Source organism: Tomitella fengzijianii, assembly GCF_007559025.1.
Classification (GTDB): domain Bacteria; phylum Actinomycetota; class Actinomycetes; order Mycobacteriales; family Mycobacteriaceae; genus Tomitella; species Tomitella fengzijianii.
Genome location: NZ_CP041765.1, coordinates 2,121,495 through 2,177,651 on the forward strand (window position 1 = coordinate 2,121,495; position 56,157 = coordinate 2,177,651).

55 protein-coding genes, 5 tRNA genes and 1 pseudogene (2 of these 61 running past the window's edge) are annotated in these 56,157 nt (G+C 71.7%); 25 read left to right on the plus strand and 36 right to left on the minus strand.

Annotated features, from left to right (window positions below; translation table 11 throughout):
- The 3 genes from FO059_RS09580 to FO059_RS09590 form a co-directional block, all read left to right on the plus strand.
- Window positions 1–139 carry the 3' end of a histidine kinase gene (locus FO059_RS09580; protein WP_143908316.1) on the plus strand. It extends 1,727 nt beyond the left edge of the window, so the window shows 139 of its 1,866 coding nt (coding positions 1,728–1,866); the start codon falls outside the window, past its left edge; it ends in the stop codon at window positions 137–139.
- On the plus strand, window positions 136–783 hold the full coding sequence (locus tag FO059_RS09585; protein ID WP_143908318.1) for a response regulator transcription factor: 648 nt from the start codon (window positions 136–138) through the stop codon (window positions 781–783). The genes FO059_RS09580 and FO059_RS09585 overlap by 4 nt, the downstream gene beginning before the upstream one ends.
- A gap of 133 nt (window positions 784–916) precedes the next feature.
- The gene (locus tag FO059_RS09590; protein ID WP_143908321.1) at window positions 917–2,164 is read left to right on the plus strand and encodes an alpha/beta hydrolase family protein; all 1,248 of its coding nucleotides are present in this window, start codon (window positions 917–919) and stop codon (window positions 2,162–2,164) included.
- Between the two features lie 42 nt (window positions 2,165–2,206).
- Here the strand turns inward: FO059_RS09590 and FO059_RS09595 are convergent, their stop codons facing one another.
- The 4 genes from FO059_RS09595 to FO059_RS09615 form a co-directional block, all read right to left on the minus strand.
- Window positions 2,207–2,845, minus strand: a complete 639-nt coding sequence (locus FO059_RS09595; protein WP_143908323.1) for a vWA domain-containing protein — start codon at window positions 2,843–2,845, stop codon at window positions 2,207–2,209.
- A gap of 147 nt (window positions 2,846–2,992) precedes the next feature.
- Window positions 2,993–4,066, minus strand: a complete 1,074-nt coding sequence (locus FO059_RS09600; protein WP_143910618.1) for an NAD(P)H-dependent amine dehydrogenase family protein — start codon at window positions 4,064–4,066, stop codon at window positions 2,993–2,995.
- Between the two features lie 168 nt (window positions 4,067–4,234).
- Window positions 4,235–4,702, minus strand: coding sequence for a hypothetical protein (locus tag FO059_RS09605; RefSeq protein WP_168226608.1), 468 nt, complete (start codon window positions 4,700–4,702; stop codon window positions 4,235–4,237).
- Window positions 4,703–4,884: 182 nt separating this feature from the next.
- A complete protein-coding gene (locus FO059_RS09615) occupies window positions 4,885–5,382 on the minus strand; it encodes a hypothetical protein (RefSeq protein ID WP_143908329.1) in 498 nt (165 codons plus the stop codon).
- A gap of 516 nt (window positions 5,383–5,898) precedes the next feature.
- On the opposite strand from FO059_RS09615, the gene FO059_RS09620 reads away from it, so the two are divergent.
- Window positions 5,899–6,987, plus strand: coding sequence for a DNA glycosylase AlkZ-like family protein (locus FO059_RS09620; protein WP_143908331.1), 1,089 nt, complete (start codon window positions 5,899–5,901; stop codon window positions 6,985–6,987).
- Window positions 6,988–7,022: 35 nt separating this feature from the next.
- Here FO059_RS09620 and FO059_RS09625 read toward each other — a convergent pair whose 3' ends face one another.
- Together FO059_RS09625 and FO059_RS09630 are read right to left on the minus strand one after the other, a co-directional pair.
- Window positions 7,023–7,469, minus strand: a complete 447-nt coding sequence (locus FO059_RS09625) for an SRPBCC family protein (protein ID WP_143908333.1) — start codon at window positions 7,467–7,469, stop codon at window positions 7,023–7,025.
- On the minus strand, window positions 7,469–8,326 hold the full coding sequence (locus FO059_RS09630) for a lysophospholipid acyltransferase family protein (RefSeq protein ID WP_143908335.1): 858 nt from the start codon (window positions 8,324–8,326) through the stop codon (window positions 7,469–7,471). Before FO059_RS09630 ends, FO059_RS09625 begins: the two co-directional genes overlap by 1 nt.
- 127 nt (window positions 8,327–8,453) lie before the next feature.
- Between FO059_RS09630 and FO059_RS09635 the strand changes: the two genes are divergently transcribed.
- Window positions 8,454–10,103 (plus strand): class I adenylate-forming enzyme family protein, encoded by a 1,650-nt coding sequence (locus FO059_RS09635; RefSeq protein WP_143908337.1) that lies wholly within the window; start codon window positions 8,454–8,456, stop codon window positions 10,101–10,103.
- A 202-nt stretch (window positions 10,104–10,305) separates the two neighbouring features.
- On the opposite strand, the gene FO059_RS09640 is transcribed toward FO059_RS09635, so the two are convergent.
- On the minus strand, window positions 10,306–11,184 hold the full coding sequence (locus FO059_RS09640; RefSeq protein ID WP_143908339.1) for a carboxymuconolactone decarboxylase family protein: 879 nt from the start codon (window positions 11,182–11,184) through the stop codon (window positions 10,306–10,308).
- Between the two features lie 209 nt (window positions 11,185–11,393).
- Here FO059_RS09640 and FO059_RS09645 point away from each other — a divergent pair, with 209 nt between their 5' ends.
- From FO059_RS09645 to FO059_RS09655, 3 genes and pseudogenes are all read left to right on the plus strand, one after another.
- A complete protein-coding gene (locus FO059_RS09645; RefSeq protein WP_143908341.1) occupies window positions 11,394–11,585 on the plus strand; it encodes an antitoxin VbhA family protein in 192 nt (63 codons plus the stop codon).
- Between the two features lie 26 nt (window positions 11,586–11,611).
- Window positions 11,612–11,755, plus strand: a pseudogene (locus FO059_RS09650) (Fic/DOC family protein); the annotation flags it as partial.
- A gap of 165 nt (window positions 11,756–11,920) precedes the next feature.
- The gene (locus FO059_RS09655) at window positions 11,921–12,139 is read left to right on the plus strand and encodes a hypothetical protein (protein ID WP_143908342.1); all 219 of its coding nucleotides are present in this window, start codon (window positions 11,921–11,923) and stop codon (window positions 12,137–12,139) included.
- A gap of 43 nt (window positions 12,140–12,182) precedes the next feature.
- Here the strand turns inward: FO059_RS09655 and FO059_RS09660 are convergent, their stop codons facing one another.
- Window positions 12,183–12,761, minus strand: a complete 579-nt coding sequence (locus tag FO059_RS09660) for an NADPH-dependent FMN reductase (protein WP_143908344.1) — start codon at window positions 12,759–12,761, stop codon at window positions 12,183–12,185.
- Window positions 12,762–12,994: 233 nt separating this feature from the next.
- Between FO059_RS09660 and FO059_RS09665 the strand changes: the two genes are divergently transcribed.
- From FO059_RS09665 to fmdA, 4 genes are all read left to right on the plus strand, one after another.
- The gene (locus FO059_RS09665; RefSeq protein WP_143908346.1) at window positions 12,995–13,813 is read left to right on the plus strand and encodes a mycofactocin-coupled SDR family oxidoreductase; all 819 of its coding nucleotides are present in this window, start codon (window positions 12,995–12,997) and stop codon (window positions 13,811–13,813) included.
- Between the two features lie 89 nt (window positions 13,814–13,902).
- The gene (locus FO059_RS09670) at window positions 13,903–16,335 is read left to right on the plus strand and encodes an AAA family ATPase (protein WP_143908348.1); all 2,433 of its coding nucleotides are present in this window, start codon (window positions 13,903–13,905) and stop codon (window positions 16,333–16,335) included.
- 361 nt (window positions 16,336–16,696) lie between these two features.
- On the plus strand, window positions 16,697–16,987 hold the full coding sequence (locus FO059_RS09675) for an FmdB family zinc ribbon protein (protein WP_143908350.1): 291 nt from the start codon (window positions 16,697–16,699) through the stop codon (window positions 16,985–16,987).
- Between the two features lie 24 nt (window positions 16,988–17,011).
- Window positions 17,012–18,256 (plus strand): formamidase, encoded by a 1,245-nt coding sequence (gene fmdA, locus FO059_RS09680; RefSeq protein WP_143908352.1) that lies wholly within the window; start codon window positions 17,012–17,014, stop codon window positions 18,254–18,256.
- A 127-nt stretch (window positions 18,257–18,383) separates the two neighbouring features.
- Here fmdA and FO059_RS09685 read toward each other — a convergent pair whose 3' ends face one another.
- Both FO059_RS09685 and FO059_RS09690 read right to left on the minus strand, forming a co-directional pair.
- Complete coding sequence (locus FO059_RS09685; protein ID WP_143908353.1) at window positions 18,384–19,235, minus strand: crotonase/enoyl-CoA hydratase family protein; 852 nt, start codon at window positions 19,233–19,235, stop codon at window positions 18,384–18,386.
- Window positions 19,236–19,291: 56 nt separating this feature from the next.
- Complete coding sequence (locus FO059_RS09690) at window positions 19,292–20,830, minus strand: class I adenylate-forming enzyme family protein (RefSeq protein ID WP_143908355.1); 1,539 nt, start codon at window positions 20,828–20,830, stop codon at window positions 19,292–19,294.
- 187 nt (window positions 20,831–21,017) lie between these two features.
- Here FO059_RS09690 and FO059_RS09695 point away from each other — a divergent pair, with 187 nt between their 5' ends.
- A complete protein-coding gene (locus tag FO059_RS09695) occupies window positions 21,018–21,524 on the plus strand; it encodes a nuclear transport factor 2 family protein (RefSeq protein ID WP_143908357.1) in 507 nt (168 codons plus the stop codon).
- 20 nt (window positions 21,525–21,544) lie between these two features.
- Complete coding sequence (locus FO059_RS09700; RefSeq protein ID WP_199257088.1) at window positions 21,545–21,958, plus strand: pyridoxamine 5'-phosphate oxidase family protein; 414 nt, start codon at window positions 21,545–21,547, stop codon at window positions 21,956–21,958.
- Between the two features lie 68 nt (window positions 21,959–22,026).
- On the opposite strand, the gene FO059_RS19010 is transcribed toward FO059_RS09700, so the two are convergent.
- From FO059_RS19010 to FO059_RS09725, 5 genes are all read right to left on the minus strand, one after another.
- Entirely contained in the window at window positions 22,027–22,314 is a 288-nt protein-coding gene (locus FO059_RS19010; protein WP_372497899.1) for a PspC domain-containing protein, read from the minus strand.
- Window positions 22,315–22,332: 18 nt separating this feature from the next.
- Window positions 22,333–23,379, minus strand: coding sequence for an Rv2578c family radical SAM protein (locus FO059_RS09710; protein ID WP_143908359.1), 1,047 nt, complete (start codon window positions 23,377–23,379; stop codon window positions 22,333–22,335).
- A 214-nt stretch (window positions 23,380–23,593) separates the two neighbouring features.
- Window positions 23,594–24,277, minus strand: a complete 684-nt coding sequence (locus FO059_RS09715) for a hypothetical protein (protein WP_143908361.1) — start codon at window positions 24,275–24,277, stop codon at window positions 23,594–23,596.
- Complete coding sequence (gene hisS / locus FO059_RS09720) at window positions 24,261–25,532, minus strand: histidine--tRNA ligase (protein WP_143908363.1); 1,272 nt, start codon at window positions 25,530–25,532, stop codon at window positions 24,261–24,263. The genes FO059_RS09715 and hisS overlap by 17 nt, the downstream gene beginning before the upstream one ends.
- A gap of 58 nt (window positions 25,533–25,590) precedes the next feature.
- On the minus strand, window positions 25,591–26,268 hold the full coding sequence (locus FO059_RS09725) for an MBL fold metallo-hydrolase (RefSeq protein ID WP_143908364.1): 678 nt from the start codon (window positions 26,266–26,268) through the stop codon (window positions 25,591–25,593).
- 164 nt (window positions 26,269–26,432) lie between these two features.
- Between FO059_RS09725 and FO059_RS09735 the strand changes: the two genes are divergently transcribed.
- The gene (locus FO059_RS09735) at window positions 26,433–27,245 is read left to right on the plus strand and encodes a peptidylprolyl isomerase (RefSeq protein WP_199257087.1); all 813 of its coding nucleotides are present in this window, start codon (window positions 26,433–26,435) and stop codon (window positions 27,243–27,245) included.
- 75 nt (window positions 27,246–27,320) lie between these two features.
- Here FO059_RS09735 and FO059_RS09740 read toward each other — a convergent pair whose 3' ends face one another.
- The 20 genes from FO059_RS09740 to FO059_RS09835 form a co-directional block, all read right to left on the minus strand.
- Window positions 27,321–29,885 (minus strand): RelA/SpoT family protein, encoded by a 2,565-nt coding sequence (locus FO059_RS09740; RefSeq protein WP_233266951.1) that lies wholly within the window; start codon window positions 29,883–29,885, stop codon window positions 27,321–27,323.
- Window positions 29,886–29,934: 49 nt separating this feature from the next.
- Window positions 29,935–30,492, minus strand: a complete 558-nt coding sequence (locus tag FO059_RS09745) for an adenine phosphoribosyltransferase (protein WP_372497898.1) — start codon at window positions 30,490–30,492, stop codon at window positions 29,935–29,937.
- Window positions 30,493–30,545: 53 nt separating this feature from the next.
- On the minus strand, window positions 30,546–32,357 hold the full coding sequence (locus FO059_RS09750; RefSeq protein WP_143908366.1) for an ABC transporter substrate-binding protein: 1,812 nt from the start codon (window positions 32,355–32,357) through the stop codon (window positions 30,546–30,548).
- Between the two features lie 2 nt (window positions 32,358–32,359).
- Entirely contained in the window at window positions 32,360–33,610 is a 1,251-nt protein-coding gene (gene secF / locus FO059_RS09755; protein WP_143908368.1) for a protein translocase subunit SecF, read from the minus strand.
- Window position 33,611: 1 nt separating this feature from the next.
- Window positions 33,612–35,369 carry a protein translocase subunit SecD gene (secD, locus tag FO059_RS09760; RefSeq protein WP_143908370.1) on the minus strand — a complete coding sequence of 586 codons (1,758 nt, stop codon included), beginning with the start codon at window positions 35,367–35,369 and terminating at the stop codon, window positions 33,612–33,614.
- Window positions 35,370–35,558: 189 nt separating this feature from the next.
- Window positions 35,559–36,014: a preprotein translocase subunit YajC gene (gene yajC / locus FO059_RS09765; RefSeq protein ID WP_143908372.1), complete on the minus strand. Its 456-nt coding sequence runs from the start codon at window positions 36,012–36,014 to the stop codon at window positions 35,559–35,561.
- A 105-nt stretch (window positions 36,015–36,119) separates the two neighbouring features.
- A complete protein-coding gene (ruvB, locus tag FO059_RS09770) occupies window positions 36,120–37,142 on the minus strand; it encodes a Holliday junction branch migration DNA helicase RuvB (protein WP_143910623.1) in 1,023 nt (340 codons plus the stop codon).
- A gap of 104 nt (window positions 37,143–37,246) precedes the next feature.
- A complete protein-coding gene (gene ruvA, locus FO059_RS09775) occupies window positions 37,247–37,867 on the minus strand; it encodes a Holliday junction branch migration protein RuvA (protein WP_143908374.1) in 621 nt (206 codons plus the stop codon).
- A gap of 96 nt (window positions 37,868–37,963) precedes the next feature.
- A complete protein-coding gene (locus tag FO059_RS09780) occupies window positions 37,964–38,548 on the minus strand; it encodes a crossover junction endodeoxyribonuclease RuvC (protein ID WP_143908376.1) in 585 nt (194 codons plus the stop codon).
- A 169-nt stretch (window positions 38,549–38,717) separates the two neighbouring features.
- Window positions 38,718–39,473 carry a YebC/PmpR family DNA-binding transcriptional regulator gene (locus FO059_RS09785; RefSeq protein ID WP_143908378.1) on the minus strand — a complete coding sequence of 252 codons (756 nt, stop codon included), beginning with the start codon at window positions 39,471–39,473 and terminating at the stop codon, window positions 38,718–38,720.
- 88 nt (window positions 39,474–39,561) lie between these two features.
- Window positions 39,562–40,236 carry a pyridoxal 5'-phosphate synthase glutaminase subunit PdxT gene (gene pdxT, locus FO059_RS09790; protein WP_143908380.1) on the minus strand — a complete coding sequence of 225 codons (675 nt, stop codon included), beginning with the start codon at window positions 40,234–40,236 and terminating at the stop codon, window positions 39,562–39,564.
- Window positions 40,233–41,108, minus strand: a complete 876-nt coding sequence (locus tag FO059_RS09795) for an acyl-CoA thioesterase (protein WP_143908382.1) — start codon at window positions 41,106–41,108, stop codon at window positions 40,233–40,235. Before FO059_RS09795 ends, pdxT begins: the two co-directional genes overlap by 4 nt.
- Window positions 41,109–41,214: 106 nt before the next feature.
- Window positions 41,215–42,123: a pyridoxal 5'-phosphate synthase lyase subunit PdxS gene (pdxS, locus tag FO059_RS09800; RefSeq protein WP_143910624.1), complete on the minus strand. Its 909-nt coding sequence runs from the start codon at window positions 42,121–42,123 to the stop codon at window positions 41,215–41,217.
- A 99-nt stretch (window positions 42,124–42,222) separates the two neighbouring features.
- Entirely contained in the window at window positions 42,223–43,392 is a 1,170-nt protein-coding gene (locus FO059_RS09805) for an NUDIX hydrolase (RefSeq protein ID WP_143908384.1), read from the minus strand.
- Complete coding sequence (locus FO059_RS09810; RefSeq protein ID WP_143910625.1) at window positions 43,389–44,516, minus strand: glycosyltransferase family 4 protein; 1,128 nt, start codon at window positions 44,514–44,516, stop codon at window positions 43,389–43,391. Before FO059_RS09810 ends, FO059_RS09805 begins: the two co-directional genes overlap by 4 nt.
- Before the next feature lie 33 nt (window positions 44,517–44,549).
- Entirely contained in the window at window positions 44,550–45,473 is a 924-nt protein-coding gene (locus FO059_RS09815) for a phosphatidylinositol mannoside acyltransferase (protein WP_143908386.1), read from the minus strand.
- A complete protein-coding gene (pgsA, locus tag FO059_RS09820; protein WP_143908388.1) occupies window positions 45,470–46,132 on the minus strand; it encodes a phosphatidylinositol phosphate synthase in 663 nt (220 codons plus the stop codon). The genes FO059_RS09815 and pgsA overlap by 4 nt, the downstream gene beginning before the upstream one ends.
- A complete protein-coding gene (locus tag FO059_RS09825; RefSeq protein WP_143910626.1) occupies window positions 46,126–46,656 on the minus strand; it encodes an HIT family protein in 531 nt (176 codons plus the stop codon). Before FO059_RS09825 ends, pgsA begins: the two co-directional genes overlap by 7 nt.
- Window positions 46,657–46,721: 65 nt before the next feature.
- On the minus strand, window positions 46,722–48,803 hold the full coding sequence (gene thrS, locus FO059_RS09830) for a threonine--tRNA ligase (RefSeq protein ID WP_372497896.1): 2,082 nt from the start codon (window positions 48,801–48,803) through the stop codon (window positions 46,722–46,724).
- A 171-nt stretch (window positions 48,804–48,974) separates the two neighbouring features.
- Window positions 48,975–49,544 (minus strand): mycothiol transferase, encoded by a 570-nt coding sequence (locus FO059_RS09835; protein ID WP_143908392.1) that lies wholly within the window; start codon window positions 49,542–49,544, stop codon window positions 48,975–48,977.
- A 101-nt stretch (window positions 49,545–49,645) separates the two neighbouring features.
- On the opposite strand from FO059_RS09835, the gene FO059_RS09840 reads away from it, so the two are divergent.
- Window positions 49,646–50,602 carry a helix-turn-helix transcriptional regulator gene (locus tag FO059_RS09840; protein WP_143908394.1) on the plus strand — a complete coding sequence of 319 codons (957 nt, stop codon included), beginning with the start codon at window positions 49,646–49,648 and terminating at the stop codon, window positions 50,600–50,602.
- A gap of 142 nt (window positions 50,603–50,744) precedes the next feature.
- Here the strand turns inward: FO059_RS09840 and FO059_RS09845 are convergent.
- Window positions 50,745–50,816 (minus strand) — tRNA-Val (locus tag FO059_RS09845).
- Between the two features lie 397 nt (window positions 50,817–51,213).
- Between FO059_RS09845 and FO059_RS09850 the strand changes: the two genes are divergently transcribed.
- From FO059_RS09850 to FO059_RS09890, 9 genes are all read left to right on the plus strand, one after another.
- Window positions 51,214–51,286, plus strand: a tRNA-Gly gene (locus FO059_RS09850).
- Between the two features lie 23 nt (window positions 51,287–51,309).
- Window positions 51,310–51,380: transfer RNA gene (locus FO059_RS09855), tRNA-Cys, on the plus strand.
- 14 nt (window positions 51,381–51,394) lie between these two features.
- Window positions 51,395–51,469: transfer RNA gene (locus tag FO059_RS09860), tRNA-Val, on the plus strand.
- Between the two features lie 215 nt (window positions 51,470–51,684).
- Window positions 51,685–51,760: transfer RNA gene (locus tag FO059_RS09865), tRNA-Gly, on the plus strand.
- A 161-nt stretch (window positions 51,761–51,921) separates the two neighbouring features.
- The gene (locus FO059_RS09870; RefSeq protein WP_268892882.1) at window positions 51,922–53,223 is read left to right on the plus strand and encodes an MFS transporter; all 1,302 of its coding nucleotides are present in this window, start codon (window positions 51,922–51,924) and stop codon (window positions 53,221–53,223) included.
- The gene (locus FO059_RS09875; protein WP_199257094.1) at window positions 53,223–53,819 is read left to right on the plus strand and encodes a nucleotidyltransferase family protein; all 597 of its coding nucleotides are present in this window, start codon (window positions 53,223–53,225) and stop codon (window positions 53,817–53,819) included. The genes FO059_RS09870 and FO059_RS09875 overlap by 1 nt, the downstream gene beginning before the upstream one ends.
- A 9-nt stretch (window positions 53,820–53,828) precedes the next feature.
- On the plus strand, window positions 53,829–54,704 hold the full coding sequence (locus FO059_RS09880) for an AAA family ATPase (RefSeq protein WP_143908398.1): 876 nt from the start codon (window positions 53,829–53,831) through the stop codon (window positions 54,702–54,704).
- 55 nt (window positions 54,705–54,759) lie between these two features.
- On the plus strand, window positions 54,760–55,899 hold the full coding sequence (locus FO059_RS09885; RefSeq protein WP_143908400.1) for a vWA domain-containing protein: 1,140 nt from the start codon (window positions 54,760–54,762) through the stop codon (window positions 55,897–55,899).
- Window positions 55,892–56,157 carry the 5' portion of an XdhC family protein gene (locus FO059_RS09890; RefSeq protein WP_143908402.1) on the plus strand. 850 nt of this gene lie beyond the right edge of the window, so only the first 266 of its 1,116 coding nucleotides appear in the window; its start codon is at window positions 55,892–55,894; its stop codon lies beyond the right edge, outside the window. Before FO059_RS09885 ends, FO059_RS09890 begins: the two co-directional genes overlap by 8 nt.

A 56,157-nucleotide genomic window follows, 5' to 3' on the forward strand; every position in this document is an offset into this window, starting at 1 on the left:
CGCGGAGCTGCCGTGCGGGGACCGCGCGCACCCGGAAGCGGGGCCGCAACCGGCGGAGGCAGGACCAGCGGAGGCGGGACCAGCGGGGGCGGGACCGCAACGCCCCACGCCCGCGCGGGTGCGGGAGGCGGCCGGATGAAGGTCGTGATCGGCGAGGACGACGTGCTGTTGCGCCAGGGCCTCGCATCGGTGCTCGCGCAGGGGGGCTTCGAGGTGGCCGCGGCGGTGGGCGACGCCGACGCGCTGCCGACGACGGTGGCGCGGCATAGTCCCGACCTGGTGGTCACCGACATCCGCATGCCCCCGGGGGACGCCGACGACGGGCTGGTGGCGGCGCTGCGCGTCCGCGCCGAGCACCCGGACACGGCGGTGGTGGTGCTCTCGCAGTACGTGCAGCGCCGCTACGCGGCCGAGTTGCTGGCCGACCATCCCGCGCGGGTCGGCTACCTGCTCAAACAGCGCATCTCCGACCTGGACGCGTTCCTCGCAGCGCTGCGCACCGTCGTGGCCGGCGGCACGGCCATCGACCCCGAGGTGATCGAGGTGATGGTGCACAGGGCGCGGATGATCGACGGCCACGTCGCCCGGCTGACCCCACGCCAGCGCGAGGTGCTCGCGCTCATCGCCGAGGGCCGCAGCAACTCGTCCATCGCGGCGCGCCTGGTGATCTCGGAGAAGGCGGTGGTGCAGCACACCTCGCACATCTACGACGCGCTGGGCATCCCCGTCGACGCCAACGACCACCGGCGCGTGCTGGCCGTGGTGCGGTACCTGGCCGGGTAGCTGCCGGGCCGGTCCGCGGCATGGGACCTGGGTCTATGGTCCGGCGCTTCCCCGGCGATGAGACTGGGGCCATGTGGCAGGCATGCGCGGCGCACCGCAGGGGACACCGGCGACCGGCGGGGGTGACGACACGATGAGCACCAATGGGGCTCCGGCACACAGGCGCCGGGGGCAGCTGTTCGACAGTGCCTTCCACGACCGGTTCGGGCAGTGGCCGGTGGGATTCGTCCCCGCCGGCGGCGCCGACATGGGCGACATCGTCGCCGTCGCGAACGCGGTGGGCGACGGCGACGACTCCGCGTTCTACGACGCGTTCGTCGCGTCCGGCGATGTGCATGCGGCGGAAGCCCGGCGGGCGCTGGTCGCGGGCCACCGGCGCAGTGCCCGCGCCCGGTTCCTGCGGGCGAGCTGCATGTACGCCGCCGCCTACCACCCGATCTACGGGACCCCCGTCGACCCGCGCCTGCTCGCCGCGTTCGACAAGCAGATGGACGCGTTCCGCACGGCGATGGAGCTGTGCGACCCGCCGGTGCGCCCCGTCGCCATACCGTTCGAGGGCGGCGAGCTGCCCGCCTACCTCGTGCCCGCGGCGGAACGCGCCGACCAGGTGCGGCCCCTGCTGATTCTCACAAACGGCTTCGACGCGACGATCACCGACATGTACTTCGCGTCCGGCGTGGCGGCCCTCGACCGCGGGTACCACGTGCTGATGTTCGACGGGCCCGGCCAGGGCGCGATGCTCTATCGGCGCGGGGTGCCGCTGCGCCCCGACTGGGAGACGGTGATCGGCGCCGTCGTCGACTTCGCCGAGACGGTGCCGATCGTCGACCGCTCCCGTATCGCGCTGAGCGGGTGGAGCCTGGGCGGGTACCTCGCACCCCGGGCCGCCTCCGGTGAACACCGGCTGGCCGCGTGCATCGCCGACCCCGGCCAGTGGGACATCGCCGATGCGATCCGGCGCTTCCTGGCCGCCTTCGGCGTGCCCGACGCGGACACGGTCGACGTCACGGGTCTCGACGAGGCCACGCTCGCACACCTCTCCGCGGCGATCGACGCCGACAGGGAGATGCGCTGGCAGATAGTCCAACGCGGGTATTGGACGACCGGGGTGCCGGACCTGCGCGGCTTCCTCCGCGCGCTGGCGGGGTTCACGCTCAAGGACCGGGTGGGCGGCATCCGATGCCCCACCCTGCTCACGGCCGCCGAGAACGACCCGCTCGCCGCGGACACCGCCGCCTTCTTCGACGCGCTGACCTGTCCGAAGGCCCTGCTGCGATTCACCGCCGCCGAGGGCGCCGGCGAACACACCGAGGCGGTCAATCGGTCGCTGTACAACCAGCGCGCGCTCGACTGGCTCGACGAGGTCCTGCGGGCCGGGTAGAGCCCTGCGGGCCGGGTGGGCGCAGCCGAGGCGCGCCGGCGCTCAGTCGCCGAGGCCGGAGCGCTGTTCCGGGCTGAACGCGGGCATCCCCGCAAGGCGGTCTTCCGGGGCCGCCTCGCGGAACCCGCGAATATTCGACGACGCCGCAGCCATGGCCTCCCGCGACTTGCCGCGGGCGAACGTCACCGAGTGATCGGCATCGATCCCCATGCGCACGCCCACCTCGACGGCGTCCTGGTCGGCGCCCATGTACACGAACTGCCAACCGCGGGCCCGCTGCTGGTCCACCAGAGATTTCACGGCGGCGTGCGTCCATTCGATACTCGAGTTCTCCAGGCCGTCGGTCATGATCGCGACGACCACGGTGCCCGGCCGGTCCTCCTCCGCCATCGCCGCCAGCTCGGCGTCCGTCTCCAGGATGAGCCTGGCCATCGCGTCCAGCAGCGCCGTCGCCCCGCGTGGGCGCAGATCCAGGTGCGGAATCTTCTCGATGTCCTTGTCCTGGTAGACGAGCTCGTACTCGGTGTCGAACCGGGCCAGCGAGACGGTGCATGTGCCGCGGCAGGCGGCCTGCTCCTGGATGAAGGCGGCGAACCCGCCCTCCACGTCGGTCTTGATCGACTGCATCGACCCGGACCGGTCGAGCAGCATCACGAGTCGGGTCAGATCGGAATCGGACATTGGCGCACTCACTTTCGGCATCGGTGAAAGCCGGCACCGACGCGAGCGCGGAGGCCTGGGAGCGTCCCGTCGCGATCCTGCGGATCAGGAGGCGTGCCGATACAGCGAACATAGGCACCGCCACCGACAGTTTCGGCGCCCCTGAGGTCAGCCCGCGAGCCCGCGTCCCGTCACCGGCGGCAGGTCGAGGGCGGTGACGATCCCCGGCTCCGCGGCCACCACGGCCTCCACTGCGTTGACCAGGCGCATCGCGGTCATGATCATGCCGGAGTCGTTGTGGTCGCCGTGCTCGCCGTGGTGGTGGAGATCGACCGTCATCGACGGCTGCCCCGTCACCTCCACGCGGTAGCACCCGTCGCCGCGCGTGGGCCGCGGCCAGTCCGGCGCCTGCCCCGGGGCCGTGCGCGTCACGTGCTCGAGCACCACCTTCTCCTCGCCGCCCACGGTGCCGATCACCTCGAATCGCAACGCCGCCGCCGTCCCCTCTGCGATGTGGCAGCAGACGGTGTCGAAGTCCTCCTCGGCCGGCAGGCGCTCGTGGCGTTCGACCAACGGTTCATCCAGCGTGAGGCCCAGGCCCGCCGCGATCTGGCGGACGACCGAACCCCACCCCAGCGACAGCACACCGGGCTGCAGCAGGAACGGCGTCTGGTCCAGCGCGCCGCCGAAGCCGAACAGCTCGGTCATCGTCATCGCCTGGTCGTAGGTGCTGTAATCGGCGATCTCGACGCAGCGGACCTGGTTGATCCGCTGCGACAGGCTCGTCATCGCCAGCGGCAGCACATCATTGGCGAATCCCGGGTCGATGCCGTTGACGTGCAGGCTCGCACCGCCGCGCACGCCCGCCGAGCGGATGCGTTCCACGACGTCGTCCGGAAGCACTCCCCGCGGGTACTGCAGGATCACCGGGCCGGAGGAGACCACGTTGACGCCGTGCTCCAGGAAGAAGATCAGGTCTTCCACCGCGTCGAAGATCCGGTCGTCGGTCATCGCGGTGTGCACGATGCAGTCCGGCTTCAGCGCCAGCAGCGCGTCCCGGTCGGTGGTGGCCCGGACGCCCAGCTCGCGGCCGAGTCCCGCGAGCTGACCGGCGTCTCTGCCCGCCTTGTCCGGGTTCGAGACCCACACGCCGACGAGTTCCAGTTCCGGACGCGCGTCGATGCCGGCGATCGCGTGCCGCCCCACCGTGCCCGTCGACCATTCCACCACTCGCAGCGCCACGATGTCCGCCCTTCCGCCGTCGAAACGTCCCTCCGCAGTAGAACAGGTGTCCGCGCGTGCGGACGCGGGTTTCGGCGAGTCCGCGGCGCGCATCAGGTGGCGCGGCACGCACAACAAGCGGGCCGGGGCGCTGCTGCTCGCCCCGGCCCGCGGCCGGCCAATGCCCCGTCAGTCGATGGTGAACACGAAGCTCGAGTGCGGGTACCCGGCCTGCACGAAGGAGGTGACGTTCAGGGGCTGCTGCCAGCTGGTGCCGGCGGTGCCCGTGTTCGTCGCGTAGCCGTCGGCGACGAGCGTGACGTCGCCGCGCGGCGCCATCGAGTTGCCCGACAGGTGGTAGCTCAGATTCGCCGACACCCCGTTGCCGCCGCCGGCGCCCTCCACGGTGATCCGCTCGCTGCTGTGCGGGTTGATCTGCGTCAGCGGCGCGTCCACCCACTGGCCGTCCCGGGCGAAGCCGCCGTCGTAGAACATCGTCGAATCGGTGTTGTTGTTCACGGTGATCTCCGCCGTCATGTCGTGCTCGGTGGGCATCGCCTGCGCGGCCCCGGCACCCAGCAGGGCCGCGGTGGCGGCGCCGCCCGCGAGGACGGTCGAGGCGAGGACGGTGGCGGTGGCGCGAGTGGTGATGCTCATGGCGGTTGCTCCTGTGCGGGTCGGTTCTGCGGTGTGCCGGTCTGTTCCGGCGATGACTCCACTATCCGACGAAACGCGCCCCGAGTATGTCCCGCTACCAGGCGAAACGCGGGGGGAAGCCGCGTGTCCCCCGATCGGTGGACACCCGGCGCGCAGCCCCCCGAGGAGATCCGCGGCGGGTGTCACCGCGAGCAGCTGAACAGGACGCCGACCTCCGAGTCGCTCGATCCTTCGGCGTCGGACACCGGAGCATGCACCCGGTAGACGTTCCCGTCGATCACCACCGCGGACCGATCCAGATCTACCTCACCCGCTTCCCACCGGTCCGGCCCCGCCTCGAAGGACAGCGCATCGAGACGCGGCGGATCCGCGAGGTCGATCGCCACCATCAGCTCGGCCTGGTCGCTGTCGCGCGTGGCGGTGTACTCCAGTCGGGAGCTCCCGTCGTGCTCTGCGCACCGCTGGTTGCCGAAGCCCGGCCCGTCGTCCTCGCCGTCGAGCATCACCAGCGGCGGGACGCCCGCGGGAACGGACCGCGGGCTCGGATCGCCGACGTGCGGGCCGGCGGCACCCCACGCAGTCTCAGTGGCGTCCTCGGACGATGAACATCCCGCCCCCGCCATCGCGAGCAAGCCCAACACCAGTGCGCCCACACCGCGAACGACTCCCACTGCCCACATCGACCATCACTCCTTCGTTTCCGTCATCCGGAAGGTCAGCCCGCGCAACCGCATCCCGTCACCGCGGGCAGTTCGAGCGCCGGCACTATGCCGGGTTCCCACACCCGTACCCCGACCGATTCCAGCCGCGGACGGCGCACGCCTCCGGTGGTCCGAAGGCCTGCGCCGCCCGGGTTCAGATGTCGCCGGGCTTGGCCCCCAGCGATTCCAGCAACCACCAGAACGGACGGGTCACAAGGCTGTTCCACGCCTGACCCCACAGGTCGGTGGAGAGATCGTCCATCAGTCCTCCTCGGTCGAGCGGATGTCCATCAATGCCGGCGCTCCGGCGGCTCCCTCCTTCCGACCCGATACCGGTCGCCGGAGGCGGGGAGCCGGCCGGATGCGCCAGCGAAGACCTGAACGTAGCCGCCCATTAGGCGCCGGGTGTTCCTATCGGCGACCGGCGCTTGTGCTGAGCCGGGACGGTCGGCAGAGTGAGGCACGCCCCAGTACCTCGACTACGCGGGAGCGGCGATGGCGCAGGCGATCACGATCGACCGCGGGGCGTGGCTGGGCTACCGCTGGGCGGCGCACGGTCTGGGCCCCGATCCGGACTGGTTCTCACTGGACGACCTGTTGACGCTCGGGGTGCAGGGCAACAGGCAATCGCACGGCGAGCACGCGCTGTCCCAACGCGTCGAGCGCGTCGCCGGTGCACCGGTCTCCGAGGCGATCTCCGCCGAAGGCCCCCTGGTCTACGCCTGGTCGGTGCGCGGAGCCCCGCACGCTCACCGTGCGGACCGACTCGACATGATCCGCGAGGCGTTGGCGCCGTTGCCGTCCGACGAGGGCGGGAAGGAGCTCATCCGGGCGGTCGACGTGGTCGCCGATGCGCTCACGTCGATCGTCACGCGCGCGGTGTCCAAAGCCGAGGCCAGCAGCAGGGTCACCGATGTCGTGCCGCAATCGCTGGTCGTGCACTGCGCTCGCTGCCAGGCGCGGCATGTCCCGGAGCCGGTGTTCCGCGCCGCCGGGCGGCAGGCCCGGATCGTGCTGGCGCCGGAGGACGGACAGGCGACGATCCTCCGCCCGTGCCCGAAGACCGCGCAGCAGAACGTCGAGAACCCGCGGCGGCGGCTGCTCGAGGCGTTCCTGCGCATGAACGGTCCGACCACCCGGCCCCTCTACCGCGAGTGGACCGAGGCCGGCACGCGCGGTGTCCGCGATCTGTGGGACGAGTGCGACGACCTCGTCCACGTCCGGATCGGGCCGAAGCGCTATGACGTCCCGGAGCCGTTCGTCGAGCGGATCCGCACCGCGCCGCCCGCCCGCGGGATAGCGCTCGCCCCGCAGAACGACCCGTATCTGCGTCACGCCGACCGCGGGCTCCTGGTGCCGGACGGGGCGCGCCGTGCGGAGGTGTTCAAGGCCCTTTCGGGGCCGGGCGCCGTGCTGGTGGACGGCGAGGTGGCCGGTGTCTGGCGATACAGGCGATCTCCGGCGCAGGTGCGGATCGAGATGTTCGACCCGATCAGTGCCGACCGGAAGCGTCTGGTCGGGCAGCGGGCGCATGCCCTCGCCGATTCCACGGGCGATACCGCGCCGACGGTGGTGTGGGCGTAGGCGGTGCGGACTCCGGCCGCGCCGGCCCACTGCGCCTACTGCCGCCCCGTCTCCCCGTATTCGATGTGGTGGCGCAGGCTTTCGAGCACGGACTCGGCGTAGCGGCCGATGTAGCCGCGCACGAGCCGCGCCGCCAGCCGCCCGGTGAGTAGACCGTCGATCCGGAACTGGAAGTGCACGGTGATCGTCGCGTCGTCCCCGTGCGCCGCCGCCTCGAAGCGCGCGTCGTGCTGGAACCCGCTCACCGCGTGCCAGGCGAGGGCGCCGTCGCCGGCCTCGTCGATGCGCACCCGCCCGCCCATGTACATGGTGCCCAGGACCAGGAACACCTCCCACTGCTCGGCCCCGTCCCCTGCGGCTTCGACGCGGGCCGCGCGGCCGTGGTCACCGATCACCGCCATCACCACGGACGGGTCCCCCAGCACCCGGGCCACCTGCCGCACCGGCCGGCGCACCACGATCGACCGGGACATGGTGGTCATCAGCTCACCACCGGGATGACGCTCTTGGTGGCCAGCCGCGACAACGCCACCTGCATCACGGACGTCACGTACTCGTACGCCTCGTCCCAGTCCGGATCGTCGCCGAACCGCTCCTGCAGGTCGATCGGTTCGAGCACCTGGATGCGGATCTTCGCCGGCAGCGGGATGTGCGGCAGGTCCGCGGGCAGCAGGCCCCACGGCACGCTCAGGCTGACCGGCACCGACTTGACGCGCAGCAGCTTGTCGAACCGCAGCAGCTTCGCGGTCTTGCGGCCGTCGTTGAACACGTAGAAGGTCTCCTGGCCGCCCGTCGCGACCACCGGGACGATCTTGACCCCGTTGGCGTGTGCGAGGCGCAGGAACCCCTTGCGCCCGTCGAACACGATCCGGTTCCGGTCGCGCCACGGCCGCAGCGCCTCCACGTCGCCGCCCGGATACACCAGCACGTTCGCGCCGCCGCGGAGCAGTTCCGCCGCGGTGTCCATATCGGCCTGCACCATTCCGAACTTGCGGGCGAAGTCCCCGACCACCGGCATGCGGGTGACGATCTTGTGCGCCAGGCCCACCAGCGGCCGGCCCTCGACGGTGAAGTACGTGTGGTAGCCGAGCAGGAAGACGAAGGTGTCGGGGATGTCGGCGCCGCCGCTGTGGTTGCCGACGAACAGCACCGGCTCGTCCGGCACGTTGTCGAACCCGTTGACCTCGGCGCGGAAGTACAGGCGAGCCGCCAGCCAGAACCGGGGAAGCATCTCCCGGATGAACTCGGGGTCGCGCCCCTCCAGCCCGCCCGGCCCGGGCGTGAGCGCCCGGCGCACCGCGGCCACCGGTTCGCCCAGCAGCGACGCCCATTCCGCCATCGTCCACCCGCCCTCGATTACCGTTCCGATCCGTCACACTTATTCTCACAGATCCGGCACTCCACAGCGTATCCAGGTACGGCGCCCGACACCGCGCGTTCCGCGGCGTGCGACGATCATGGGCGCCATGCCCCCACAGCCGCCCGCCGCCACGGACCCGGTCAACTCTCCAGCTCCGATCGCCGCGCTGCCGCCGTTCACCGCCGACCCCATGGCCTGGACACACCTGCCGGTGAGCGACCTGGTGCGCCACCGCGCAGCGGTGCAACCCGACGATCCGGCATACCTCTCCCCCGGCGGCACCACCACGTGGGCCCGGTACGACGCGCTGGCCGACGCGGTCCGCGACGCCGCACTCGCGCTGCCGGGCCCCGCCACGGCGCTGGTCTTCCTGCCGGACACCGCCGAGTTCCACGCCGCCGCCGTCGGGCTGTACCGGGCGGGAGTTCTCACGGTCGCCACGGGAGCGCGTTCCGGCGTGGCCGAGCTGGCGCACATCGCCTCCGCCTCCGGCGCCGCCGTCCTCGTCACCGCACCCGCCATGCGCGGGATGAGCGCCGATGCGCTGGCAGGCGAACTGCGTTCCCGCGGCGCAGACATCGCGCACGTCCTCGTGGTCGAGCCGGACCGCGTCACGGTGGACGGCGCGGCGCCCGGCCGTCCCCGGACTCCGGCGCGCGCGTTCACCGTCGACGACGTCTCCTACCTCAACGCCACCTCCGGCACCACCGGGCTGCCGAAGCTCGTCACCCACACGCAGCGGCGGTGGGCGACGTTCGCCGCCATCGCCTGCCGGGGCGCGGATCTGCGGCCCGACGAGACGATAGCGTCGTTCGTGCCCGCGCCCTACGGGTTCGGGATGTGGACCGCACACTTCCTGCCCGCGCAGCTCGGCCGGCCCGCGGTGGTCACGGACCGCTTCGACGCCGCCGCCGCCGTGGGGCTGCTCGCCGAGCACCGCGCGACGATGCTAGGCGCGGTGAGCACCCAGTTCCGGATGATGCTGCAGGCCGACCCGGACGGGCTGGCCCGCCTCGAACGGCTGCGGGTGATGTACACGGGCGGCGAGGCGGTGCCGCGCGCCGAGGCGGAACGCTTCGAATCCGTCACCGGCGCGAAGGTCCTCCAGTTCTACGGCTCCAACGAGGCCGGCGGCGTCAGCGCCACCACGGTGTTCGACGACGACGAGACGCGGCTGGGCACCGGCGGCCGCATCGTCGCCGAGACGCGGCTGCGGATCTTCGACGGCGGGCGCGAGGTGACGGGGCCGGGCGTCCGGCGCGGACAACCGGCGGTGCGCGGGCCCTTGGTGTCGCTCGGATACTTCCGCGACGACGCCGCCGACGCCGAACTGTTCACCGACGACGGCTGGATGCTGCTGGGCGACGTCGTCGAGGTCGACGAGTCCGGCCGGCTGCGGGTGGTGGGCAGGCTGGCGGACCTGATCATCCGCGGCGGCAAGAACATCTCGGCCGCCGAGGTGGAGGACCTGGTGCGCGAGCACCCGGCGGTGGCGATGGTCGCGGCGGTCGGCGTGCCGGACGCGATGTTCGGGGAGCGGCTGTGCGCCGTCGTCACGCTCGCCCCGGGGGCCGCCCTGACCCTGGACGGGCTGACCTCATGGATGCGCGGGCGGGGAATCACCCGCGAATACCTGCCCGAGCGCCTGTTGGTGCTCGACGCGATGCCGATGGCGGCGGGCGGAAAGATCGCCAAGGCGCGGGTGCGGGAACTGGCTGGTGCGCCGGGCGCCGGGCGCGCCCGCGCCGGGTCCTGACCTGCCTTCGTCGACGCTATGGATCGAGGAAGGATTCGCGTCGGCCACCGCCAACGCCGTGAACTGCCGCGTTGCGCGTAGCTCTCATAGTTCATGCCGTTGTCGTGCGGTTTCACGCGCCCGGCGGGGAGGTGAGGAACGCACGATCCCTTCCGCAATGCAGAGCCTCCCGGCACACCGCCGAAACCCCCTGCGCGCTCGGTCAACCGATGCGAATCCGTTCGCCGTACTCGATGGCCCCGTCGGCATGCACCTCGTAACTCTGCAACCCGTCGGAAACCTGCGCCTGGTCCCGGTCCTGCGACACCGCCACCTTGTTGATGGCGTTCCGCGAGATGTCCAGCACCAGCTCCACCGCCTCGGCCGGGGTGAAGTGCTCGCGCACGGCACCGAGCAGATCGGCGGACGGATAGGCGGGCCGCCAGATCATCGCGTCGGTCAGCTCCAGCGCGGCCCGCTGTCTCGCGGTGAATCCGGCGTGCTCGTAGTCGTCGATCGCGTCGAAAAGCTCTTCTCCGGCCCCGGCGGCCATGGCGGGCGCCGAGCGCAGCGACTTGCACATCCGGCAGTTGTGCTGCCGGGCTCCCCGCAGGCGGACCAGCTCGGTGAGCACCGGGTCGAGGAGCTGCAATCGCGCCACGGCGCCCACGTATCCGCCGACCGCGGGCCACAGGCCGTCCACCTCGTTCTCGTCGTCCGGCCACTCCCCCGCCCCGTCGAACAGCTCAGCCAGCGTCCGGCGCACGCGCGGCACCCAGTCGGCCGCATAGACGGCGAGGACGTATTCCCCCGCCCGGTCGCCGAGCGCCGTCTCAAGCGCCCGGCCCTGCGCGTCGGTGACCGCCGAAACATCCAGGCTGAACTGCTCGGCGAACGACGCGGCGGCCGGGGCGGACGCGGGCTCCTCGTGGCGCGGAAGCGGCTCGAGCCCCAGTGCCTCCGCGCAGGTGACGCGGGCCAGCGCCGTCAGGCCACCCATGCCGGGCACGAGGCCGCAGGCCAACTGATCGAGCACGGCGGCGGCCTCCGGGGCCGCAGCCACCAGGGCTCCCCGTGCCGGCCTGTCCCATTCGCTCCGCATCGCCGTCGCCTCCTCGGTCGCGGTTTACGGCCACACTTCCCGTGCCGCGGATGCGGGGGAACCCCCCGTCCCGGCCAGCGAACCGGTACCCGCGGACCAGAGCAGGGCGGGCCTGGGCAGATCAGGTCTGCGAAACAGTGCGACGACACGCGTGCCGCTCACGAGAATGCCGACAGCAGCCCCGTAGAATGGAGACGCAGGAGGTATCGATGAGCATTCGCCGCCCGGCCGACGACCGCGCTACGCGGGCACGCGCGATCAACGCCGCCCGCACGACTAGCGAGCTGGAAGGCGGTCGCAGCACCGAGGTCACTCGAGCCGACCAGGACGCCTACGTACGCGGCGAGATCGACATCGACCAACTGGGCGACAGGGTCCGGGCCCGCTACAACATCGCCTGAGCGACGAGCACGGCCGGCTGATACTCATGCAGCGCCCATGGGACACCGGAGACGTCGAAGCCGACTGGCTCGGATACTTCATCCCCGGCACCGAAGTGCTGCGCAACCGCATCGGCGCCACCTCCTCGGCGGCCCTGCGGGACGCCGAGAACGACCTGGTCGAGGTGCGCACGGGCCGCAGCACTACGGAATCTCACTGAGACGCGTCCGCGCGGACGTACCGTCGAAGGGCGCACCGGCACCGCCCAGGAGGATCCCCCGGCCCTTCGGCCATTGGTCCGTCCATCGACGCCGCCGATCCGGCCGGCCCGGGCGGATACCACGACACGCCCGACGTGGCCGTCAACGGCGGCACCATGTACGTCAACGACCGCGGCGGCCAGGCGATCGACGTGCTCCGCCGATCCGGTGGCACCTGGACGTTCGACACCGCGGTACCGACGCAGCCGGGGACCGCCCCGTACCTCACCATCGTGCCGACGGGAGAGCCGGCGCCGTCGGGTTCGCTCGGCGCGGGATCACTGGGCGGGCTGACGGGCCCGCTCGGCAGCTGAACCACCGGCGGCGCAAACCCGCCCGGGACGCCTCCCGTCGCGCTCAGCCCTGCAGCGGCCGCAGGGCCTCGGTCATCCGGGAGAGCTCATCGAACATCTGCTTGGCAGCGCCTTGCTGGACCTGGTTGGGCTCGAAGGCGCCGTCGACGAACTGGTCGAACACCATCGGGGCCACGATCGCCTCGGGCACCGGCACCATGCGCAGCGGCAGCACCACCTGCTTGATCTGCTCCACGGATCGCAGACCGCCCGAGATGCCGCCGTAGGAGGCGAACGCCACCGGCTTGTAGTTCCACTCGCTGCTCACCAGGTCCAGGGCGTTCTTCAGCGAGGCCGGCATGCCGAAGTTGTATTCGGGGGTCACGATGACGAAAGCCTGGCAGGCGGCGATCCGCCCGCTCCACGCCTTGGTGCTCTCGTTGACGTACGGCCCGACCCGCGGGTGGTTCGGCTCGGAGGTGGTCATCGGCAGCGCCACCTGCGCCAGGTCGATCACGTCCACCTCGAACCCGCCGTACTCGCGAGCCTGCTCGGCCACCCACTCACCCAGCAGATGCCCCACCCGCGCCTCGCGCACGCTCGCGATGATGATGCCCAGCTTCGGAGTACCGGCGTCGCCCATGTGTGAACCCTTCAGATCGATCACGAAATCCGGGGCAGAACCCCGGGACAGGTTGTTGATTACGCAAACACTAACGCGCAGCCCTAGCCGATTCATCCCGCAAGCCACGTGTCCCTCAACACTTCACGCCCCGGCGCACGCGCGGGGAACACACCCCGCCGGGACTGCCGTCCACGTACCGTGGCGTTCAGCCGGACATGCGGCGCAGTCGAATCCCACCGGAGGTCACACACATGACAGGCAGGCTCGAGGGCAAGGCCGTATTCATCACAGGCGTCGCGCGTGGACAGGGCCGCGCGCACGCGGTCCGCTTCGCCCACGAGGGCGCCGACGTCATCGGCATCGACCTCGCGGGACCGCTGCCGGACGGTGTCCCCTACGACTCCGCCACGCCGGACGACCTCGACGAGACGCGGCGCCTCGTCGAACAGGAGGGGCGGCGCGCACTGCTCACGCGCGCCGACGTGCGTGACAGGGAGGCCGTGCGCAAGGCCGTGGACGACGGCGTCGCGGAGCTCGGCAGGCTCGACGCGGTCATCGCCAACGCGGGCGTCTGCATCCCCGTCGCCTGGGACGAGACCACCCCGGAGATGATGGACGCCACGCTCGACATCAACGTGAAGGGCGTGTGGCACACCGTGATCGCCACGGCGCCGCACCTGATCGCGGCGGGCGGCGGCTCGATCACACTCATCAGCTCGTACGCCGGCAAGAAGGTCCAGCCGTTCATGGTGCCCTACACCACCAGCAAGCATGCGATCACCGGCATGACGCGGGCCTTCGCCGCGGAACTCGGCAAGCACGACATCCGCGTCAACAGCATCCACCCCGGCGGCGTGGCCACACCGATGGGCGGGGGCGACATGGTCGGCGCCATCGACCGCACCAACGCCACCAACCCTAAACTCGCCGCGATGGGCACGAGCTTCACCAACCAGGGCTACGCGGAGCCGGAGGAGATCGCCGGCGCGGCGGTCTTCCTGGCGTCCGACGAGGCGAAGTTCATCAGCAGCGAGCACCTCAGCGTCGACGGCGGCGCGCAGTACTTCTGACCCGCGGCCACCGGGGGCGGAGCCGCCGGGCCCGACGCGGCATACTGCGAACCACCTGCCCGCCCCCCGGGACCCGCGAAGGAGCCTCGATGCCCGCCCCGACGTTCATCCTCACCGAGGAGTTCGAGCAGGCGCTGTCCCTGCTGCGCTCGGGCGGCAACCTGTTCCTCACCGGCAAGGCGGGCACCGGCAAGTCCACGCTCATCCGGCGGTTCCTGGCGGAGACCGACCGCCGGGTGCTCGTCGCCGCGCCCACCGGCATCGCCGCCCTGGGCGTCGGCGGCTACACCATCCACCGCGTGTTCGGCTTCCGCGCCGGCACCACCCTGGCCGACGTCGAGGGCGGCGCCTACCGCCCGGGCCGGTTCACCAAGGCGCTGTCCGAGCTGCAGACGCTCATCATCGACGAGGCGTCCATGGTGCGGGCCGACCTGTTCGACATGCTCGCCGCAGCTCTCGGGCGCTTCGGCCCGGACCCGTCCGCGCCGTTCGGCGGTGTGCAGATCGTGCTCGTGGGCGATCTGTTCCAGCTGCCACCCGTGGTCACCGAGGCGGAGGCCGCGTACTTCGAGACCCGCTACGCCACCCCGTACTTCTTCTCCGCCGACGCCTACCGCGCCGCCGCGCTCACCACCATCGACCTCACGCGCGTGTTCCGCCAGTCGGGCGACCCGCGCATGGCCACGATCCTCAACGCGATCCGCGAGGGCACGCTGGTCCAGCGCTCGCGCGCCGAGCTGAACGCGCGCACCGTCCCCGGATTCGTGCCGCCCGACGACGAGTTCTGGCTGACGCTGACCACCACCAATCGCATGGCCACGTCCCGGAACCGCACCCGCCTCGAGCGACTCGCGGGCGAGGAGTTCACGCATCACGCCGAGCGCATCGGCGAGCTCGACCGCTTCGAGGCGCCCACCGACGACGTCCTGCACTTCAAGGTGGGCGCGCAGGTCATGATGCTCACCAACGACGCGACCGACCGGTGGGTCAACGGCACCATCGGGCGGATCGTCGACGCCGAATGGACCGAACGGGGCTGTCTGGTCGCCGTGCAGTTCCCGGGCGGCGACGTCGCAGAGGTCGCCGCCTACCGCTGGGAGGTCACCCGCCCGGTGGTCGACGGCGGCGGGCTGCGCCACGAGGTGATCGGCTCGTTCACGCAGCTGCCGTTCAAGCTGGCATGGGCGATCACCATCCACAAGAGCCAGGGGCAGACGCTCGACCGCCTCGTCGTCGACCTCACCGGCGGCACCTTCGCCACCGGCCAGCTGTATGTGGCGCTGAGCCGGTGCACGTCGATGGACGGCCTGGTGCTCACCCGCCCGGTGTTCCCGAAGGACCTCAAGACCGACCGGCGCATCCTGCGGTTCCTGCGCGCCGCGACCGAACCGTCCACCGCGGCGCGGTACTGCGCGATCGCGGCGCTCACCGTCGGCGACGAGGGCGCGCGCAGCAAGCCCCGCCCCGTCGAGCTGGCGGTGGCCTTCGAGGACGGCACCTCCATCAGCTCGGTGATCAACCCGCAGCGCGACCTGGCCGACGCCCGCCGCGCCTACGGCATCACCGTGTCCGACGTCCTGCTCGCGCCGACCCTGCTCGAGGCGTGGACGATGCTCCTGCCGCTGCTCGACGGCTGCACACCCGCCGGGGTCGGAGTGGACAAGGCGCTCGGCCACGTCGACTTCGAGCTCAAACGGCTCGGCGCCTCCATGCCGATGCCGCTGGGCGTCGACGTGCCCGCCGGGCGGCTGTCGGCCGAGGAGCGGTCGGCGCTGCGGTCGGCGTCCGCGGTGGAGCGCGCGCAGGCGGTGTTGCAGGCGCGCGAACGGCTCGGCGCGCAGGACCCGGGGGCGGGCGCGTTCGACGCCGACGCGTCGGCCACAGAGTCGGACGAGGCCGAGGATTCAGCCGCCGCCGATGCGGCCGGCACGGTCGGCTATCTGCTCACCCGCGCACCCGATGCGCCGACGCCGGAATCGGCACTGCTCCCCCAGTTCTCGGCGATGCTGGACGTCAGCCGCGGCGTGGGCGCGGTGCTGCTCGGACGCGGCGATGCCGGCACCGATCGGAACGGCGATGCGGCCGGCGGGATCGACCCCGAGATCCTGCGCGAGGCCCGGGTCCTCGTGGCCGAACAGGTGCGCGCGGCGGCCGCCCGCGTGCCTCTCACAGCGGAGGCGCTCGACCGGCTGCGCACGCTCGAGACGGTGCTGGGTGCGGACCTCACCGACGGCCTCGCCGCGCTCGAGGCCGGCTCCGCGGCCGGCGTGCTCGCGCCCGGCACGCGCGTGTGCTTCACCGGGGACGCTTTCGGGGCCGACGGCCGGTTCGTCTCCCGCGACGAGATGTTCACGCTCGCCGAGGCGCGCGGGCTCACCCCGGTGAACAACGTGTCCAAAACCAAGTGCGACGCGCTCGTCACCGCGGAGATCGGCTCGCAGTCCGGCAAGGCGCGCAAGGCCCGCGAATGGGGCAAGCCGGTGGTCTCCGCCGACGAGTTCCTCGCGTGGGCGCGCGGCTGACCGGAAACCGCGCTCGGGCCGTGCACCTCACCGACGCGGGCCGCGCAGCCCTCGGCGCCTGAGGTGTCCCGCGACGGCGCCGAGACGTTCATGCACGACGCCGCCACCAGTGCAGAGCCGACCGTGTCGCAGCCGACAGCCCGTCTCCGCGAGCTCGCCCTGCCTCCAGACCGCTGACCGACGTGCAGGCTTCGCGCCCCACCCGCCGCACCTCCGCGACTCCAGGGGGATGGGCCGGGGCCACGTTCCTCACCCTCGCCGCCTGCACGTTGCCCCGAACCGGCACGCGCCACGGCGTTCGTTGCTACCGTCCGGATCACGGCCACCGCGTCCCCGGAGGCCGGTCTGAAAGGCGGTTCCCGTGCCCGTCTACCGGTTCCGATGCGACTCGTGCGGACCCTTCGACGCCAGCCACACCATGGCCGCGGTCCCCGACGCCGACGCGTGCCCCGAATGTCAGGCGCCGTCGCAACGCACGATCACGGCCCCCGCGCTCGGCCGCGGCCGCTCGGCCGCGATGGGTCTGCTCGACGCCACCGCCCGCACTGCATCCGAGCCCGGCGTCGTCGCCGGGGCCCCGCCCGGCCGGCGCCGCTCGCCCGGCACGCCCGTGTCCACTGATCCGCGGCACCGCGCGCTGCCGCGCCCCTGATCAACGCACATCAAGGAGGCCGCCGTGCCCCAGAACCTCTTCCCCCTCGACTCGACCAAGCCGTTCACCGACCAGCAGGTCACCGGCCACAACCGCTGGCACCCGGACATCCCGCCGGCGGTCACCGTCAAGCCGGGCGACGAGTTCCGCGCGGACTGCCGCGAATGGTTCGACGGGTACATCCGCAACGACGACTCCGCCGAGGACATCCGCACGGCTCCGATGAGCAAGGTGCACGCGCTGTCCGGACCGTTCCGGGTCGCGGGCGCGCAGCCGGGCGACCTGCTTGTGGTCGACATCCTCGAGGTGGGCCCCATCCCGCAGGAGACGGGACCGCTCGCCGGGCAGGGCTGGGGCTACACCGGCATCTTCGCCAAGGCCAACGGCGGCAGCTTCCTCGTCGACCAGTTCCCCGACGCCTACAAGGCCGTGTGGGACTTCTCCGGCCGCAAGGCCACCTCGCGCCACGTCCCGCACGTGGCCTTCACCGGGATCACCCACCCCGGGCTCATGGGCACGGCGCCATCGACGGCGATGCTGGGCAAGTGGAACACGCGCGAGGCCGCCCTGATCGCCACCGACCCGGAGCGTGTGCCGCCGCTGGCGCTGCCGCCCGAGCCGCGGGACGCGGTGCTGACCACGCTCGCCGGCGCCGAGCACGACCGCGTCGCCGCCGAGGCCTGCCGCACCGCGCCGCCGCGCGAGAACGGCGGCAACATGGACATCAAGAACCTCACCGCCGGCAGCCGAGTGTTCTACCCCGTCTACGTCGACGGAGCCAACCTGTCCGTGGGCGACCTGCACTTCTCGCAGGGCGACGGCGAGATCACCTTCTGCGGCGCCATCGAGATGGGCGGGTTCATCGACCTGCGCGTGGACCTGATCAAGGGCGGGATGGACACCTACAACGTCCACGAGAACCCGGTGTTCATGCCCGGCAACACGCCCCCGCAGTATGCGGAGTGGTTGGCGTTCTCCGGGACGTCCGTCACCCTCGACGGCGAACAGCGCTACCTCGACTCGCAGCTGGCCTACCAGCGCGCCTGCCTGCACGCCATCGACTTCCTCACCACCTTCGGCTACAGCCCCGAGCAGGCGTACCTGCTGCTGGGCGCGGCACCGATCGAGGGCCGCTTCTCCGGCGTGGTCGACATCCCGAACTCGTGCGCGACGGTCTACCTGCCGACGGCGATCTTCGAGTTCCCCGTCGCCCCGTCCGCGGACGGGCCCGTACGGATCGATCCCGGAATCGGCGCGCCGCGGGCGTGAATCCGGCGGTCCGAACTGGGCGTATCGCGTGCACGTGCCACCCGTTCTCAGGCGGCGTCGATCGCATTCCGGCCCACGCCGAGAACGCGGGCCCCTTCGGATGACCGCAGGCGCGGCGGCCGGTCACTCAGTCGAACGAGCCGTGCCGCCCCGCGCCGCCGGCGAAGCGCCCGGCGCCGTCGATGCCGTCCGCCTCGAGTGAGCGCATCCCGATCGCGAACTCCTCCGCCATCGCATCGCGTTCCGAGGAACCCCACTGGGCGAGCACCGACATGCGGTCCCCGCGCATGCAGGTCTGCGGGAACTCCGCGATGCGCGCCGCCAGGTCCTGCGCGTACGCCAGCGCCGTGCCGTCGGGCACCAGACGGTTGACCAGGCCCATGTACTCGGCCTCCGCGGCGGGGACGGGTCTGCCGGTGAGGACCATGTCCATCGCCCGCGACTGGCCGATCAGCCGTGGCAGCCGCACCGTCCCGCCGTCGATGAGCGGGACGCCCCAGCGACGGCAGAACACGCCGAACACGGCCGACTCGTCGGCGACCCGCATATCGCACCACGCCGCGAGCTCCAGGCCCCCGGCGACGGCGTACCCGGAGACGGCGGCGATCACCGGCTTGTCCAGGCGCATGCGCGTGATCCCCATGGGGCCGTCGCCGTCCGTGCCGATCCTGTTCCCCTCGGTGGTGCCGACCGTCTTGAGGTCCGCTCCGGCGCAGAAGGTGCCGCCCTCGCCGTGCAGGACGGCCACGCGGGAGTCGGAACGCTCGAACGCGCGGAAGGCCTCGGCGAGCTCGGCCGCCATCCGCCCGTCGACCGCGTTGCGCCGGTCCGGACGCGCCATCGTCACTGTGGTGACGTACCCGTCCGTACTCACGGCGATGTCGAGGAAGCCCGGCCGACCGCTGTTCTCCCACCGTCCGGCCACCACGTTGTCTCCCGACACCCCTGTGCCGCCCGCGATCCCGTTGTCCGCTGCCATACCGTCGCCGCCTGTCATCCGTCCGTCTCCCGTGGCACGCCCGCCGCGACCACCCGTCACGCCCGTCCCGCCTCATCGCTCAGCTGCGCGCGCAGTTCACGCCGCAGCAGCTTGCCGACGGGCGATTTCGGGATCGCGTCGACGAAGCGCACCGACTTGGGCACCTTGTAGCCGGCCAGGTGCGCGCGCGTCAGCTCCCGCAGTTCCGACTCGGTCACATCCGCGCCCGGCACCACCGCGACGAACGCGGTCACCGCCTCCACCCACTTCTCGTCCGGCCCGCCCACCACCGCGCACTCCGCGACGGCGGGATGCCGCAGCAGGACGTCCTCCACCTCACGTGGGTAGACGTTGTATCCGCCTGTGATGATCATGTCGCTGCTGCGGTCCACCAGGTGGACGTACCCGGCCGCATCGGACCGGGCCATGTCCCTGGTGCGCAGCCAGCCGTCGGCGGTGCGCACCTGCTCATTGAGCTCGTCGGCGCCGTAGTAACCCTGCATCACGAACGGCGCCTGCACCTGCATTTCACCGATTTCGCCCGCGGGCACCGGTTCTCCCCGGTCGTCCGCGATACGCAACCGCACGTCCGACGACGGCTTCCCGCACGAACCCCACAGATCGCTGTTCCGGTGGTCCTCCTTGGTGAGCACGGTGATCGCCAGCGGCGCCTCCGTCTGCCCGTAGTACTGGCAGAACTTCTGGCCGAACACCGCGATGCCCTGTTCCAGGACCGGCCTGGGCATGGGGCTGGCGCCGTAGATGATGGTGCGCAGCGACGACACGTCCGCGTCGTCGACCGCTCCCGAGTTCAGCAGCATGGCCAGCATCGTCGGCACCATGTTGACCTCCGTGGCCCGCAGCCGGACGATCGCCTCGACGAACCCGCGCGGCTCGAAACCCGGCAGCACCGCGGCCGTGCCCCCGCGCGCGAAGTAGGGCAGGACGAAGGTGCCGCTGGCGTGGATGAGCGACGCGGCGTGCAGCATCACCGAGCCCGGCCCCGGATCCAGCAGGTTGGCCAGGATGTTGTCGGCCACCGCGCCGTAGGTGGAATGCGTGTGGACGACGCCCTTCAGTGCGCCCGTGGTTCCGGAGGTGTAGAGCAGCAGCATCGGGTCGTCGGGCGCGATGGCCACCGACGGCGCATCGGCCGCCGCGAAGCGGATGTCCAGGACATCGCCGCCGACGCCGTCCACCGGCAGGCAGTCCATGCCCAGCGTCCGCAATCCCGGAATCCGCGCGAGCAGCTCCTGCGCCCTGCTCGCACTCGGCGCGTCGTGCACGATGACGGACACGTCCGCATCCGCCAGCATCCGCGCCTGCTCGTCCGCGGCGAGTCTCGGGTTGAGCGGCACGCGCACCAGCCCGCACTTCATCGTCGCGAAGTCCACGGGCACCGTCCACAGGCTGTTGCCGTAGAGCAGGCCCACATGCTCGCCCTTGCGCAGACCGGCCTCCGCGAAGGCTGCGCCGATCCGGTCCGTGAAGGCGTCGACCTGCGTGAACGACAACGACCTGTCGCCGAACCGCACCGCGACACCGTCCCCGTGCTCGTCCGCGCCGCGCCGCACGAAATCCAAGGCCAGAGTCATCGTCACCTCGCATCAACAGTCGGTGTCCGCGCCGGCGGACCGCGTCATCGCTCCACCACTATCCCGCCTGCGCCCCGCGCCCGGTGCCGAATCGCAACCTTCCCCGCCCCGCCCTGTCAACACCCTGTTCCGGCCGATAGACGGGCCCGCCACCGCCGGACAGACGTCTCGACTAGTGTCCGATGCCATGGGCACATTCTCCAGAGCCGAGCTGACCGACGCCTTCACCGCATTCCTCGCCGAGGTCGACGACCTGCACAAGGCCGGGCAGTGGGAGCGCTTCGCCGACCTGTTCACCGACGACGTCGTCTACATCGAGCACGCCTTCGGACGGTTCACCACCCGCGAACAGGTGCGCGCGTGGTCCGTCAAGACCATGACCTCGTTCCCCGGCAACCACATGACCGCGTTCCCGCCGCTGTGGTACCTGGTGGACGAAGAGCGCGGCCGCATCGTCGCCGAGGTGGACAACCCCATGCGCGACCCCGGAGACGGATCGGTGCACACCGCCACCAATATCTCCATCTACACCTATGCGGGTGACGGAAAGTGGTCCGGGGAGGAGGATGTGTACAACCCGATGGAGTTCGCGCAGATGGCCATGGGCTGGTGCGAGCGTGCCCAGGAGCTGGGCACCCTCACCGACGAGGCCCGCACGTGGATGGACAAGATGCGCAAGGTGCTCCCCCGCTGAGCCGAGGAACGGAGGCCGCGATGACGCCCGAGGGGACGGCCGCGGACACGACGCCGACCACGCTGGAACGGGCATTGCCGCGCTACGGCAGCGCCTATCTGCTCACCGTCTCCGACGCCGCCCGGCCGCATGTGGTCGAGGTGTCGGCCAGCCTCGCCGCCGGGCTGCTGGAGGTGGGCGGGCACGGCCGCAGGTCCGCCTCCAACGCCCGGGCCCGGCCGGAAGTGACGGTGCTGTGCCCCGCGGTCGTCCCCGGCGGACACGCGCTGATAGTGGACGGGCGCGCCTCCGTGGCCGAGGACCGGCTGTTCCTCACCGTGACCCGGGCGATTCTGCACCGCTCCGGAGAGCCGGAGGCCTCGGACGTCACCGCACCCGGCGACGCCGGCCGATGCGTGGCCGACTGCGTCGAGCTGGCGTTCGCGCACGAATAGCAGAAGCCACCGCACCGCGCGGCAACCGGCGGCGCACAGGTGCACCGCCGGCCGAATGGCCCCCGCCGTCACGGCTGCTCGGGCATCACGATCCACAGCAGCAGATACAGCAGAACCTGCGGGCCGGGCAGCAGGCAGCTGACGACGAACACGAGGCGTACCTTCGTCACGTCCCAGCCGAAGTGCCGGGCGATCCCGCCGCACACGCCGGCGATCATCTTCTGGTCGCGGCTCCTCGTCAGCTTCACTGCGGCCTCCTCGTCGGTGTCGGTGAGTACACCCCAGGCTGCCGACGCGACGCGCCCCTGGCATCCGGGGAACCCCCGAAATGCGCCCGGAATCTCCTGCTTGGACACGCACCGACGGCTACGGCCTCAGAACAGCATCGGCTGGGGCTCCCGATCCGCGTCACCGGGCACCGCCGTCGGGCCGCCTCCGCGGGGCCCGGCCCCGGCATCACCCTCCGACGCGCCGCCGCCGTTCACCAGCCCGTGCTTGTCCAGCAGAGGTGTCACCCGCTCGCGCAGCCATATCTTGTACTCCACCGGCACGTACGCGCCGCGGCCGTATAGCCGCCGATAGCGGCCCACCAGCTTGGGATGCTCGCGGGCCAGCCACTCCATGAACCATCCGCGGGTGCTGCCGCGCAGGTGCATGGGGATCACCGTGACCGACCGGGCGCCCGCCTCCGCGACGGCCGCGAACAGCGCGTCGAGCTCGCGTTGCCCGTCGGTGATGTAGGGGATCACCGGGGCCACCATGACGTGCGGGGTGAAACCGGCCGCACACGCCGCCCGGATGAGCTCCAGGCGCGCGGCGGGCGAGGGCGTTCCCGGCTCGACGGCCTTCTGCACCGACGGGTCCAGCATGGCCAGCGACACCGCCAGGGAGACGTCCACCCGCTCGGATGCCGCCGTGAGCAGCGGCAGGTCGCGGCGCAGCAGCGTGCCCTTGGTGAGTATGGAGAACGGAGTGCCGGAACCGGACAACGCGCGGATGATCCCGGGCATGAGCCGGTAGCGGCCCTCCGCCCGCTGGTACGGGTCCGTGTTGGTGCCCAGCGCCACCGGCTCGCCCCGCCACGACCGGCGGGCGAGCTCCCGGCGCAGCACCGCGGCGATGTTCATCTTGACCACGATCTGCGTGTCGAAATCCTCGCCTGCGTCCAGGTCCAGGTACTCGTGCGTGGGGCGGGCGAAGCAGTACCGGCACTGGTGCAGGCATCCGCGCATGGGGTTGACGGTCCACCGGAACGGCAGCCGCGCCCCCTCCGGCACCTTCGACAGGGCGCTCTTGCACAGCACCTCGTGGAAGGTGACCCCCTCGAACTCGGGCGTGGCCACGGTGCGCACCAGCCCGGCGCGCCCGAGCCCCGGCAGCGCCCCGTCGTCCACATCGAGCGTTTGTTCGATCCACCGCATGAACACAGTCGAACAGCCGTTTGCACTCCGTGTCAAGCGTGATGGCGCCCGGCCCGTCACCGCCACGGCGTTTGGTGGACATTTGGTCGGAAATCGGCGCGAAAACAGCCAAATGTCCACCAAACGGGGGCTGACTGCAGCGGACCCGGCGCACCAAACGGGGGCTGACTGCAGCGGACCCGGCGCACCAAACGGGGGCTGCCAGCGGCGGGACCTACCCCGTGATGGCGCGGACCTGCGCGCTCGTCACCGTCGCGCCCGCGTGTCCACCGCCGCCGGTCGCCTGGATCGCCTTGTACAGCGGCCGCTCCGGCAGCGGGGTGCCCACGGCCTCGGCGCGCAGGTGCGCCTTGAGCAGGTCGGCGAGCTCGGTCATCGTGGCCGGGCCGTCCGGTACCGAGGCGCCGGCGGAACCGTCGGCCTCCGGTTCGATCACCTCGTGGCGGGCGAGCGTGTCGGCCTCCCGCAACCCCCTCTCCAGGGCCGCCACCGAGTCGATGGGCAGCTCGCGGCCCCGCTCCCCCGAATACACCGCGAGGGTCACCGCCACGTTGTCCGCCCGCAGCATCGCCTGGTCCACCCGCGAGCGATTGACAGTGATCGCCACCGAGCCCGCCGTGGCCAGGTCCACCACACGCGTGGGCCCCGAACGCGAGGTGAGCACAGTGCCCTCGATCGACTGGTTGCGCCGCAACCCGGCGACGGCGATGACCACCAGCGGCACCGCGATCACGAGCGCGACGATCACCCCGGCCCACCAGGTGAAGTTGACCCCGAAGAACATCCCGAGGATCACGCCGACGCCCACGGCGATGAGCAGCAGGCGCTGCAGCTTGGGCCGCACCTCGGCGGGCGCGACCAGGTTGACGTTGACGGCGCCGTCAGCCAAGACGATCACGCACCTCGGTCACCGCCGCGCCGAGATCCACGGGCGTCTGCTCGCCGGTGGACAGGTCCTTGATGCCGACGACCCCCTGTTCCAGGTCCCGCTCGCCCAGCACCAGCGCGAAGCGCGCGCCGGACTTGTCGGCGGCCTTCATCGCGCCCTTGAGCCCGCGGCCCCCGTAGGCCATGTCCACCCGGATCCCGGCCGCGCGCAGGTTGCGGCCCAGCACCACCATCTCCCGGGTGGCGGCGTCGCCGAGCGGCACGCCGAACACCTCGCAGCGCGCGCGTGCGCCGGCGACGGCGATCCCCTCCGCCCCCATCGCCAGCATGGTGCGGTCCACGCCGATGCCGAACCCGATGCCGGACAGCTCCTGGCCGCCGAGCTGCGCCATCAGCCCGTCGTACCGTCCGCCGCCGCCGATCCCGGACTGCGCGCCCAGGCCGTCGTGCACGAACTCGAACGTCGTCTTGGTGTAGTAGTCGAGCCCGCGCACCATCCGCGGGTTGATCTCGAAGGGCACGCCCATCGCCTCGAGGTGCCCCAGCACTTGGTCGAAGTGCGCCTTGCAGCCCTCGCACAGGTGATCCCGCATCAGCGGCGCGTCGGCGGTCAGCGCGCGCACGTCCGCGCGCTTGTCGTCGAGGACGCGCAGCGGGTTGATCTCCGCCCGGCGCTTGGTCTCCTCGTCCAGCGGAAGGGCGAACAGGAACTCCTGCAGCGCCTGCCGGTAGCGGGGCCGGCACTCCGCGTCGCCCAGGGAGGTGACCTCCAGGCGGAAGCCGCTGAGCCCCAGCTCCCGGAAGCCGGCGTCGGCCACCGCGATCACCTCGGCGTCCAGCGCAGGATCGTCCACCCCGATGGCCTCCACGCCCACCTGCTGCAGCTGGCGATACCGGCCCGCCTGCGGGCGCTCGTAGCGGAAGAACGGCCCCGCGTAGCTCAGCTTCACCGGCAGTGCGCCGCGGTCGAGCCCGTGCTCGATCACCGCGCGCATCACCCCCGCGGTGCCCTCGGGGCGCAGCGTCACCGAGCGGTCGCCGCGGTCGTCGAAGGTGTACATCTCCTTGGAGACCACGTCCGTGGACTCGCCGACGCCACGGGCGAAGAGCGCGGTGTCTTCGAAGATCGGCAGCTCGATGTGCCCGAAGCCCGCCAGCCGTGCCGCCCCGGTGAGCGCATCGCGCACCGCGGTGAACGCGGCCGAGTCCGGCGGGTAGTAGTCGGGGATGCCCTTGGGGGCGCGGAAGATGCTGCTCGAACTCACTGTGGCAGGGCGCCTTTCATGACGGGGGATGGCGGCTTGGGGCCTTGCGCGCCCCGGCTCAGCCCACGTTGAGGCCGGCCAGGAACGGGTTGGTGGCACGCTCATCGCCGATGGTGGACTGGCCGCCGTGGCCGGGGAGCACCACCGTGCGCTCGTCCAGCGGCAGCAGGCGCGCGGCGATCGAGTCGAGCAGCTGCTGGTGGTTCCCGCCGGGCAGGTCGCTGCGGCCGATGGAGCCCGCGAATAGCGTGTCCCCGGTCAGCGCCACGGGTACGGGGCCCTGCTCGGTCTGCGCGGTGGTGAGGAAGTCGACCGACCCCTGCGTGTGCCCGGGGGTGTGCAGCACGTCGAACTCCAGTCCCGCGAGGGCGAGGTGGTCGCCCTGCGCCAGCGCGATCACCTCGTCGGGCTCGACGAACTCCGCGTCGCCGATGATCTGCGCCATGCCCGGGCCCATCCCGCGGCCCGGGTCGGCCAGCATGTGGCGGTCCTCTGGGTGGATGTAGGCGGGGATGGCGAACTCCCGGCACGCCGGTGCGACCGACCAGGTGTGGTCGAGGTGCCCGTGGGTGAGCAGGACCGCGACCGGCGTCAGATCATGCGTGGCGAGCACCTCGCGCAGCGGCTCCATCGCGTCCTGGCCGGGGTCGACGATCACGCAGTCGCCACCGTCGCCGGGCGCGACGAGGTAGCAGTTGGTCTGGAACATTCCGGCGGCGAATCCGGTGATGAGCACGGCGCCCTCCTCTCGCTGCCGGCCTGCCGGCCGACGTTCTGCGGGCCGCCCGGCGGCGTGCTGCCCGGCGGGGTCTCGGGGCTCAAGCCTATGCTGCTCGGCGGGGCCGCTCGACTCCGGACCGCCCGCCGGGGTACACGCCCCGCGCGACGAAAGGAGCGCCCATGCGCACGGTGTCGAGACGGCCGGTCCGGCGCCGCATTCCGGGCGTCCCCGGCGCCTGTGGATTCCCCGCCGCCTCCAGGTTCCCCGCCGCCCCCAGGTTCCTCGCCGCCCCCGCAATCCTCGCCGCCCCCGCATTCCTCGCCGTCGCCGCGCTCGCCGCATCCTGCTCGTCGGGCACCGCGGCGCAGTCCGCGCCCGGCGCCGCCGGCATCACCTGCTCCTATCCGGACTCGGGGTCCCCCGCACGCCCGGTGGACCGGCCCGGAAGCCTGAACGTGCCCGGCTACGGCACGGTCCCGGCCACGTTGCGCACGAGCGCCGGCGAGATCGGCCTGACCCTGGACCGCTCTTCCGCTCCATGCGCGGTGCACAGCTTCGCCTCCCTCGTCCGCCAGAAGTACTTCGTGCACACGCCGTGTCATCGGCTCACCGTCCCGCCCGCGCCCGTGTCGCTCCTGCAATGCGGCGACCCCACCGGCACCGGTGCGGGCGGTCCCGGCTACGCCGTGCAGGACGAGCCGCCCACCGGACTCGTCCCTGCCGACGGCGACCCGGGCGCGGTCGTCTACCCGCGCGGGACGGTGGCGCTGTCGAATCACGGGGTACCGGACTCGGGCGGCAGCCAGTTCTTCCTGGTGTACCAGGACAGCCCGCTCCCCCCGACGTTCTCGGTGCTGGGGCAGGTCGACGCGGCTTCCCTGCCCGTGCTCGACGCGATCGTCGAGGCCGGCGCCGACAGCGCCACGTCGCCCGGCGACGGCCACCCGCTGACCCCGGTGACGCTGCAGGCCGTGGTGCTGCCCGCGGGCTGAAGTCGGGTCATCACCGCCGGTGCAGCTGCCGGTGGAAACGGCGCGGCCCACGGGATCGCCCAGCGGCATGCGGGACTATGACGCCGACGTCACCCGGTACACGTCGTAGACGCCTTCGACGTTGCGCACCACGGACAGGACGTGCCCCAGGTGCTTCGGGTCGCCCATCTCGAAGGTGAACTTGCTGATGGCCACCCGGTCGCCCGAGGTGGTGACAGCGGCGGACAGGATGTTGACCTTCTCGTCGGCGAGCACCTTGGTGACGTCGGAGAGCAGTCGGTGCCGGTCGAGCGCCTCCACCTGGATCGCCACCAGGAACACAGAAGACGAGGTGGGCGACCACGACACCTCGAGGATGCGGTCGGCCTGCTCGCGCAGCGACGACGCGTTGGTGCAGTCCACGCGGTGCACGCTCACGCCGCCGCCGCGGGTGACGAAACCCATGATCTCGTCGCCTGGCACGGGGGTGCAGCACTTGGCCAGCTTGGTCATCACCCCCTCCATGCCGGTCACCAGCACGCCGGTGTCGCTGCTGGCGGGCTTGTGCGCGGGGACCGTGGACGGGGTGGAACGCTCGGCGAGCTCCTCCTCGACGTCGCCGATGCCGCCGAAGTGCGCGATAAGCCGGCTCACCACGTGCTGCGCCGACACCTGGTGTTCGCCCACCGCCGTGTACAGCGCCGTCACGTCCTGATACCGCAGCTCCTTGGCCACCGCGGCCATGGAATCGGCGTTCATGATGCGCTGCAGGGGCAGCCCCTCGCGGCGCACCGCCTTGCTGATGGCCTCCTTGCCGGACTCCAGCGACTCCTCGCGGCGCTCCTTGGCGAACCACTGCCGGATCTTGGCCTTGGCGCGCGGCGAGACGACGAAGTTCTGCCAGTCGCGACTGGGGCCCGCGTTGGGCGCCTTGGAGGTGAACACCTCCACCACCTCGCCGTTCTCGAGCTGCCGCTCGAGCGCCACGAGGCGGCCGTTGACGCGGGCGCCGATGCACTTGTGCCCCACCTCGGTGTGCACGGCGTAGGCGAAGTCCACCGGGGTGGAGCCGGCGGGCAGCGTCACCACGTCGCCCTTGGGCGTGAACACGAAGATCTCGCGCACCGCCAGGTCGTAGCGCAACGATTCGAGGAATTCCCCCGGGTCCGCCGCCTCCCGTTGCCAGTCGAGCAGCTGGCGCATCCAGGCCATGTCGTCGAGCTCGGTGGAGTCCTTGCCCGTCTTGGCGCCGTTCTTTCCGCGCAGCTCCTTGTACCGCCAGTGCGCGGCGATGCCGAACTCCGCGGTCCGGTGCATCTCATGGGTGCGGATCTGCACCTCCAGCGGCTTGCCCTCCGGGCCCACCACGGTGGTGTGCAGCGACTGGTAGACGCCGTAGCGGGGCTGGGCGATGTAGTCCTTGAAGCGCCCGGCCATCGGCTGCCACAGCGAGTGCACCACGCCGACGGCCGCGTAGCAGTCGCGGACCTCGTCGCACAGGATCCGGATGCCCACCAGGTCGTGGATGTCGTCGAAGTCGCGTCCCTTGACGATCATCTTCTGGTAGATCGACCAGTAATGCTTGGGCCGGCCCTCCACCACGGCGTGGATGCGCGAGGACTCCAGGTTGCGGCTCACCATGGAACGCACCTTGGCCAGGTAGGTGTCACGCGAAGGCGCACGGTCGGCCACCAGGCGCACGATCTCGTCGTACTTCTTGGGGTGCAGGATGGCGAAGGAGAGGTCTTCGAGCTCCCACTTGACCGTGGCCATGCCCAGCCGGTGCGCGAGCGGCGCGATGACCTCGAGCGTCTCCTTGGACTTGCGGGCCTGCTTCTCCGGCGGCAGGAACCGCATGGTGCGCATGTTGTGCAACCGGTCCGCCACCTTGATCACCAGCACGCGCGGGTCGCGCGCCATGGCGATGATCATCTTGCGGATGGTCTCGGCCTCCGCCGCCGCGCCGAAGTCCACCTTGTCGAGCTTGGTGACGCCGTCCACCAGGTGCGCCACCTCCTCGCCGAACTCGTCGGTGAGCTGCTCGAGGGTGTAGCCGGTGTCCTCCACGGTGTCGTGCAGCAGCGCCGCCGTGAGCGTGGTGGTGTCCATGCCCAGCTCGGCCAGGATCGTCGCCACCGCGAGCGGGTGGGTGATGTACGGGTCGCCGGACTTGCGCATCTGCGTGGCATGCCGCTCGGCCGCGACGTCGTAGGCCCGCTGCAGTTGCGACAGGTCGGCCTTGGGATAGACCTCACGGTGGAGGGCCGCAAGCGGTTCGAGCACCGGCTGCACCACCGTGTGGCGCTGGCCGGTGATGCGCCGGGCCAGCCGCGCACGGACCCTGCGCGAGGCGGACGCGGAACTCCCGGGACCCGGCGTACCGGCCGCCGCGCCGCCGCGGCCCGATGCTCCGCCGCCACCCGATCCGCCAGTGCGGCCGGGCGCCGGGCCGCCGGACTCCGCCGCGGTGCCCGACGTGAGCGCGCCGCGCCCCGGTCCCGCAGTACTCGCCGATCCCGCAGTACTCGCCGATCCCGCAGTACTCGCCGGCCCCGCAGCGCCGCCGGCTTGTGCGGTGCTGCCGGAGGCCGGGGTGCCTGGTCGGTCCGCTCCTCGATCCGGCCGCGACGTCGCCGCGCCGGCGTCGATCTTCTTTCCCACGAGGCCACCTCCTGCCCACCGGATCGTCGTGCTGCCCCGACTCTATCGCTCAGGCCGTGGTCAGGCAGTGCAGTCCCACACCGCCGAGGCGTTCACGGCCGCCCAGGCCGGGCACCTCCGAGACCACCGCCACCGACTCCACCGTCGCACCGCACCGGACCAGCAGGTCCACCGAGGCCCGCAGCGTGCCGCCGGTGGCCAGGACGTCGTCGACGACCAGCACGCGGCGGCCCTTCAGCGATATCGCCTCGGCCGGGACTTCCAAGGTGGCGCTACCGTACTCGAGTGCATACTCCTGGCTGTGCACGGGCGGCGGCAGCTTGCCCTTCTTGCGCACGGCCAGCACGCCGGTGCCCAACTCCAGGGCGACCCCGGCGCCCAGCAGGAATCCGCGCGCGTCGATCCCCGCGACCAGATCCACGCGCCCCGCCACGGGGGCGGCCATGGCGCGCATGATCGACCGGAGCGCCGGGCCGTCGGCGAACACCGGCGTCAGGTCCGTGAACAGAACACCCGGCTGGGGAAAGTCGGGAACCTGCCGGGCCAGCCGCCGGATGTCCTCCACCGCCGCGGCCTTCTCGGCGCGCACATCGAGCGGTTCCGCCACGGGCCGTGTCGACCCCGTATCCGCCGACGCCCGCTCCACCGGCTCCGACCCTGTCAATTCAGTACCATCCACCGGTCCATATTCCACCCGGCGCCCGCCCACGAGGTCGTCGGGGCCCCCGCGTGCAAACCATCGACGAACGAAGTCTGGCGCGGGGTGCGGTAGAGCGGCAGCGTCGGCATCTCGTCCCACAGGATCTGTTCGGCCTCACGGGTGAGCCCCAGTGCGTCGGCCCCCTCCCCGGTGACCTGCAACGTGCCGACGATCTCGTCGAGTCGACCGTTGGAGAACCCGCCGATGTTGCCGGAGGCGCCGGTGGTCAGTGCCGCCAGCCGCGCCAACGGGGTCGCGGGTCCACGCGGCGGACCGGACTGCGACCCGGCGGTGCCGCCCAGGACCGCGTCGACAACGCCGTCCTCCAGCGCCTGCGGGGTGAAATCGGCCGAACCCGAATCGTGGATCTGGATGCCGGCCGGGGCGCATGCCTTGGCCATCTGCGAGACGGCGGCGGCGCGGCGCGCGTCGGGGGCCCGGTAGCCGACGCGCACGGTGAGCCCGTCCAGTCCTGCCTCCGCGAGCGCGGCCTGCGCGGCCGCCACGTCCGGTTCTATGAAACCGCCCCCCGACGTGCCGGAGACGAACCCGTAGGCGAGCGTGCCGGGCAGCGTACTGCGCGAGTCCTGCACCGGCGTGGCCTCCGAGGTCGGGGCGCCGGGGGCGAACGACTCCGCGATCTGTCCGCGCGGCACGCAGGCGGCCACCGCCCGGCGCGCCGCCGCCGTGGCCAGCGGCCCGCGCTCGGCGAAGATCAGCTGCTCGACGTCGTCGGTGGCGGTCACCGTCGTCGCGTAGCCCTCCCCCAGGTCCATCGCCTGCTTGGCGCCGGCGCCCGTGTCGACCACCTCGATCTCGCCGTCGGCGGCCAGGGTGTTGACGGACGCGCTGCGCGGATGGATCGCGATCCGCTCGGTGCGGGCCTTGTCGCCCCACCACGACTCGTTGGCGACAAGTTCGATGCTGCCGTCCTCGTCCACCGTGTCCAGCCGATACGGACCCGACGACACGAACACGCCCGGGTCCGCGGTCCCCGGCTTCAACTCGAAGGCGGTGTTCCAGTAGTGCGCGATGGACCGCATCGCGTCGAGGTCCTCGTCCTGGACCGCCTGCACGATGTCGACGCCTGCAGGCGCCGGCGGCCCCGGGGCATCGCTCGTACCCGAGCCCTGTCCGCCCTCCTGGCCCTCGGCTGCGGCTCCGGGCTCGATCCCGGCGGCGCCCCGGGCGACGACGTGCGACGGAAGCATGCTCGTGGCCCCGAACACGGACCGCCAACCCTTGACGGCCCGGTCGCCCTCGTAGTGCACGACCGCTTCGCGGCTTCCCGGCTCGCAGTCGATGGCCGCGATCCGCGCCATCGCCGGGTCCACGGGGGCGTCGAAGAGCGGGACCTCGGCCCCGTCGGCGCCCGCCGCCGTGAACCGTCCGCTCTGCGCCGCCCAGGCCAGGACCATGTCGTCGCAGACCACCGGCGCGCCGTCCGAGTAGTTCGCGGCCGGATTGATCCGGTACTGGATGCTCGACGGATCGCCGGCCACCGGCGTGACGGTGCCGAAGTCGGTGTCCGCGATGGTCTCCCCGTGCGGCCCCGGGTAGCTGAAGCCGGTCTGCACGCGGACGAACGCCTGCCTCGCCGCGGATTCATCCCCGACCGCCGAGGCGACGTTGTAGGTGGGAACCGCGCCGTCGACCACGTATCCGATGCCCGCGGCCGGCGACCCGCCCGACGAGCACGACGCCACCAGTCCCCCGACCAGACCGGCCGCCGCCAGCGCCGCGAATGCCCGCACCGGCCGCCGCGCGCGCACGATCAGCTCCGCTTCCGCCGCTTCGACGCCGGTCGCGCGCCGGGCCGCGGTTTCGTCGCCGTGCCGGCCACGGTCTTCCGCGGCCGCTCTCCGCCGTCTGCGTCCGCCTTGTCGGCATCGTCCACGCCGCCGCCCGCGTCCCCGTCGGCGCCGTCATCATCAGCGTCGACTGCGGCGGCGTTCCGCCCGGCGGCCGCGGCGCGCTCCTCGGCGCGGGCGCGCCGATCGAGAACCTTCTTGTTGTGCCCCTTGATGTTCCCGCGCATCTCCTTGAACGTCACGAGCAGCGGTGTGGCCGTGCAGATGGACGAGTAGGTGCCCACCGTGATGCCGATGAGCAGCACCAGCGCCAGGTCCTTCAGCGTGCCCACGCCGAGCATCCACACCGCGATCACCATCAGCGAGAGGATCGGCAGGATCGTGGTGAGCGACGTGTTGATCGAACGCATCAGCGTCTGATTGACCGCCAGGTTCGCCTGTTCCGCATACGTACGTCTGCGTTGGTGGAACAGCCCCTCGACGTTCTCCTCCACCTTGTCGAATACCACCACCGTGTCGTAGAGCGAATAGCCGAGGATCGTCAGCAATCCGATCACCGTCGCCGGCGACACCTCGAACCCGACGAGCGAATAGATGCCCGAGGTGACGATCAGGTCCAACAGCACGGCGAGCAGGGCGGCGAAGGCCATGTCACGTTCGAATCTGATGGCGATGTACACCCCCACCAGCACCAGGAATACGACGAGGGCGAAGATCGCCTTCTGGGTGATCTCCCCTCCCCAGGTGGAACTGACCGCGGAGACGCCGATCGTGTCGATCGTGGGCGCCCCGTCGGCGCCCACCGGCTGGAACTCGTCGAACAGCGCCTGCCTGACCTCCGCGGACTGCGGCACGCTCAGGGTCTCCGCCTGGATGAGGAACGACGCCGACCCGCCGGAGCCGACGGTCTGCACCGATACCGGTTCGCTGCCGACGGTGTCTTCGAACACCTCGGAGACCTCACTGGTGGAGGTGTTCGGTGTCGCCGGGAAGGTGATGCGCGACCCGCCCTCGAAGTCGATGCCGAAGCTGAATCCGCGGATGGCCATGCTGAGGATGCACACGAGCACCACGACGCCGGTGAGGACGTAGAACTGCTTGCGCCGGGGGATGATCTGGAACGCGCCGGTGCCGGTGTAGAGCTTGGAGAAGAACCCTCGGCCGCCGGTCGTGGGCGGCGGGTTCTTGACCGCTGCGGTGGTGTTCTCGCCCATCTCAGCTCTCCTTCGCGGCCGCGGCCAGAGCCGCCGCCTTGCGTTCGCGTGCCACGGCGGACATCGCACCGAGTCCGTTCCAGCGCGGATTGGCCGCCCACTGCTTGGTCGACGCGATGTGCAGCAGCGGGTGCGTCACCAGGAACACGACGACGAGGTCGAGGATCGTCGTGAGGCCCAGGGTGAACGCGAAGCCCTTCACGTCGCCGATCGCCAGGAAGTACAACACCGCCGCGCCGATGATGCTCACCGTGTTGCCGGACAGGATGGTGCGGCGTGCGCGCGCCCAGCCCCGTGGCACCGCGGAGCGGAAGCTGCGCCCTTCGCGTATCTCGTCCTTGACGCGTTCGAAGTAGACGACGAACGAGTCGGCCGTGGTGCCGATGCCGATGATCAGACCCGCGATGCCCGCCAGGTCCAGGCTGTAGCCGATCGATCTGCCGAGCAGCACCAGCAGCGCGTACACCAGGACGCCGGACAGGATCAGCGACAACGAGATCAGCACGCCCAGAACCCGGTAGTACGCCAGGCAGTAGAGCAGAACCAGGATCAGGCCCACCAGACCCGCGATGAGGCCCGCCTGGAGTGAGGACAGCCCCAGCGTGGCCGAGACGGTCTTGGCGTCGGACTGCGAGAACGACAGCGGCAGCGACCCGTACTTGAGCTGGTTGGCCAACGACTGCGCCTCGGTCTGCGAGAAGTCGCCGAAAATGGACGTGGCGCTGCCGGCGGGCGTGACCCCCTCGATGACGGGGGCGCTGATCACCTCGGTGTCGAGCACGAACGCCGCGCGCTTCTGCAGGTTCTCGCGCGTGAAGTCCGCCCACACCTGGCTGGCGTCCGGCTTGAACTCGAGCGAGACGATGTAGCCGCCCTGCTGCTGGTCGAACTGCGACTGCGCGTTGGAGATCTGCTCGCCCTTGATGATGGCCGGGCCCAGGAGCATCACTTCCTGCCCGTCGGCGTTGCAGGCGACGAGCGGCAGCGCCGGGTCGTCGTTGCCGCGCAGCGGGTCCTCCCCCGAGCAGCCGGTGGCGGCCAGCGAGCTCATCGACTGCTGCTGCACCGCGGGATCGGTGCTCTGCCGGGTCTTCTTCGCGGCCTCGATCTCCGCACGGGCCTGGTCCGTCATCGCGGCCTCCGCCGGGGACGGCGCCGTCGTTCCCGGTGCGGTGGCCGGCTCGCCGCCCGCGGGGGCCGGCGTCGGGGCTGCGGGCGCATCCTCGCCGGGCGCCGGCGCGTCACCAGGCGCGGCGAGCGGGTAGACGCGGTTCTGCGGGGCCGGGGCCCCGTCCGTATCCGGGGCTCCACCGGATGCGCCCGGCTCCGGGGCGGACGGGGCGGGCGCGGGGGCCTGGGGCGCTCCCGCAGCGGCTCCCATGGGCTGCGACTGCAGGACCGGGCGGACCGTCAGCTTGGCCGTCTGGCCGAGGCTCTTGGCGGCCTCGCCGTCGCTGCCGGGGACCGTGATGACGATGTTGTCGCCGTCCACCACCACGCTGGCACCGGAGACACCCAGGCCGTTGACGCGGGACTCGATGATCTTGCGGGCCTGATCCAGGCTCTCGTCACTGGGACTGCTGCCGTCCGGCGTGCGCGCGGTGAGCGTGACGGACGTTCCGCCCTGCAGGTCGATACCCAGCTGCGGCGTCGGCTCGCGGTCGCCCGTGAAGAACACGAGCGCGTACAGCACTGCGACGATGACGCCGAACAACGCAAGGTAGCGGGCGGGATGGAACTGCCCGGATTTTTTCGCCACGACGCGCGAATCCCCTCGGTGGTGTCGGTGGAACGGTGATGGTCTGGTTGTGCCGGGGCATGCCGAGACCCGGTTCCCCACTACCGAACCGGACACGCCCCACGGCTGCGCACCGGCGGACACCCCTGTGGCAATCTACTCGACTGCGCTGCCACGGGGGTGATCCGCACTACGCCACCGGTCAGTTTGTCACGATTCGGCCACGTCGCCGTCGCGCCGCCGGTCCCGGTCCGATCCACGCCGCGCTTCGTCGCCCTGCGCGTCGCCGGCGAAGTCCTCGGGCGTGAGCTGGTCCGCGGAGAACCCCTCGATGTCCTCTTCGGTGAACCCGTCCTGCACGTCGTCCCCATCGGACTGGTCGTACCCGGCGTCCACGTCCTCGGCCGCGTCGCCGGTGAGGCGCTCGCGGATCGCGATGCGCTCCCAGCGGGTGATGACGCCGGGCGCGATCTCGAGGTCCACCGTGGCCTCCTGCAGGCCCGCGACCTCCGCGTGCATGCCGGACGTGGTCATCACCTCATCGCCCACTGCCAGGCTGGCCTGGGTCTCCTGCGTCTGGCGCATCATCTTCTTCTGGCGGCGCGTCGTCAGGAACAACGGCACCATGAGCACCAGAAGGATGAGAATGAAAATGATTCCGTCCACGCGATCGACCTCGCCCAACTCTCGAAACGTCACTTCGTGCGCGACAACGCACGAACCACCAGTGTGCCACCCGCGGCGGAAACGCGCCGCCACTGCATCGCCCGGTCAGTCGGCCGGACGCACCTCGATGCCCCCGTACACCAGCCCCTCCGGCGGCGTGAGCCCCAGATGATGCCAGCCGGCGGCGGTGGCGACCCGGCCCCTCGGCGTCCGCGCGATCATGCCCGCCCGCACCAGGAAGGGTTCGCAGACCTCCTCGACGGTGCCGGACTCCTCCCCCACCGCCACGGCCAGGGTGCCGACACCGACGGGGCCCCCGCCGAAGCTGCGGACGAGGGCCGCCAGCACCGACCGGTCCAACCGGTCCAGGCCGGCCTCGTCGACGTCGTAGACCCGCAGCGCTGCCCGGGCAACGGCCAGCGTGACCGTGCCGTCGGAACGCACTTCCGCATAGTCGCGCACCCGGCGCAGCAGCCTGTTGGCGATGCGGGGCGTGCCGCGCGCGCGGCCCGCGATCTCCCGGGCCGCCGACGGCTGCAGGTCCACGTCCAGGATGGCGGCGGAGCGCCGCAGCACGTGCTCCAGCTCGGCCGGCTCGTAGAAGTCCATGTGGGCGGTGAATCCGAACCGGTCGCGCAGCGGCCCCGTCAGCGCCCCGGACCGCGTGGTGGCCCCCACCAGGGTGAACGGCGCCACGTCCAGCGGGATCGACGTGGCGCCGGGCCCCTTGCCCACCACCACGTCCACGCGGAAGTCCTCCATCGCCAGGTAGAGCATCTCCTCTGCGGGCCGGGCCATGCGGTGGATCTCGTCGATGAACAGGACGTCGCCCTCGACCAGGTTGCTCAGCATCGCGGCCAGGTCGCCGGCCCGCTCCAGGGCCGGGCCGGAGGTCAACCGCAGCGACGTGCCCAGCTCGGTGGCGATGATCATGGCCAGCGACGTCTTGCCCAGGCCCGGCGGCCCGGAGAGCAGGATGTGGTCCGGCGTGGCGCCACGCTGCATGGCGCCGGAGAGCACCAGGTGCAGCTGTTCGCGCACCCGCGGCTGGCCGATGAAATCCTCGAGGGTCTTCGGCCGCAAGCCGGAATCGGTGTCGCCGTCGCCCGGGATCATCGTCGCGCGCATGGTCTCGTCCGCGGGGTCGGATTCGTCGTATCCCGTCCCACGGAAGTACGCGGCGTCCGCCTCCGTGCCGGCGTCATAGGCGCCGGCGCCGTATCCGTTCGTGCTCATCGCGCGCGTCCCAGCTTGGACAGCGCGCTGCGCAGCACCGCCGCGACGTCCTCCGCCCCCGGGGCGCCGGTGGACTCGGCGAGCACGGCATCCGTGGCCTGCTCGGCCCCGGCGACCGGGAAGCCGAGCCCCACCAGGCCGTCCACCACCTGCTCGCGCACGCCGGACAGCACCGGCTCCGGGGCGCCCGGCATCGCAGCGGCCGGCGGGCCGGACACCGCGGCCACCTTGTCACGCAGCTCGACGATCATCCGCTCCGCCGTGCGCTTGCCGATGCCCGGCACCCGGGTGAGGGTCTTGACGTCCTCGGCGCCGAGCGCGGCCGAGAGCGCGTCCGGCTCCAGCACGGCGAGGATCGCCATCGCCAGGCGCGGGCCCACCCCGGACACCGTCTGCACCAGGCCGAAAAGCTCGCGCGACGGCGGGCCGTCGAACCCGTAGAGCGTCATCGCATCCTCGCGGACCACCAGCGTGGTGGTCAGCACGGCCTGCTCGCCCCGGCGGAGCGTGCCCAGGGTCGCCGGCGTGGCGTGCACGCGGTAGCCCAGGCCGCCCACATCGATCACCGTGTGGTCGAGCCCCACGTGCAGCACCTCGCCGCGCACCGAGTCGATCATCGCGCGCCCGTCACCCCTTCATCGCTCGTCGAGACCATCGGTTCATCGCCCGCGGACGTCGTCCGTGTGCGGCAGCCGCACCGGGCAGGCGTCCCGTCATCGCTGCGCGCCCGCCTGCCGCCGCGCACGACGCTCCCGGGCCAGCCGCGCCTTGAACGCCTTCTCCTGCTCGCGCGCCCGCTTCTCCGCCTCGGCCATCCGGGCGATCATCGGCGCCCGCCAGCAGTGGCAGATGGCCAGCGCCAGCGCGTCGGCGGCATCCGCGGGCGACGGCGGCTTCTGCAACCCCAGGATGCGCGTGACCATCGCCGTCACCTGCGCCTTGCCCGCGGTGCCGTTTCCGGTGACCGCGGCCTTGACCTCGCTGGGGGTGTGGAAGCACACGTCGATGCCGCGGCGGGCCGCCGCCAGTGCGACCACTCCCCCCGCCTGCGCCGTCCCCATGGCCGTGCGCACGTTGTGCTGGGCGAAAACGCGCTCGACCGCCACCACCTGCGGTTCGTGCGTGTCCATCCAATACTCGGCGGCGTCCGCCACACGCATCAGCCGCTGGGACAGCTCCAGGTCCGAGGGGGTGCGCACCACATCCACGTCCAGCGCCGTGACCGCGCGCCCCGTGCCGCCCTCGACCAGGGATATGCCGCAGCGCGTCAGCCCGGGGTCGACGCCCATCACCCGCACGCCGCCACCGACCTCACCCTGCCCACTCTCCCCTCGCCGCCGCGCAGCTCCGAACTACTGTTCGAGACTTTAATGCACGACACCCCGCACGTCGAATACCTCCGACGCACGGGGTGTCGTGCGAGGGGCGCGGCCGCGCCTTTCCGGCTCGCGGCCCCGCCCGGACCGCTCAGTCCTCGTCGAGCGCCGCCAGGACCTCGTCGCTCAGGTCGACGTTGCTGTAGACGTTCTGCACGTCGTCGCTGTCCTCGAGCGCGTCGATCAGGCGCAGCACCTTCTTGGCGCCGTCGACGTCCACGGGAACCGACACGGACGGCTGGAAGCTGGCCTCCGCCGAGTCGTAGTCGATGCCGGCCGCCTGCAGGGCGGTCCGCACCTCGACCAGGTCGGTGGGCTCACTGATGATCTCGAAGGTCTCGCCCAGGTCGTTGACCTCCTCGGCGCCGGCCTCGAGCACCGCGAGCAGCACGTCGTCCTCGCTCTGGTCGCCCTTCTCCAACTGCACCACGCCCTTGCGGGTGAACAGGTAGGACACCGAGCCGGGGTCGGCCATGTTGCCGCCGTTGCGGGTCATCGCGGTGCGGACCTCGCCTGCGGCGCGGTTCTTGTTGTCCGTCAGGCACTCGATGAGCACGGCCACGCCGTTGGGGCCGTAGCCCTCGTACATGATCGTCTGCCAGTCGGCGCCGCCCGCCTCCTCGCCGCCCCCGCGCTTGCGGGCACGCTCGATGTTGTCGTTGGGGACCGACGACTTCTTGGCCTTCTGGATGGCGTCGTACAGCGTGGGGTTGCCGGCGGGATCGCCGCCGCCCGTGCGGGCGGCCACCTCGACATTCTTGACGAGCTTCGCGAACATCTTGCCGCGCTTGGCATCGATCGCGGCCTTCTTGTGCTTGGTGGTGGCCCATTTGGAGTGGCCCGACATGCAGTACGCCCCTTCCGAGGTTCCTCTAGCATCCGAGAGCAGCCCTGACCACACGCCAGGCGGTGGCCGACTGTGTTGACAATCGATTCTATGCGGCAGCCCGCACCATATCGACAAAGAGGCCATGAATCCGGAGGTCTTCTCCCATCTCCGGGTGGAACGACGTGGCCAGGGCCGCCCCCTGGCGCACGGCCACCGCCCGCTCCGCACCGCCGCGGTCCACCGCGGCCAGCACCTCCACGCCGGGGCCGACACGCTCGATCCAGGGGGCGCGGATGAACACGGCACGCACCGGATCGCCGGCGATCCCCGTTATGCGCAGATCCTCCTCGAACGAGTCCACCTGGCGGCCGAAGGCGTTGCGCCGCACCGTCACGTCCAGCGCGCCGAAGTTGACTGCGTCCTCGCGGGTGTCGAGCACCTCCGCGGCGAGAAGGATCATTCCGGCGCAACTGCCGTACACTGGCAGGCCGTCCGCAACGGCACGCTGGACGGGACCGATCATGTCGAAGACGCGCAGCAGCCTGCTCATCGCCGTCGACTCGCCACCTGGGAACACCAGGCCCGCCACCGAATCGAGGTCCTCCGCGGTGCGCACGGGCACGGCGTCCGCGCCGCACGTGCGCAGCGCGGCGAGGTGCTCGCGCACGTCGCCCTGCAGCGCAAGCACGCCGATCCGGGGCGGAGTCCGCCGCGGCCCGGGCGTCGCCGGGGCCGCGGGCACGGCGCCGTCGGAGCGCACGGTTCCAGCAGTGGTGCTCATTCGCCCGCCTTGTTCATCGCCGCTCCATCACTGGTGATGATCGACGATCCGCCGCCGGGCGCCACGGGCCGCATGAGCCCCTCCTGCACCACAGCGGCCACCAGCCTGCCGTCGCGGGTGAAGATCCGCCCCTGGGTCAGCGCCCGCCCGAAACTCGCCGACGGCGACGTCTGGTCGTACAGCAGCCACTGGTCGGCGCGGAACGGCCGCAGGAACCACATGGCGTGGTCCAGCGACGCGTTGGCCGTCTCCCGATCACGGTGCGGGACCTTCGCCGAGTCCAGCAGCGTCATGTCGCTCATGTAGGCGAGCGCGCAGATGTGCAGGACGGGATCCTCCGGCAACGGCTCCCTGTGCCGCATCCACACCTGCTGGCGCGAGGCTGTGCCCGGCGTCGCCGACTGCTCGGCGGGCACCATGCGCAAGTCCCAATCCGCCCACTCGTTGCCGAACCACAGACCCTCGTCCGGGTCGCCGCTGCTGCGCAGGTCCGGCAACTGTTCCGGCAAGGTCACGTCGGGCATGCGGTCCTGGTGCTCCAGGCCGTCCTCGCGGATCTGGAACGACGCGGACATCGCGAAGATCGTCTCGCCGTCCTGGACACCGCTCACCCGGCGCATGCAGAAGTTCCGGCCGTCCTTGACCCGATCGATCAGGTACACCGTGGGCTTCGCCGGGTTGCCGGGCCGCAGGAAGTTCGCGTGCAGGGAATGCACCAGGAAGCGCGGATCCACGGTGCGCACCGCGGCGACGAGGGCCTGCCCCGCCACCTGGCCGCCGAACGTGCGCTTGAGGAGGGTGTCGACGACGGGCCCGCGGTAGATGTCCCGCTCCAGTCGTTCGAGGTCGAGGACCGCGCGGATATCCGTCATCCGCCCAGCGTAATGCAGGCCCCGCCGCCACAGTCCGCGGGAGCCGGGTGATCGTCGCGATGCACCCGACTCCCGCCGACGCGGTGCTTCCCCGGGCCCGGTCAGCTCACCAGCCGCGCTCGGCCAGGCGGTGCGGCTGCGGGATGTCGTCGACGTTGATGCCCACCATGGCCTCGCCGAGGCCCCGGGAGATCTTGGCGAGCTGGTCCGGATCGTCGTAGGACGCGGTGGCCTTGACCACGGCGGCCGCGCGCTCAGCGGGGTTGCCGGACTTGAAGATGCCGGAGCCGACGAACACGCCCTCGGCGCCCAGCTGCATCATCATCGCCGCGTCCGCGGGGGTGGCGATGCCGCCGGCCGTGAACAGGGTGACGGGCAACTTTCCGGCCCTCGCGACCTCCGCGACCAGCTCGTACGGCGCCTGCAGCTCCTTTGCGGCGACGAAGAGCTCGTCCGATGCCATGGTGGTGAGCTTGGCGATCTCCGCGCGGATGCTGCGCATGTGCGTGGTGGCGTTGGAGACGTCGCCGGTGCCGGCCTCACCCTTGGAACGGATCATCGCCGCCCCCTCGGTGATGCGGCGCAGCGCCTCCCCCAGGTTGGTGGCCCCGCAGACGAACGGCACCGTGAACTGCCACTTGTCGATGTGGTTGGTGTAGTCGGCGGGGGTGAGCACCTCCGACTCGTCGACGTAGTCGACGCCCAGCGACTGCAGGATCTGCGCCTCGACGAAGTGCCCGATGCGTGCCTTGGCCATCACCGGGATGCTGACGGTGTTGATGATGCCGTCGATCATGTCCGGGTCGCTCATGCGCGACACGCCGCCCTGCGCGCGGATGTCCGCGGGCACCCGCTCGAGCGCCATGACGGCGACCGCGCCGGCGTCCTCGGCGATCTTCGCCTGCTCCGGGGTGACGACGTCCATGATCACCCCGCCCTTGAGCATCTCGGCCATGCCGCGCTTGACGCGCGCGGTGCCGACAGTCGACTCGGAACCGTTGGTCGAATTGTTCACGGAGTTGGTCACGAAGTGCTCCCTGGTGTGTCGTCTCGGGGTATCGCCGTCCATCCTATGCCGCGGCACCGCACGTCCGTTCGGCGGTCGGACCCGCGATCAGCGGATGGTGCGCACCTCACGCGGGCGTGCGCCGCCGAGGCATTCGAGCGCGTCGGGCAACAGTGCGGCGAGGTCCTGCGGGTAGACGTCGACGCCCGATCCTGCCAGGTCTTCGAGCTCGTCGGCGGAGAACCAGCGGTGCCCCAGCAGCGCGTCCCGCTCGAGCTCGGTCCGGGCCGCGGGCTGCGGCTCGAACGCCTCCGTGCGGAGTACGAAGAAGTGCTCTTCCGAGTGCATCATCGCGCCGTCCCAGGGGAACAGGGACAGCCGGCGCCAGATGGGGCCGCACAGCTCCTCCGGCCGCACCCGCAGACCGGTCTCCTCCCAGAGTTCGCGCACCGCGGCCTCCCGCAGCGACTCGCCGGCCTCGACGCCGCCGCCGAAGGTGAACCAGAATGGCGCGTCGGAGCGGTGCGGGTCCCGCCCACGCGCCAGCAGCGCCCGCGCCGCGTCGTCCACCAGCAGCACCCGGGCCGAGACCCGGTTGCCGGTGCCGGCGGGCGCGGGGACAACCGGCTCCCCTTCCACCGAGCTTCTCCGTTCGGTGGATATTCGGCCGGAAACCGGCGCGATTCCAGCCGAAAGTCCACCAAACGCGGCACTGGCCCCGGCGCCGGGGTCCGCGGACGCCGCGTTGCGCAGCGACTCCTCGGTGATGTCGAAGTACGCGGGCATCTGCGCGGTGCCGCCCAGGCGCAGCCACCGCACGAGCCGTCGGCCCTGCAGCGCCCTCGTGTCGCGCACCGCGTCGTTGTGGAATCGACGCGCGATGAGCACGCGGGCGTCGGCGTCAGCGAGTTCCGCCGCGTGCACGGGGCGCACCGCCGACGGGTCGACGCCCGCCAGGGCACGCGAGAGCGCGTTCTCCGCGCGCTCACGATCGTCCCTGTCGGCACGCTCCGCCCGCAGCGACAGGTCCATGAGCGCGACCGCGTCGCCTTCGCCGCGCCCGCCTGGTCCCGCCGCGGACTCCTCGAGATCATGGGACAGCGACCGTACGACGACGGCGCGCCGGGCCAGCGCCGCGTCCAGGGCCTGCCAGGCGAGGTCGGTGCGCACGTGCAGCCGGTCGAGGCGGTTCGCCGTGCCGTACGCCCACAGAGCCGCGAGCACGAGCAGCGCGACGACCAGGCCGACGACGGTGACGGTCAGTGCGGAGATCGTCATTCGCCCACCGCCCGCACTCGCCTGTCGCCCACCATGACCGTTTCATACACCCGCAGGATCTGGTCGGCGACCACGGGCCAGTCGTAGCCGCGCACCACGCGGTCGCCGACGGCCACCAGCCGCTCACGCAGCGCGGTGTCGGTGAGCACCCGGTCGATCCCCGCGGCGAGCGAGCGCGGGTCTCCGATCTCGGTGAGCACGCCCGCCTCACCGTCGCGCAGCACCCGGCGGAACGCGTCCAGGCTGCTGGCGACCACCGGGGTGTGCGCGGACAGCGCCTCGACCAGGACGATGCCGAAGCTCTCGCCGCCCAGGTTGGGCGCGACGTACACGTCGGCGCTGCGCATCGCCGACGCCTTTTCCTCGTCGCCGACCTGACCCAGCAGCCGCAAGTGCCCGGCCAAGCGCCCGGCACGGGCGCGCAGCTCGGCCTCGTCGCCGCGGCCGACCACCAGCACCTGCAGGTCCGGGTGCCGCTCCACCAGCGCGGGCAGCGCGTCCAGGAGCACCCCCATGCCCTTGCGCGGCTCGTCGTAGCGGCCGAGGAAGAGCACCGTCCCGCCTCGCCGCGGGTAGCCGTCCAGCATCGGGGCGCCGGCGAACGCGGACACGTCCACACCGTTGGGGATCTCGACCGCGTCGGCGCCGAGGGCCTGCACCTGCCAGCGACGCGCCAGCTCCGACACGGCGATGCGCCCGGAGATCTTCTCGTGGTACGGCCGCAGCACGCCCTGGAACGTGGCGAGCACCAGCGAACGCGTGGTGGAGGTGTGGAAGGTCGCCACGATGGGCCCCTCGGCCACCTTGAGCGCCAGCATCGACAGGCTCGGCGCATTGGGTTCGTGCACGTGCAGCACGTCGAAGTCGTTGTCGCGGATCCAGCGGCGGATGCGCGCATAGGTGCCCACCCCGAATCTCAGCCGCGCCACCGACCCGTTGTAGGGGATGGCGACGGCGCGCCCCGCCGACACGACATACGGCGGCAGCTGCACCGATTCCGACGCCGGGGCGAGGACGCTCACGTGGTGGCCGCGCGCCAGGAACACCTGCGCCAGCTCGCTCACGTGCGCCTGCACCCCGCCTGGCACGTCGAACGAGTAGGGGCAGATCATCCCGATGCTCAGCCTGCGCCCGCCATCCGTCTCGGTCACCGTCGCCTACCTGATGCCGAGCCGGGCGCGCCGCTCGTCCGACAGGTCCGACCACCACAGCGACTGCAGCATGTGCCAGTCGGCCGGATGCGCGGCGATGTTCGCGGCGAAGGCGTCGGCCACCGACTGGGTGGCGGCCTCCACGCCCCGGGCGACGTCCACGGGCGGCGCGATGGAGAAGCCCCAGCCGCCCTCGGTGAACCAGCAGTGCACCGGCAGCAGCGCGGCGCCGGTCTCCGCGGCGAGCCGGGCCGGACCGGCGGGCATGCTGGTGCGTTCGCCGAAGAAGTCGACGGGGACGCCGCGCCCGGTCAGGTCCCGCTCGCCGAGCAGGCACACCACCTTGCCCTGCTCGAGCCGCGCGCGCAGCGCGCCGAACGGCGGCTCCTCGCCGCCGCTGAGCGGGAACACCTCGAATCCCAGGCGCTCGCGGTAGTCGACGAAACGCTGGAACAGCGATTCCGGCTTGAGCCGCTCGGCCACGGTGGCGAACTGCCCCCAGGTGTGCACCAGCCACACGCCTGCGACGTCCCAGTTTCCGGAGTGCGGCAGCACGAGCACCGCGCCCTTGCCCGCGTCCATCGCCGCCGCGAGGTGCTCCTGCCCCTGGACCGCCGAGTCGACGCTCGCGGCGACCCGCGCCAGGTCCATCGACGGCAGCCGGAACGCCTCGCGCCAGTACCGCGCGTACGACCGGAGCGAGGCGCGGATCAGGGCGTCCGGCACGCGCTCGGGCGTCGAGCCCATCACCCGGGCGAGGTTGGCCCGCAGCCGGTCCTGTCCCGCGCCGCGCCGCCACGCGATGTCCGCGCCCAGGTCGAACGCGCCGCGCGCGACCCGCTCCGGCAGCAGGCGCACCGCCCGCCAGCCGGCCGCGTATCCGGCGTCGCTGAGTCTTTCCGCCCGGCTCCGCCGCGCCTGCTCCGTCACGTGTGCTCCTCCGGAGCCGGGCGGTCCAGCGGGAGCAGCTCGCGCGCGCCCGGCGAGCTGCTCACCGACCACATGCGCTGGCCCACGGTGATCACGCTGCCGACGGCCAGGAGCCACATGGCCGCGAACAGGATCCACGGCTGATCGAAGATCCCCGTGAATCCGGCGCCGGCGAGCACGATGATGAGCCGGTCCGGCCGCTCGATGAGGCCGCCGTCCCCGTTGAGCCCGCTGGCTTCCGCGCGCGCCTTGGCGTAGGAGATCACTTGCGAGGTGACCAGGCAGATCAGGGTGGCCACGAGCAATAGCCGGTGTTCCGTCGTGTCGTCGAGGCCGTAGACCACCCACCAGGCGAGGCCGGCGAAGATGGCGCCGTCGGCGATCCTGTCGCAGGTGGCGTCCAGGACCGCGCCGAACCGGGTGCCGCCGCCGCGCGCACGCGCCGTCGCCCCGTCGAGCAGGTCGAACATGACGAAGAACCAGATCAGGAGGGCACCCCAGAACAGGTACCCCATCGGGAACAGGGTGAGCGCCGCCGCGATGGACGCCACGGTGCCCGTGATGGTGATCACGTCGGGCGTCACGCCCATGCGCACGAGCTTGCGCCCGATCGGGAGCGTCACCTTGGACACCGACGCCCGGGCGAACACGCTCAGCATGCGGACCACGCCTCGGCGAGCAGCGCGCGGGTGTCGCCCAGCAACTGCGGCAGCACCTTGGTGCCACCGACGACCGTGATGTAGTTGGCGTCGCCGCCCCAGCGCGGCACCACGTGCTGGTGCAGGTGCGCGGCCAGCGATCCGCCCGCGGCGGCGCCCAGGTTGATCCCCACGTTGAACGCGTGCGGGTGCGATACGGCACGTATGGTGCGCAACGCCTGCTGCGTGAACGCCATGAGCTCCGCGCTCTCGCGCCCGTCGAGCTCCTCGAGCCCCGCGACGTGCCGGTAGGGCAACACCATCAGGTGCCCGGGGTTGTACGGGTACAGGTTGAGCACCGCGTAGACGGATTCGCCCCGCGCGACGACGAGGCCGTCCTCGTCGCCCATGCGCGGGATGTCGCACAGCGGGCACCCGCTGGACTCGCCGGGCGGGACCGCGGGCGCCTCGGCGACGTACGACAACCGGTGCGGCGTCCAGATCCGTTCCAGGCGATCGTCGTCGCCCACGCCCGTCGGCCGCAGCCCGGCACGCGACTCCGGGCCCGCATCGGCCGGGCGGTCCTGCCGCACCGCCGGATTCTCACCCGTCACTCCGGGGCCTTCCCCTGCTGTGGCCGCGGCGCCGCCTGCATCAGTTCCGCCGTGGGCGAGGCGTTCTCGCGCCTACCGATCCACCCGGTGATGAGCGCGACGGCGTCGTCCACGGGCACCCCGTTGACCTGGGTGCCGTCCCGGAAGCGGAAGCTCACCGCGCCGGCCTCCACGTCGCGTTCACCGGCCAGCAGCATGAACGGCACCTTCTGGGTGGTGTGCGTGCGGATCTTCTTCTGCATGCGGTCGTCGGAGATGTCGACCTCGGCGCGCAGGCCCGCCTTCTTCAACCTCGACGCCACGTCGAACAGGTGCTCTTCGAAGGCCTCCGCAACGGGGATGCCCATCACCTGCACCGGCGCGAGCCACGCCGGGAAGGCGCCCGCGTAGTGCTCGGTGAGCACGCCGAAGAACCGCTCGATGGAGCCGAACAGCGCCCGGTGGATCATGACCGGGCGGTGCTTGGCGCCGTCGGACCCGGTGTACTCGAGCTCGAAACGCTCGGGCTGGTTGAAATCGAGCTGGATGGTCGACATCTGCCAGTTGCGCCCCAGCGCGTCCTTGACCTGCACGGAGATCTTGGGACCGTAGAACGCCGCGCCGCCCGGGTCCGGCACCAGCTCCAGGCCGGAGGCCTCGCCCACCTCGCGCAGGGTCTCGGTGGCCTCCTCCCAGGTGGCGTCGTCGCCGACGTACTTGTCCGGGTCCTTGGTGGACAGCTCCAGGTAGTACTCGTCGAGGCCGTAGTCCTTGAGCAGGTCCAGCACGAACTCGAGGGTGCGGGTGAGTTCCGCGCGCATCTCTTCGCGGGTGCAGTAGATGTGGGCGTCGTCCTGCGTCATCCCGCGCACGCGGGTGAGGCCGTGCACCACGCCCGACTTCTCGTACCGGTACACCGACCCGAACTCGAACAGCCGCAGCGGCAGCTCGCGGTACGAGCGGCCGCGCGAGCGGAAGATCAGGTTGTGCATCGGGCAGTTCATGGGCTTGACGTAGTAGTCCTGCCCCGGCTTGCGCAGCGTGCCGTCCTCGTTGTACTCGGCGTCGAGGTGCATCGCCGGGAACATGCCCTCGCGGTACCAGTCCAGGTGGCCCGACACCTCGTACAGGTTGCCCTTGGTGATGTGCGGGGTGCTGACGAACTCGTAGCCCTCCTCGATGTGCCGTCGTCGCGAGTAGTCCTCCATCTCCTTGCGGACGATCCCGCCGCGCGGGTGGAACACCGGCAGCCCCGAGCCGAGCTCGTCGGGGAAGCTGAACAGGTCGAGCTCCGCGCCCAGCCGGCGATGGTCGCGCTTCTCCGCCTCGGCCAGCAGCTCCAGGTACTCGTCCTGGCGCTCCGTGGACTCCCAGGCCGTGCCGTAGACCCGCTGCAGGTCCTCCCGGCTCTGGTCGCCGCGCCAGTACGCGGCCGAGCTGCGGGTGAGCTTGAAGGCCGGAATGTGTTTGGTGGTGGGGATGTGCGGGCCGCGGCACAGATCCGCCCACACCCGCTCGCCGGAGCGGGGGTCCAGGTTGTCGTAGATGGTCAGCTCTTTGCCGCCGACCTCCATGACCTCCGGGTCGTCGATGCCCGACTTGTCGTCGATCAGTTCGAGCTTGAACGGCTCGGACGCCAGCTCCGCACGGGCGTCGTCCAGGTCCTCGACGACCCGGCGGGAGAACCGCTGCGAACCCTTGATGATCTTCTTCATCCGCTTCTCGAGGCGGGCGAGATCCTCCGGGGTGAACGGCTCGGCCACCTGGAAGTCGTAGTAGAAGCCGTTCTCGATGGGCGGGCCGATGCCCAGCTTGGCCTCGGGGAACTCCTGCTGCACCGCCTGGGCGAGCACGTGCGCGCACGAGTGGCGGATGACGCTGCGGCCGTCCTCCGTATCTGCGGCCACGGCCTCCACCTCGACATCGACGTCCGGCACCCAGGCCAGGTCGCGCAGTTGTCCGTCGCCGTCGCGGGCGACGACGATCGCGTCGGGCCCCTTCCCCGGCAGGCCCGCATCGTGGACCGCCCTTCCGACGGACGTCCCGGCCGGGACCCGGACGGTCGGGGCGGCAAGGCTGTTCACGGCTCCGGAAGACACGGCTGCGGGGCTCCTACTCGCTCGTCGCGGCGACTGCATACCCGGCAGCCGCCTATCCGTACGATCGTATCGGTACTCGGGCGCGCCGCTGCAGGTGGCGCGCCCGAGTGCCGCCCGCAGCGGATACGGCGCCGGTGACGGGCGGACGCGGCCCGCCACCGGCGCCGGGTGTCAGGCGACCGGAGCGGCGACGCCGTCCGCGAGATCGTTGAGCTCGTAGGCGCCCTTGCCGTCGATCGACTCGCGGAGGATATCCGCGTGCCCCGCGTGCCGGGCGTACTCCTCGACAGCATGCAGGGCCACCCAGCGCATCGGCCAGGAGTCGAGGTCGTCGGGGAACCACGGCTGGTCCGGCACCGGCACCGGCCGTTCGAGGTCGGCGGTCGCCAGGTGCTTTTCGACCCAGTCGGCCTGCGCCCGGAGCTCGTCGATGAGGACCTGCGCGGTGTCGCCGGGACGCACGGCCCCGGGCAGGATGCCGCCGGCCGCCCAATCCGCGTCGTCGTACGCGCCGGAGTCCGGTACGAACTCCGGGTCGAGCTGCGCGAGCAGCCCCTTCGAGGACACGAACAACACGTGCCGCGCGAGCGCGCCGAGGCTCATCCCCGAAGCGCTCGGGGTGGACCGGATCTGCTCGTCGGACAGACCATGCAGGCTCGCCGCGATCTGCCGCAGCTGCTGCGCCGCGAACGCGGACAACCCGTCGTTCTCGCTGGTGATGGTTCGGGTGAGGAACGGCATCGTGCACTCCTTGGAAATCGTGGATCGATTTGCCTTGCATCACCCACCGTCGACCCCTTAGCGGACAGTATCGGTCCGCATATCTGTGCGATCGTGGATCCATGAGCGACACCGCTGCGCGACTGCTCCGGCTCCTGGGCCTCCTCCAGGCCCGTCCCTACTGGTCGGGGGCGGAGCTCGCGCGCCGCCTCGAGGTCACCGACCGATCGGTGCGCCGCGACATCGACCGGCTCCGCGGACTCGGCTACCCGGTGGAGTCCGCCCACGGCCGCGGCGGCGGATACCGGCTGGCCTCCGGCAGCGCGATGCCACCGCTCGTCTTCGACGACGCCAGCGCCGTCGCCGTCGCCGTCGGCCTGCGGCTGGCCGCCGGCACGGGCATCGAAGGGCTGGGCGAGGACTCGCTGCGCGCGCTCACCGTGCTCGACCAGGTGATGCCCGCCCGCCTGCGTCCCGTGGTCTCGGCGCTGGCCGGATCCACCTCCGCGCTCCCCCGCGGCCCGGAAACGGTGCGGCCCGAGGTCCTGCTGGGCCTCGCGCGCGGTGCCCGGACGAAGGTACGGGTGCGGTTCTCCTACCAGGACCGCACCGGCGCCGCATCCGAGAGGGACGTGGAGCCCTACCACGTGGTGTCGATGCACCAGCGCTGGTACTTGATGGCCTACGACCTCGCGCGCGACGATTGGCGCACGTTCCGCCTCGACCGGGTCACCGCCGACTCGCTGTACACGACGACCTTCACCTTCGCGCCGCGCCCGGCGCCCGACCCCGGCGCGTACATCCGCCAGTCGGTCCTGGGCGGCCGGGACGAGGTGCGGGCACGTGTGCGTGTGGGACTGTCCGCGGACGCGGTGCGCCGGGTCGTCCCGCAGCACGCGGCGACCGTGGAGGACGAAGCGCCCGGGCAGTCCGTTCTGACGACGAGCACAGGGGACCTCGCTTGGCTGGCATTTCAGCTCTCCACGTTCGAGGCTCCGGTCGAAGTGCTGGAACCGGAGTCCCTGCGCGCGACCATGCGCACGATGGCGGCGCGGCTGCGCGCGGCGGCGGGAGACTGACCGGCCGCCGCACGGTTCGGCGCGCAATCCCGATCCCGTGCGGATGCGAAGAAGAATCCGGTGGAACCGGAAAAGCTCCGGGTGGGCGCGAGCGGACGCGAAAAAAGAAGCGCAGGCCGTGTGGCCTGCGCTCCCCCCACTGTGGTCCCGGCTGGGTTCGAACCAGCGACCTTCCCGGTGTGAACGGGACGCTCTTCCACTGAGCCACGGGACCGCGAACGTTCCCGCATCCGCGGGCCGTTCCGAGGAGGAACACTAACACGGTCGGCTCGTGGTGGTGAAACCGCCAGGCCAGCGCGCGATCCGCCGGGGCGCGTGGCATTGCGGGGCGCACATTCGGCCGCCCGTGCCACGCCCTCCGGCACGCAAGGACTCCGGACGGGACGGGCCCAGTGGTCATCCGGAGGGCATCGGCCGGCACTGCGCACTCCGCGCCGGCCGCTCCGCATCGTGCGGCCGCTTCCAGCAGGAGTGCGCGGCCGGTCAGGACCCCCGCCGCTACGCAACGAGCACACCGTGACCAGTCGATTTGTGCATCTGCGACGCAGTCCATTAGTGTTCTCATCGCACCACGGAGAGCGCAGCCGACAGCTGGGCCTCCAACGGGGCATGCGGACGTGGCGCAGCTGGTAGCGCACAACCTTGCCAAGGTTGGGGTCGCGGGTTCGAATCCCGTCGTCCGCTCGAGAGGGTCCGCAAACCCTCGCGGTGGAGTGGCCGAGTGGTGAGGCAACGGCCTGCAAAGCCGTGAACACGGGTTCGATTCCCGTCTCCACCTCGCAGTGAGATCTGGCGCGATTAGCTCAGCGGGAGAGCGCTTCCCTGACACGGAAGAGGTCACTGGTTCAATCCCAGTATCGCGCACCACGAAGACCGGGCACCCCATCCAGGGTGCCCGGTCTTTTTGTCCTGCACACCCATTCCCCGGGTTTGTGCATCTTTCCCGTCGGGCACCACGCCCCGAATCAGGTCGCGGTTCGCGAACAGGCAGGGGCCCGCTTTGTGCACCGGCGCCCGAGTCGGCTAATGTTCTCCTCGCACCACGGAGCGTGTCGGACATCCGGCCACCGTCGGTGCAGTATGCGGACGTGGCGCAGCTGGTAGCGCACAACCTTGCCAAGGTTGGGGTCGCGGGTTCGAATCCCGTCGTCCGCTCCATCCGGAGAACCCCGCGCCACACAAGGGCGCGGGGTTTTCGCATCCCCCGGCTGTCGCGCTCCCCGCATCCCCGGACGCCGGCTCCAGGCCTACATGGACAAATGACCGACTACGCCCGGGCACTGTGACGCGCGTCGCTGCCGCGGTGGTTCAATCGACGGGTGAGCACTCCGCCCGGCCCCCTGGACACACCCCCGCCCGAGCACTCGAGAACAAATCCGCCCGCGCACGCGCCGGAGGCGGACGGCGGCACCGGCGGGTCCGGGCACGGCGGCATCCGGCGGCCGCGCATCGCCGTCTCGGTGGCGTTCGGGCTTCAGGGATTCACGCTGTCGATGCTGCTCACCCTGCTGCCGCAGTTCCGCGACCGGTTCGGTCTGGCCGACGCCGCCATCGTCGGCGTGGTGGTCCTCGCTTCGGTGATCGCCGGCGCGGGCAGCCTGCTCGCCGAGTCGCTCGCCTCCCGCACCGACAGCCGCGTGGCGCTGCGCACCGGGTTCGCCGTCATCGTCGCCGCCGTCATCGCCGTGGCCGTCTCGCCGGGGATCGGCGTGTTCGTCGCAGGCTTCGCCGTGTACGGGGTGGGGCTGGGCATGGTGGACGCTGCGACGAACATGCAGGGCGTGGCCCTCCAGCACCGTGCGGGCCGCTTCATCATGTCGTCGTTCTACGCGGCCTGGAGCGTGGGTGCGATCGCGGGCGCCCTGTTGGTGGCCGCATTCTCCGGCATGGACCTGGGGCTGCGCACCACGCTCTTCGCGGGCGTCGGCCTCGTCGCGGTCGCCGCGGCGGCCGTGTCCCCCCGGTTCTTCCGGCCCACCGCCGCCGCGGAGCCGTCCCCCGAGGCATCTGCGGGGCAACCGCGGATCCCGCTCTGGCCGTTCCTCGCACTGGGTTCCGCGATGGCGCTGTTCTACGGGATCGACTTCGCCGTGGGCAACTGGTCCGCACTGTTCATGACGGATGTGGTCCTCGCCGACTCCGGCACGGCCGCCCTGGCGATGGCCGCCTACCAGGTGGCAGCGCTGATCTCGCGGCTCACCGGCGATCTGTGGGTGCGACGTTTCGGGGAGACGGCCGTGGTGCGGGCTGGCGCGGCGGTGGCGATCGTCGGGCTGGTGCTCGTGGTGGCCGCGCAGTCGGTCCCGATGGCGCTCGCCGGGTTCCTCATCGTCGGGCTGGGCGCGCCGCTGGTGGCGCCGCTGTGCTTCGGCGCGGCCGGGCGGCTGGCCCCCGGGCAGGCGGACGCCGTCATCGCCCGCATCAACCTGTTCAACTATGCGGGCACGATCATCGGCGGCGGCATGGTCGGCGGCGTCGCAGCGCTGAGCAACCTCCGGGTCGCGTTCGTCCTGCCGCTGCTGTTCGCCCTGGTTCTCGCCGCGTTGGCGCCGGCCTTCCGCAGGCGGAGGGGGACGCCGCGCGCGTCCTCGGCCGCGTCCGGCACCCGGGCCGCGCCGTGATGCGCGCCGCCGGGGTGCTGCTGGCGGCGGGGCGGGGCGACCGTTTCGGCGGGCCCAAGGCGCTCGCCAGGCTCGACGGCGAGCCGCTGGTGGCACGCGCCGTCCGGGCGCTCACGCAGGGCGGATGCGCTCCCGTGTTCGTCGTGCTCGGGGCCGGAGCCGGACAGGCGGCCGCTCTGATGCCGCCCGGCGTGCAGGCGGTAATCGCCGACGATTGGGAGTCCGGCGTCTCCGCGTCCCTGCGCGCCGGCCTCCGCGCCGTTCCTGCAGGCGCCGATGCACCGCAGGCGGCGCTGATTCATCTGGTGGACCTGCCGGACGTCGGGAGCGACGTCGTCACCCGGATGCTGGACACGACCACCCGGGAACCCCGCGGCGTGCTGGCGCGCGCCACCTACGCCGGGCGGCCCGGCCATCCCGTCCTCGTCGGCCGCCGGCATTGGGCCGCGCTTCTCGCCGCCGTGCACGGCGACCGCGGCGCCGGCCCCTGGCTGAGCAGCCGCACCGACGTGCAGCCCGTCGCTTGCGACGACCTCGCCACCGGCGACGACGCGGACACTCCCGATGCCCTGCGGCGCCACGGACGGGTCACCTAGGCTCGCACCGTGACCGACCCTCGCTCGCCCACGGAGCTCGCGGAAGCCCTCGATGCCACCGGCTACCTCGCCGGCGAAGGCCTGTCGGTGGCGGCGTTCCTGGCGCTGCGGCTCCAGCGTCCGCTGTTCTGCGAAGGCGAGCCCGGCACCGGGAAGACGTCGCTGGCCACCGCGCTGGCCGAGGCGTTGGGTCTGCCGATCATCCGGCTGCAGTGCCACGAGGGCATCGACGCCGCCCAGGCCCTCTACGACTGGGACTTCCCGCGGCAGCTGCTGCATCTGCGGACGCTGGAGGCGGCGGGCGACCTGGACCCCGACGCGGCCGAACGTTCGCTCTACACCCGGCGTTTCCTGCTTGCCCGGCCGCTGCTGCAGGCGCTGACGGATGCGCCGTGCGTCCTGCTGATCGACGAGGTGGACCGCGCCGACGACGAGTTCGAGGCGTTCCTGCTGCAGGTGCTCGACGAGAACACCGTCTCGATCCCCGAGTACGGCGAGGTGCGCGCGGCCACTCCGCCGTTGGCGGTGCTCACCTCCAACCGCACCCGCGACGTGCACGACGCCCTCAAGCGCCGGTGCCTGTACCACTGGCTGGACCACCCGGACCTGCCCCAGGAGGTGGCGATCTTGCGGCGGCGCATACCCGGCATCGACGAGGCGCTCGCCTCCCAGGTGGCCGCCGCGGTGCAGGCGCTGCGGCGGATGGAGCTGCTCAAGCCGCCCGGCGTCGCCGAATCGCTCGACTGGGCGCGCGCACTGTCCGCCCTGGGCCGGGACGCGCTCGACGCGCAGTCCGCCGCGGATACGCTCGGCGCGGTGCTCAAATACCGCGAGGACCTCGACAGGGTGGCCCGTCAGGGACTCGACTCCATCCTCGCCCGCTGACCTCTCCCGGCACCGATCCCTCCCCTCTTCGCCGCGCACGGGTGACAATGCACACATGGGCTGTGAGGGACGATCGGCCGAGCCGCTTGCGGGGGCCGTCGGCTTCGCGCGAGTACTGCGCGCGGCGGGAGTGCCCGTGGGCACCGACGCCGCCGACCGCTACGTGCGCGCGCTGGGGGCGGTGGAGCTGGCCGACCGGCGTCAGGTCTACTGGGCGGGTCGCGCCGCACTGTGCCGGGGCCCCGAGGACATCCCCGTCTACGACCTGGCCTTCCAAAGCTGGTTCGGTGACGCTCCCCCGCCCGTCGCGGCGCGCGGCGGGCGCGTCCGCGAGGCCCGGATCGCCGGGCTCTCCCCCGCGTCCCGGGGCAGCGCCGACCGGAGGGACGACGCCGACGGGGACGCGCTGCACGTCGCGGCCGGCGACGCCGAGATCCTGCGCCACCGCGACATCGCGGAGCTGACCGCGGCCGAGCGTGCCCACCTGGACCGGATGCTGGCCGGGCTGCGCGTCGCACCGCCGACGCGGCCCGCCCTGCGCCGGCGGCCCTCCCGCACGGGCCCGGTGGACCCCCGCCGCACGCTGCGGCGCACCCTCGCCGCCGGGGGCGAGCCCGTCCGGCCGGACCACCATCGGCGCGCCCGCCGCCCGCGGCGCGTGGTGCTGCTGATCGACGTCTCGGGTTCGATGGGGCCGTACGCCGACACGCTGCTGCGCTTCGCGCACGCGGTCGCACACGGGCGGACCGCCCGCGGCGGCCGCACCGACACCGAGGTGTTCTCACTGGGCACCCGCCTCACCAGGCTCACCCGCGCGATGCGCTCACGCGATCCGGAGACGGCATTGGCCGCGGCGGGCCGCGCCGTCCCCGACTGGGCTGGCGGCACCCGGCTGGGCGAAACGCTCGGCGTCTTCCTCGACAGGCACGGACGCCGCGGCCTGGCCCGGGGTGCGACGGTGGTCGTTTTCTCCGACGGATGGGAACGCGGCGACGCCTCCCTGCTGGGAGACCAGGTGGCCCTGCTCCACCGGCTCGCCCACGCGATCATCTGGGTCAACCCGCACGCGGGCGCTGCGGGCTACCGGCCCGTCCAGTCCGGGATGGCGGCCGCCCTGCCGCACGTGGACCGACTTCTGGCCGGGCACAGCCTGGCCACCCTGCAGCGGCTGCTCGTGGAGGTGCGTGATGCGTGACGTGATGGACGAACTGGACCGGCGGTACCGCGCGGGCGAGCCGGTGGGCCTGGGCACCGTGGTGGGCACCTTCAGCTCGTCGCCGCGCGATCCGGGCGCAGCCATGCTCGTGGCGCAGGACGGCACGGTCACCGGCAGCGTGTCCGGCGGGTGCGTCGAGGGGGCGGTGTATGAGCTGGCCGAGCAGGCCATCGCCGACGGCACCCCCGTCCTCCAGCGCTACGGCGTGTCCGACGAGGACGCGTTCGCGGTGGGTCT

What these genes read in the sequence shown, in the direction of transcription:
- FO059_RS09630 (WP_143908335.1), bottom strand. Translation starts at nt 8,326, where the DNA reads ATGGCGGAATGGGCGTCGCTGCTGGGCGAACCGGTGGCCGCGGTGCGC.
- pdxT (WP_143908380.1), bottom strand. Translation starts at nt 40,236, where the DNA reads ATGAGCACCACTGCTGGAACCGTGCGCTCCGACGGCGCCGTGCCCGCG.
- FO059_RS09835 (WP_143908392.1), bottom strand. Translation starts at nt 49,544, where the DNA reads ATGCCGTTCCTCACCCGAACCATCACCAGCGAGAACGACGGGTTGTCC.
- FO059_RS09640 (WP_143908339.1), bottom strand. Translation starts at nt 11,184, where the DNA reads ATGCGGAGCGAATGGGACAGGCCGGCACGGGGAGCCCTGGTGGCTGCG.
- FO059_RS09875 (WP_199257094.1), top strand. Translation starts at nt 53,223, where the DNA reads ATGCGCGCCGCCGGGGTGCTGCTGGCGGCGGGGCGGGGCGACCGTTTC.
- FO059_RS09660 (WP_143908344.1), bottom strand. Translation starts at nt 12,761, where the DNA reads ATGGGCGACGCCGGTACTCCGAAGCTGGGCATCATCATCGCGAGCGTG.
- FO059_RS09840 (WP_143908394.1), top strand. Translation starts at nt 49,646, where the DNA reads ATGAGCGACACCGCTGCGCGACTGCTCCGGCTCCTGGGCCTCCTCCAG.
- FO059_RS09585 (WP_143908318.1), top strand. Translation starts at nt 136, where the DNA reads ATGAAGGTCGTGATCGGCGAGGACGACGTGCTGTTGCGCCAGGGCCTC.
- FO059_RS09615 (WP_143908329.1), bottom strand. Translation starts at nt 5,382, where the DNA reads ATGTGGGCAGTGGGAGTCGTTCGCGGTGTGGGCGCACTGGTGTTGGGC.
- pgsA (WP_143908388.1), bottom strand. Translation starts at nt 46,132, where the DNA reads ATGCTGAGCGTGTTCGCCCGGGCGTCGGTGTCCAAGGTGACGCTCCCG.
- FO059_RS09635 (WP_143908337.1), top strand. Translation starts at nt 8,454, where the DNA reads ATGCCCCCACAGCCGCCCGCCGCCACGGACCCGGTCAACTCTCCAGCT.
- ruvA (WP_143908374.1), bottom strand. Translation starts at nt 37,867, where the DNA reads ATGATCGACTCGGTGCGCGGCGAGGTGCTGCACGTGGGGCTCGACCAC.
- FO059_RS09620 (WP_143908331.1), top strand. Translation starts at nt 5,899, where the DNA reads ATGGCGCAGGCGATCACGATCGACCGCGGGGCGTGGCTGGGCTACCGC.
- FO059_RS09670 (WP_143908348.1), top strand. Translation starts at nt 13,903, where the DNA reads ATGCCCGCCCCGACGTTCATCCTCACCGAGGAGTTCGAGCAGGCGCTG.
- FO059_RS09685 (WP_143908353.1), bottom strand. Translation starts at nt 19,235, where the DNA reads ATGGCAGCGGACAACGGGATCGCGGGCGGCACAGGGGTGTCGGGAGAC.
- FO059_RS09590 (WP_143908321.1), top strand. Translation starts at nt 917, where the DNA reads ATGAGCACCAATGGGGCTCCGGCACACAGGCGCCGGGGGCAGCTGTTC.
- FO059_RS09645 (WP_143908341.1), top strand. Translation starts at nt 11,394, where the DNA reads ATGAGCATTCGCCGCCCGGCCGACGACCGCGCTACGCGGGCACGCGCG.
- FO059_RS09695 (WP_143908357.1), top strand. Translation starts at nt 21,018, where the DNA reads ATGGGCACATTCTCCAGAGCCGAGCTGACCGACGCCTTCACCGCATTC.
- FO059_RS09690 (WP_143908355.1), bottom strand. Translation starts at nt 20,830, where the DNA reads ATGACTCTGGCCTTGGATTTCGTGCGGCGCGGCGCGGACGAGCACGGG.
- FO059_RS09595 (WP_143908323.1), bottom strand. Translation starts at nt 2,845, where the DNA reads ATGTCCGATTCCGATCTGACCCGACTCGTGATGCTGCTCGACCGGTCC.
- FO059_RS09805 (WP_143908384.1), bottom strand. Translation starts at nt 43,392, where the DNA reads ATGACGATCTCCGCACTGACCGTCACCGTCGTCGGCCTGGTCGTCGCG.
- FO059_RS09795 (WP_143908382.1), bottom strand. Translation starts at nt 41,108, where the DNA reads ATGACGGATATCCGCGCGGTCCTCGACCTCGAACGACTGGAGCGGGAC.
- ruvB (WP_143910623.1), bottom strand. Translation starts at nt 37,142, where the DNA reads ATGCGCGCGACGATGATCCCGGGCGACGGCGACACCGATTCCGGCTTG.
- FO059_RS09735 (WP_199257087.1), top strand. Translation starts at nt 26,433, where the DNA reads ATGCGCACGGTGTCGAGACGGCCGGTCCGGCGCCGCATTCCGGGCGTC.
- FO059_RS09710 (WP_143908359.1), bottom strand. Translation starts at nt 23,379, where the DNA reads ATGCGGTGGATCGAACAAACGCTCGATGTGGACGACGGGGCGCTGCCG.
- FO059_RS09700 (WP_199257088.1), top strand. Translation starts at nt 21,545, where the DNA reads ATGACGCCCGAGGGGACGGCCGCGGACACGACGCCGACCACGCTGGAA.
- secF (WP_143908368.1), bottom strand. Translation starts at nt 33,610, where the DNA reads ATGGGCGAGAACACCACCGCAGCGGTCAAGAACCCGCCGCCCACGACC.
- FO059_RS09885 (WP_143908400.1), top strand. Translation starts at nt 54,760, where the DNA reads ATGGGCTGTGAGGGACGATCGGCCGAGCCGCTTGCGGGGGCCGTCGGC.
- FO059_RS09605 (WP_168226608.1), bottom strand. Translation starts at nt 4,702, where the DNA reads ATGAGCATCACCACTCGCGCCACCGCCACCGTCCTCGCCTCGACCGTC.
- FO059_RS09665 (WP_143908346.1), top strand. Translation starts at nt 12,995, where the DNA reads ATGACAGGCAGGCTCGAGGGCAAGGCCGTATTCATCACAGGCGTCGCG.
- FO059_RS09625 (WP_143908333.1), bottom strand. Translation starts at nt 7,469, where the DNA reads ATGACCACCATGTCCCGGTCGATCGTGGTGCGCCGGCCGGTGCGGCAG.
- FO059_RS09785 (WP_143908378.1), bottom strand. Translation starts at nt 39,473, where the DNA reads ATGTCGGGCCACTCCAAATGGGCCACCACCAAGCACAAGAAGGCCGCG.